The sequence below is a fragment of the Streptomyces sp. NPDC032940 genome (assembly GCF_040636935.1).
Classification (GTDB): Bacteria; Actinomycetota; Actinomycetes; order Streptomycetales; family Streptomycetaceae; genus Streptomyces.
The window spans coordinates 1-56,274 of record NZ_JBEZVJ010000032.1 but is presented as its reverse complement, the minus strand read 5'-3'; the positions used below and the strand labels follow the sequence as shown (position 1 = coordinate 56,274).

Below are 56,274 nucleotides of genomic sequence, written 5' to 3'. Positions count from 1 at the left end.
GTCCGCCCAGGCCCGCCAGCCAGCCCCACACGAGCCGCAGACGCCCCAGGCGTGCGCCCCTGGCGACGGGGAGACCTCGTCCCTTGGCGGCCTCCTCGTGGGTGACGATGTGGACGTCCAGGTCGGGGCCGGACTCGCGGGCCACCGTGGCGCCGACGCCGGGCCCGAAGACGTACTGCCAGGCCTTGCGGCGCGAGGAGCCGAGGACGATCTGGGTGGCGTTGACACCGCGCGCGAAGTCCAGCAGGGCGGCCGGTATGTCGTCGCCGAGCACATGGTGGAAGGTGCCGCCGAGATCCTCGACCAGGGTGCGCTGCACGGCCAGTTCCTTCGGGGAGGCCGAGGTCAGCCCGTCGCTGCGGGCTATGTAGGCGGCGAGCACCTCGCCGCCTGCGCCCTTCTCCGCGAGCCGCGCGGCCCGCCGGATCAGCGTCCGGCCCTCGGGGCCGCCGGTCAGGCCGACCACGATGCGCTCGCGCGAGCCCCAGATCTTCGACACCCGGTGCTCGCTGCGGTACTTCTGGAGGTACTCGTCGGCCCGGTCGGCCACCCACAGCAGCGCGAGTTCGCGCAGGGCGGTGAGGTTGCCGGGGCGGAAGTAGTTGGACAGGGCCGCGTCGACCTTGTCCGGCTGGTAGATGTTGCCGTGCGCCATGCGCCGGCGCAGCGCCTGCGGCGACATGTCGACCAGTTCGATCTGGTCCGCACGGCGCACCACCTCGTCCGGCACGGTCTCCTGCTGCCGTACTCCGGTGATCGACTCGACGACGTCGCCGAGCGACTCCAGGTGCTGGATGTTGACGGTGGAGATCACGTCGATCCCGGCGGCCAGCAGTTCCTCGACGTCCTGCCAGCGCTTGGCGTTGCGCGTGCCGGGGACGTTGGTGTGGGCGAGCTCGTCCACCAGCGCCACCCTGGGGGCGCGGGCGAGGACGGCATCGAGGTCCAGCTCCGTGAAGTGCGCGCCGCGGTGCTCCAGCCGCCGGCGCGGCACCTGCTCCAGCCCGTGCAGCAGCACCTCGGTGCGCGCCCGTCCGTGGTGCTCCACGAAGGCCACCACGCAGTCGGTGCCCCGTTCGACGCGCCGGTGGGCCTCGGAGAGCATCGCGTACGTCTTGCCGACGCCCGGCGCCGCGCCGAGGTAGATCCGAAGCTTGCCGCGTCCCATGGCCTCATTGTCTTCCGGTCGCCGCTGCCCTGCGCAGCGTCGACCTTACGGCCAACGACTGGGACATATCGGGTCGGAAGCGGGGCGCCGGTCGTCCTTGACGCAACTCTGACGCCGGCGGCGTCACTGCTCGACGATCTCCCCGTCCCGCAGCTCCAGCACCCGGTCGGCGAGGTCGAGCAGCGTGGCGTCGTGCGTGGCGACCAGCGCCGTGACCTGCTCACTGTGGACGACCGCCCGCAGCAGTTCCATCACGGCGTGGCCGGTCTCGGCGTCCAGCTGGCCGGTGGGCTCGTCGGCGATCAGCAGCGCGGGGCTGTTGGCGAGGGCGCGGGCGATGGCGACCCGCTGCTGCTGGCCGCCGGACATCTCGCCGGGCCGCTGGGCGGCGTGGTCGGCGAGGCCGACCAGGGAGAGCAGCAGCTCGACGCGCTCCTCGCGTTCGCGCGAGGCGGCCCGGCGCAGCCGCATCGGCACGCCCACGTTCTCCGCGGCGGTGAGGATCGGGATCAGTCCGAAGGACTGGAAGACGAAGCCGACCCGGTCCCGGCGGAGCGCCAGCAGCCCGTCCTCGTCCAGCTCCGCGAGATCGCGGCCGTCGACCGCGACACGTCCGGCGTCCGGGGTGTCGAGGCCGCCGACGATGTTGAGCAGGGTGGTCTTGCCGGAGCCGGACCGCCCCTTGAGGGCGACCAGCTCGCCGCGCGGCACCTCGAAGGAGACACCGCGCAGGGCGTGGACGGCGGCGGTGCCGTGGCCGTACGACTTGTGCACGTCCTCGACGCGCACCATGGTCTCCGTCACCACTTGCGGCATGGCGTCCGCCCTCCCCCGTGTCCCCGCGTTCCCGGGTGTTCCGTGTCCCCCGCGACCGGGCGTCAGTATCGCCGTCCGACGCCCGGTCGATCAACGGTCAGGCGGGATTGTCCCCGTGGGTGAGGGTCTCCCAGGCGACGAAGAGGTTGTTGGTGCCGGAGGGGCGGGTGCGTTCGGTCAGGGCCTGGGTGTTGGTCATGGCGTGGCCGAGCCGGTTGTGCAGGGCGTTGTAGCCGACCTCGGTGACCGGGCCGAGCCCGAGGTGCAGGGAGCCCTTGCAGAGCCAGCTCGGGACGGCCGCACCCTGCTCGTACGTCGCCTGGAAGCCGAGGGCGTGCCGCAGCCGTTCGCCGACGTCGGTGCCGTACAGGTCCTGGCCCTGGATGCGGCTGGTCTCGGCGATGTGCGAGATGGAGGAGATGCCGTAGCCGGTGTGGGTGAGGTCGCGGCAGGTCTCCTGGGTGAGTCCGGTGACGAAGGTGGACTGCCCCTGCCAGTACGTGACGATCTCGTCCCGGGTGTCGAGGTTCTGGCCCGGCACGGTCTTCGGCAGGGCCCCGTCGGACTCCAGGTAGACATAGGCGGCGGTGCGGGTGCGGAACTTCGCCATGGCCTTGTCGTAGGAGGCGCGGTCCTCCAGGAAGACCGAGATGCCGACGGCGGCCTCCATCATCGTCAGCTCCCAGTTCCCGTTGGAGTGGGAGCCGTTGATGATCTCGGGCAGGTAGACGTCGCGCAGCATGGCGGCGAAGCGGCCGGAGCCGGACCAGCCCCCGCCGTAGGTGTGCTTGACGATCTCTGCGGCCTTGGCCCAGGAGGAGCCGGCCCAGCCGGTCTGCAGGGGCGCGTTGCTGTTGGTGTGGTCGCGGATCACGGCGGACCAGGCGTCCATCAGCTCGATGGACTTCTTCGCGTGCCGCTCGTCGCGGGTGATGTACCAGGCGAGGGCCTGGGTGTAGGCGGCGATGGCGTCCTCGCGCTCGTCGGTGCAGCCGAGGTTCGGGTTGGAGTAGGAGCCGCACTCGACGACCGCGCGGGGCTTGGGGGTGCGGTTCAGGTCGGCGTACTTGCTCGCCGCCATCCGGTCGAAGGCGGTCTTCCAGGGCTGGGCGCCCGCCTCGACCTTGGCGCGGACGAAGTCGAGCTGGCCCCGGGAGACGGTGACCCCTGGGTGGACGAAGGTGGCGGGGGCGGCGGCGGGGGCCTCGGGAGCGGCCGGGGCTCCGGGGGCGGCTTCGGCGTGCTGCGCGGCCGGCTGCGCGAGGACACCGGCCGCGACGAGGACGGCGGTGGCGGTCGCGAGGAGGGGGGTGCGACGACGCATGACGACTCCGTTCATATGAGTGAACGACGTGCGTTGACATGAACATTGACCGGTGCATGACCGTAGGTCCGGACCAATGCGCCGTCAAGGGGCCGCGCGCCACGGGATCGGGCGAGGCGCATGCAGAGGTCGGGGACGGGCGCAGGCGACGGTCGAGCACGCGCACACGAAGAGGGGCCGCATCCCGGGTGGGATGCGGCCCCTCGAAACGCTGCGGCGGCCGTGCCTAGCGGACCTCGGTGATCTCCGGGCCGCGCTGGAGCTGGCCCATGCCGCCGGAGAAGCGGGAGCCCTCCTCCTGCTGGACGCCCTCGGGGACCATCTGCGCGTCGTTCGGCAGCTTGAGGACGATCGGGTCGCGGGGAGCCATCGGACCGTCGCCGCGGACCACGACCGTGTCCCGGAAGATCTGCTCGAGCAGACCGGCGGCCTGCGGCTGCACAGCGCCCTGGCCGGAGATCACTCCGCGCAGGAACCAGCGGGGGCCGTCCACACCGACGAACCGCACGACCTGGAAGCCGCCCGTGCCGTCCGGCAGCTGCACCGGCACCTGGGCCCGCAGCTCCCAGCCCAGCGGACCCTCGACCTCGTCGACGATGCCACCCTGCTGGGTGATGCCGGAGCCGATCTCCTCGCGCACCTCGCCCCAGATGCCCTCGCGCTTGGGCGCGGCGAAGCCCTGGAGCTGGATGGCGCTGTCGCGCAGCACGACCGTCGCGGCGACGATCGCGTCACCCGCGACCTCCACACGCAGTTCCATGCCGTCCACGCCGGGTACGAACAGACCGCCCAGGTCCACGCGGCCCTCGCCCGGGTCGCTCACCTCGCTGCTGTCCCAGGGCCCGTCGGGCCGCGGTTCGGGCTCGAGCCGCACGCGCTCGCGCTCTTCTTCCGCCTCGGTGCCGACGCTGTCGACGACCTGCTCGGCCTCGCCGGCCGCGCCCTCGGCGGCATCCCTCTTCTTGCGACGTCCGAACACGTCACTGTCCTTCCCGGTCGGATACGACCGAAGCGTATCGATTCCCACCCGTCGGGCCGCCCTCGGCGACCTGACCGCTTGTGCCGCTTGCCCGGTCCGTGCCGGCGTGACCGCCGGTGGACCCGAAGCCCCCTTCGGCCCGCGCCGAGCCGGGAAGCTCCGCGACCGGACGGAAGCGGACCCTCTCGACCTGCTGGACGACCAGTTGGGCGATCCGGTCGAAGCGCTCGAACCGCACACTCTCGCGCGGGTCGAGATTCACCACGATCACCTTGATCTCCCCACGGTACCCGGCATCAATCGTCCCCGGGGCATTCACGAGGGCGACACCGAAGCGGGCCGCCAGGCCCGAACGCGGGTGCACGAAGGCCGCGTACCCCTCGGGGAGCGCCACAGACACGCCCGTGGGCAGAACGGCCCGTTCACCGGGTGCCAGTTCGCAGTCCACGGTGGTGCGCAGATCGGCTCCCGCGTCGCCGGGCTGCGCGTACGCCGGGACGGGCACGTCCGGGTCGACGAGCCGGATGAGGACGTCCAGGGGCTCGCGGCTCACGGGTTAACCTCGAAGGCACGGGCCCGGCGGAGCTGGTCCGGGTCGTCCATGGCGGCGCGGATCTCCTGCTCGCGGCCGTGGTCGACGAAGTGGTCGACCTTGACCTCGATGAACACCGCGTCGGCACGGACGGCGACGGGGCCGTCGGGGCCGCCGATCCGGCCGGTGGCGGTGGAGTAGATCTTCCGCCCGGCCACCGCGGTCACCTCGGCCTCCAGGTACAGCGTGGTGTCCACGGGAACGGGCCGCAGGAAGTCGGTCTCCAGCCGGCCGGTCACCGCGATGGTCCGCAGCAGCCAGTTCAGCGAGCCGAGCGCCTCGTCCAGGGCGGTGGCGAGTACGCCGCCGTGCGCCAGGCCGGGGGCGCCCTGGTGGGCGGGCTGCACGGTGAACTCGGCGGTGATCGCCACGCCTTCGCCGGCCCGCGCCTGGAGGTGCAGTCCGTGGGGCTGGTCGCCGCCACAGCCGAAGCACTGGCCGTAGTGGGAGCCGAGCAGCTCACCGGGGGCGGGCGCGTCGGGGTGCCGTACGGGTGTCACGGCGTCGGCGGGGGGCTGAAGAGCCGGGGAAGTACCACTCACAGGCGCAGACCTTACCCGCGCGTCGGCCGATCACCGATACCGTGCCAAGCTTGCTTCATGCAGCTCTCCGCCACGTCGTACGAAGAACGCCTCACCGCGCCCCGCTCCTGGTGGCTGATCTCCTTCCTGGTGGGCCTCTCGTTCGCCCTGATCCTGCTGCCCTTCGGCACGCTGCCGATGTTGGGCGGTCTGGCGGGCGGCACGGCCGCGGCGGCGGTCGTGGCGAGTTCGTACGGCGCGGTCCGCATCCGGATCGTGGGCGACTCGCTGATCGCGGGCGAGGCGAAGGTGCCGCTGTCGGCCCTGGGCGAGGCGGAGGTCCTCGATGCGGAGGAGGCCCGCGCCTGGCGCACCCACAAGGCCGACACCCGCGCCTTCCTGCTGCTGCGCGCCTACATCCCGACGGCCGTGCGCGTGCTGGTCACGGACCCGGAGGACCCGACGCCGTACCTGTACCTGTCGACCCGCGAGCCGGAGCAGCTGGTCGAGACGCTGCGGGCGGCCAAGGCCGCGGCGTAGCGCACGCGGTGTCGGCGCCGGTCTCCGTGGAGGAGGCCGGTGTCCGCCGTGCCGGGCCGGCGCCCGTGTCCTTGCCTGTACGGGGTCAGTGGCGGTCTCTGCGGGGCCGCCGGTCGAGCTCACCGAAGCCGCCCAGATCGAGGGCGTCCTCGGGGCTCTCCAGAGCGGGAAGCTCCTCCAGGGCGTCCCACGGCACCTGTCTCTTGCGCAGGTCCGCACGGACGCGGTCGGCCAGCTTCCGGGTGTCGCGCCGGTTCATCACGGCGCCCACGGCCGCGCCCACCATGAACGGCATCAGGTTGGGCAGGTCGCGCACCAGGCGCTTCATGATCTGCTGGCGCAGCTGGCGCTTCATGGGGCTGTTCACCGCCGTGCCGAAGGTGGCCGGCTTGGTCATCTCGACGCCGCGCTCGCTCGACCAGGAGTTCAGATACGCGGTGCTGCGCTGCGTCAGGGTGCCGGAGGGGCGGACGCCGTAGACCTCGTGGAGTTCGGCGATCAGCTTCAGCTCGATCGCGGCCACGCCGGTGATCTCGGCGGCCAGTTCGGTGGGCATCGCGGGCGGTACGGGGAGCATCGCCGCCGCGCCGACTCCGGCGCCGACGGTCGCGGTGCCCCGGGTGGCGCCGATCACGAGCCGGTCGGCGAGCTCCTCGGGTCCGAGCCCCGGGAACTGCCTGCGCAGCGTCCGGAGGTCCCGTACGGGGACGCGCGGGGCCAGGTCGATGACCCGGTCCGCGAGGTGCGCCAAGGCTGCCCTGGCGCGGTCACCGCCCTTGCGGACGCCCTGCCCCGCCCGGTCCCGGAACGCCGCTGCCCGGCGCCGGGCAGCGGGTGCCGGTGTCCGGACGGTCGCCGGGAGGTCACCCCGGTCGTTCCCCGGTTCGAGCGAGGCCGTCCCCGTATCGGTCGGGCCCCGCTCGTCGTCACGCGCGCGGTGCGGGCCGTCGGACGGCCCTTGGTCCGCTCCTCGCCCGGAGAAGCGGCGCTTCCAGGGAGGGGTCGAGCCGGTCACGGCCGACCCCGCCTCAGTCGCAGTCGCGGCAGATCGGCTGGCCGTTCTTCTCCCGGGCCAGCTGGCTGCGGTGGTGCACCAGGAAGCAGCTCATGCAGGTGAACTCGTCCTGCTGCTTCGGCAGCACACGGACGGCCAGTTCCTCGTTGGACAGGTCGGCTCCGGGAAGCTCGAGGCCCTCTGCGGCTTCGAACTCGTCGACGTCGACGGCCGAGGCGGACTTGTCGTTCCGCCGGGCCTTCAGCTCTTCAAGGCTGTCCGAGTCGACGTCGTCGTCGGTCTTGCGTGGAGTGTCGTAATCGGTTGCCATGGTCGCTCTCCCCCTCTGGGTGTCTGCGGGTGTCTCCAGCGCACGTAACGCGTGAGAGGCCGGACTTGTGCCCGACCCGAGGCGGAGATTTTGCCTCACATCAAGGTCTGTTACTCAATCGACACCCAACCGGACTCCTCATGAGTGATCGGCTTGGATGGCGATGGGGACCGTACACGGTCCGAATGCCGCACTACAAAGGCGCCCCACCGTGTACTTCCCGTGATCAGGACCCCTGAAAACCAGGATTTTCCCGGCTTTCCGACAGGGTGCATGATCACGGAGAGTGGAGGGCGGGAATGCCGTCGCTGTGATCGATCACACACGCGAAACCCTGGACGATGACCTGGAAATTCCGCTCAAAGCGAACATCCCCGGGTACCGGCGGGATGTCGGGGGTCATGATCTCAGATCGGAAGCGTGACACGCATCACGAGCCCTCCGCCCTCACGCGGCTGCGCGTAGATGTGCCCGCCGTGCGCCCGGGCCACCGACCGCACGATGGACAGGCCGAGGCCGACCCCCTTGTCGCTGCCCGTGCGCTCCGTGCGCAGCCGCCGGAACGGCTCGAAGAGGTTGTCGATCTCGTACGCCGGCACGACAGGCCCCGTGTTGGTGACCACCAGGACCGCCTGGCCGTTCTCCACGGCCGTGGTGACCTCCACCCAGCCCTGTTCGGCCACGTTGTAGCGCACGGCGTTCTGCACCAGGTTCAGGGCGATGCGCTCCAGCAGCACGCCGTTGCCCTGGACCACCGCGGGCTCGCGTTCACCGGTGATCCGTACGCCCTTGGTCTCCGCCTCGGCGTTCACCTGGTCGATGGCCTGCCCGGCGACCTCGGCGAGGTCCACGGGCTTGCGCTCGACGATCTGGTTGTCGCTGCGGGCGAGCAGCAGCAGTCCCTCGACGAGCTGCTCGCTGCGCTCGTTGGTGGCCAGCAGCGTCTTGCCGAGCTGCTGGAGCTCCACCGGCGCGTTCGGATCGGACAGGTGCACTTCCAGCAGGGTGCGGTTGATCGCGAGCGGGGTGCGCAGCTCGTGCGAGGCGTTGCCGACGAAGCGCTGCTGGGCCGTGAAGGCCCGCTGGAGCCGCTCCAGCATGTCGTCGAAGGTGTCCGCCAGCTCCTTGAGCTCGTCGTCCGGGCCGTCCAGCTCGATGCGCCGGGACAGGTCGGAACCGGCCACGGCGCGCGCGGTGCGGGTGATCCGGCCCAGCGGCGACAGGACGCGCCCGGCCATGGCGTAGCCGAAGGCGAAGGCGATCACGGCGAGGCCGAGCAGGGCCAGCAGGGAGCGGCTGAGCAGGTTGTCCAGGGCGACCCGGCGCTGGTGGTCGATGCACTCGCTGATCGCCGCGTTGAACGTGGAGAGCGAGAGGTTGTTCGCGTTGTTGACGACCGGGCACTTGTCGCTGGAGACCTTGATGTCGGTGCCGCCGACGATCTTGAAGAGCGGTTCGTTGCCCGTGTTCAGCGCCTGTGCCGCCAGCAGGTAGATGATCGACAGCAGCAGGATGCCGGCGATCAGGAACATGCCTCCGTAGAGCAGCGTGAGCCTTATCCGGATGGTGGGGCGCAGCCACGGAAGAGGGGTCGCCGGGCGGGGGTCCCAGGTGGGCTTCGGAGGCGCCCCGGGGGGCGCGGGTGTCGTCGCCACGGTCGATCAGATCCGGTATCCGGAGCCGGGCACGGTGACGATGACGGGCGGCTCGCCGAGCTTGCGGCGCAGGGTCATCACCGTCACGCGCACGACGTTCGTGAACGGGTCGGTGTTCTCGTCCCAGGCCTTCTCCAGCAGCTGCTCCGCGGAGACGACCGCGCCCTCGCTGCGCATGAGCACCTCGAGCACGGCGAACTCCTTGGGGGCGAGCTGGACCTCCTTGCCGTCGCGGAAGACCTCGCGGCGGTTGGGGTCGAGCTTGATCCCGGCGCGCTCCAGAACGGGCGGCAGCGGCACGCTGGTGCGCCGGCCCAGCGCGCGTACGCGGGCGATGAGCTCGCTGAAGGCGAAGGGCTTGGGCAGATAGTCGTCGGCGCCGATCTCCAGGCCCTCGACCCGGTCGCTGACGTCGCCGGAGGCCGTGAGCATGAGCACGCGCGTGGGCATGCCCAGCTCGACGATCTTGCGGCAGACGTCGTCGCCGTGCACGAGGGGGAGGTCGCGGTCGAGGACGACCACGTCGTAGTCGTTGACGCCGATGCGCTCCAGGGCGGCCGCACCGTCGTACACGACGTCGACGGCCATGGCCTCCCGGCGCAGTCCGGTGGCCACCGCATCGGCGAGCAGCTGCTCGTCCTCGACGACGAGTACGCGCACGTCGCTTGTCCTTCCTGTGTCCACCCGCGCGGCGTCGCTCGGACGCACGCGGGCAGGGGGTCTCGTGGGTGTGTTGGCCTCCATCCTGCCCTTTTCGGTCATAAGTCGGCGGTAAGGCAGGTGAGGACCGGTGAGGGTCGCCCGTCGAGGGCCGGCCGGGCGCGGGCGGCCTCGCGGCCGGGCGCCGCGGGATGCCGGCCGGGCGAGGCGGTCCGGCGGGCGGCCGAGCGGTCCGGTGGACGGCCGGCTGTGGTGAAGGACGGGCGGCCGGAGAACGCGCGCCGGAGCGGGAATGGGGGATTTTCTCGTGCGGTTGAGGTTTCCGCGGGAGGGAGCCGGGGGAGGACGGCTTTACACCCCGCGATCACGCTCTGCCTGTACCGCACGCCACGCGGTGCGACGCGGTCCGCTTCCGCAGAGCGGGCGTGGGTGTCCGGCACCGTCGCCGCCCAGCAGGGCAGCGCTGGGCACTCCACCGGAGACGTGATCGCCCCTTCCGAACCGGCACACCCCCGTGCCACCGACCCACGACCCAGGACGAGGGGGCGCAGCATGGACGCTTTCACCGCAGGACTTCTGCAGCGCATACAGACGACCGAGTCCGACCTGTCCCGGGCCCGCGACGAGGGCGACGAGTTCCTCGTCGAGGTCGAGCTGGGTGAGCTCGACGATCTGCGCCGCCTCGCCGCCGAGCACGGTGTGGAGGTCAAAGCGACCGGCATCTGATCGGCTCGTGAAAGCGAAGGGGCCCCGGCGGGATCCAGCGCCGGGGCCCCTTCGCGTCGGGCTGTCGGAAGGCGTCGCGGGACGACGCCCCGGTCACGCGCCGAAGTCCACCAGGAGCCGCTGGAGGGGCTGGAAGACGTCGGGGGTGGCGGCGATCGTCAGATCGCGTGACGGGCGCTCCCCGGGGCGTCCGCCGGTCACGGCGCCCGCCTCCCGGGCGATCAGGTCGCCCGCCGCGAGGTCCCAGGGGTGCAGACCCCGTTCGTAGTAGCCGTCGAGGCGGCCCGCGGCCACGTCGCACAGGTCGATCGCGGCCGAACCGCCGCGCCGGATGTCCCGCACGAGCGGGATCAGGCGCCGCGCGATCTCGGCCTGCTCGGCGCGGACCTCGGCGACGTAGTTGAAGCCGGTGGAGACCAGCGCCTGGTCCAGCGGGGCCGCGGCCCGGCAGGCGAGCCGCCGTTCACCGCCCCAGGCTCCCGTGGCCCAGGCGCCGCCTCCCCGCACCGCCCAGTACGTCTCGCCCCGCATCGGGGCCACGACGACCCCGGCCACCCGCTCGCCGTCCTGTTCGGCGGCGATGGAGACCGCCCAGGTGGGCAGGCCGTACAGGTAGTTGACCGTGCCGTCGAGCGGGTCGATCACCCAGCGGACGCCGCTGGTGCCCTCGACGGCGGCGCCCTCCTCGCCGAGGAAGCCGTCGTCGGGCCTACGGTCGGCGATCAGGCCGGTGATCAGCTTCTCGGCGGCGATGTCCATCTCGGTCACGACGTCGATCGGGCTCGACTTGGTGGCCGCCACCCCGAGGTCGGCCGGGCGGCCGTCGCGCAGCAGTTCGCCCGCCCGGTGAGCGGCCTCCTGGGCGGTCTTCAGCAGCTCCGTGTGAAGGGGGTCGGTCGTCACGTCGGTCACGGGGCTCCTCAGGCGTAGGGGCTGTCTGCGCCCGCGGCGGCGGGCCGGGGGGCGCGGGCGGGGCAGCAGCCGGCCGGGCACAGGTTGTGGCTCGCGCCGAGCGCGCCCAGGGCACACGGCGCGGCCTCCTGGCCGCGCTCGACGGCCGCCCGCTCCAGGACGAGGTCGCGGACCGCGGCGGCGAAGCGCGGGTCGGCGCCGACGGTGGCCGAACGGCGCACCGGCAGCCCCAGCTCGGCGGCCTTGGCCGTGGCCTCCGTGTCGAGGTCGTAGAGGACCTCCATGTGGTCGGAGACGAAGCCGATGGGGGCCATCACCACGGCGGGGGCGCCGGCCGCGTGGCGCTCCTCCAGGTGGTCGCAGATGTCGGGCTCCAGCCACGGGATGTGGGGGGCGCCGGAGCGCGACTGGTACACGAGCTGCCAGGGGTGGTCGACGCCGGTGCGCTCGCGGACCGCGTCGGCGATCAGCCGTGCCACGTCCAGGTGCTGGCGGACGTAGGCACCGCCGTCGCCGTGCTCCTCGACGGGGCCGGAGGTGTCGGCCGCGGCGGTGGGGATCGAGTGGGTCGAGAAGGCGATGTGGGCGCCGTCCCGGACCTCCTCGGGGAGGTCGGCGAGGGACCGGACGACACCGTCGACCATGGGCTCGACGAAACCCGGGTGGTTGAAGTAGTGCCGCAGCTTGTCGATCTTCGGCAGCTCCAGGCCTTCCGCCTCCAGGGCTGCTAGCGCGTCCGCGAGGTTCTCGCGGTACTGGCGGCAGCCTGAGTAGGAGGCGTAGGCGCTGGTGGCGAGGACGAGGATGCGGCGGCGGCCGTCGCGGACCATGTCGCGCAGGGTGTCCGTCAGGTACGGCGCCCAGTTGCGGTTGCCCCAGTAGACCGGCAGGTCCAGGCCGTGCTCGGCGAAGTCCTTGCGGAGCGTGTCCAGCAGGGCGCGGTTCTGGTCGTTGATGGGGCTGACCCCGCCGAAGAGGAAGTAGTGCTGTCCGACTTCCTTGAGGCGTTCCTTGGGGATGCCGCGCCCTCGTGTCACGTTCTCCAGGAACGGGACCACGTCGTCCGGGCCCTCCGGGCCGCCGAACGAGAGCAGGAGCAGGGCGTCGTAGGGGCTGGCATCGAGCACGTCAGGCATGTGTCGATCCTGCCACCCGGCACTGACACAGGGCATCGGCGGGTGGTCGCGGTGTGTCCGCGGGGGTGCTTTCGGGGGACCCCGGCACGTAAGCTGTATCGACTGCGATCGCACCTTACTGAGCCCTTACCGGAGACCTCGTTGCCCAGCCCTTACCGCGCCCTGTTCGCCGCCCCCGGCAGCAAGGGCTTCTCCTTCGCGGGCTTCCTCGGCCGGATGCCGCTGTCGATGATGGGCATCGGCGTGGTGACGATGATCTCGCAGCTCACCGGCCGCTACGGCCTGGCCGGGGCGCTGTCGGCCACCATCGCGCTCGCCGCCGCGGTCGCCGGACCGCAGGTCTCGCGGCTGGTGGACCGGTACGGCCAGCGGCGCGTGCTGCGTCCGGCCACGCTGTTCTCGCTCGGCGCGGCGGCGGTGCTGCTGCCGGCCGCGCACTACGGCTGGCCCGACTGGGTGCTGTTCGCGTCCTGCGTGGGCATCGGCTGCGTGCCGAGCCTCGGTGCGATGGTCCGCGCGCGCTGGGCGGCCATCTACCGGGGCACCCCGCAACTGCACACCGCGTACTCCTTCGAGTCCGTGGTGGACGAGGTCTGCTTCATCTTCGGGCCGATCATCTCCATCGGTCTGTCCACGGCGTGGTTCCCGGAGGCCGGTCCGCTGCTGGCCGCGTGCTTCCTGGCGGCCGGCGTCTTCTGGCTGACCGCCCAGCGCGCCACCGAGCCCGTCCCGCATCCGCGCGAGGACAAGGGCCGCGGCGGCACCGCGCTCAGCTCCCGGGGGCTCCAGGTCCTGGTCGCCACGTTCGTCGCGACGGGCACGATCTTCGGGGCCGTCGACGTGGTCACCGTGGCCTTCGCGGAGGAGGAGGGGCACAAGGCGGCCGCCTCCCTGGTGCTCGCCCTGTACGCCGCGGGCTCCTGCACGGCGGCCATGGTCTTCGGTCTGCTGCGCTTCGCCGGACCGCCCGAGCGCCGCTGGCTGCTGGGCGTGTGTGCGATGGCCGTGAGTATGATCCCCCTCCTACTGGTCGGAAACCTGCCGTTTCTGGCCGCGGCGCTGTTCGTTGCGGGTCTGTCCATCGCTCCCACGATGATCACGACCATGTCCCTCATCGAAGAGCACGTACCACGCGCGCAGCTCACCGAGGGCATGACCTGGGTGAGCACCGGGCTCGCGGTCGGGGTCGCGCTCGGTTCGTCCGCGGGCGGCTGGGTGATCGACGCGGCCGGGGCGCGCGCGGGGTACTGGGTTCCGGCGGTGGCCGGGGCCGTCGCGGTCGCGGTCGGTTTCCTCGGGTACTGCCGGCTCAAGCGGCCGGCTCCGCGTCGGGGAGGGACCGTTGAGCAGCACACGCACGGCGAGCGGGAAGACGAGCGCGAAGAACCGCACATGGCGTAACTGGGGCGGCAACGTCAGCGCGCGTCCCGCGCGGGAGGTCGCTCCCGCGTCCGTCGACGAACTGGCGGACGCCGTGCGCCGGGCCGCCGAGGACGGGCTGCGGGTCAAGGCCGTCGGCACCGGGCACTCCTTCACGTCCATAGCGGCGACGGACGGCGTGTTGATCCGCCCTCATCTGTTGACCGGCATCCGTCGCATCGACCGCGACGCCATGACGGTGACGGTGGAGGCCGGCACCCCGCTCAAGAGGCTCAACGTGGCCCTCGCGCGCGAAGGGCTGTCGCTCACCAACATGGGCGACATCATGGAGCAGACGGTCTCCGGGGCCACCAGCACCGGCACCCACGGCACGGGCCGCGACTCGGCCTCGATCGCCGCCCAGATCAAGGCCCTGGAACTGGTCACGGCCGACGGCTCGGTGCTCCAGTGCTCGGAGTCGGAGAACCCCGAGGTCTTCGCCGCCGCCCGGATCGGTCTCGGCGCCCTCGGCGTCGTCACCGCGATCACCTTCGCCGTGGAGCCGGTCTTCCTGCTGACGGCCCGCGAGGAACCGATGCCGTTCGAGCGGGTCCTGGCCGACTTCGACGAACTGTGGGCCGAGAACGAGCACTTCGAGTTCTACTGGTTCCCGCACACCGGCAGCACCAACACCAAGCGCAACAACCGCAGCGCGGGCCCGGCCCGGCCGGTGGGCCGGCTGCAGGGCTGGTTCGACGACGAGTTCCTCTCCAACGGCGTCTTCCAGGCGGCCAACTGGGTCGGCCGAGCGGTGCCGGCCACCATCCCGGCGATCGCCCGGATCTCCAGCAAGGCGCTGTCCGCGCGGACGTACACCGACATTCCCTACGAGGTCTTCACCTCCCCGCGCCGGGTGCGGTTCGTGGAGATGGAGTACGCCGTTCCGCGCGAGGCCGTCGTCGAGACGCTGCGCGAGCTGAAGGCGATGGTCGACCGGTCGGGGCTGAGGATCAGTTTTCCGGTCGAGGTGCGGACGGCGCCGGCCGACGACATCACGCTGTCCACCGCCTCGGGCCGCGACAGCGCGTACATCGCCGTCCACATGTTCCGGGGCACGCCCTACCGGGCGTACTTCACCGCCGCCGAGCGCATCTTCACCGCGCACGAGGGGCGCCCGCACTGGGGCAAGGTGCACACGCGGGACGCCGAGTACTTCGCCGGGGTGTACCCGCGCTTCGGCGAGTTCACGGCGCTGCGGGACCGTCTTGACCCTGATCGCCGGTTCCAGAACGACTACTTGCGCCGGGTTCTGGGGCGGTAGCCGAGGCGTCGGGGGCCGGGCTCGTGCCGTCGCCGGACCCGTCGCCGCCGGTCGCGCTCGGCGTCGGGGCGGGGGCGGATCCGCCGCCGTCCTCCGTGGCGCCGCCGTCGGACGACGTGCCGCCCGGGGTCGGGGACCCGGTCTGCGCCGGGGTGTCGTCGCCGGACCCGGAATCGCCGGGGGCCTGCGAGTCCGCCGGGCCCGACGGGGCCGGGGAGTTTCCGGAGCCGCCGGAACCGCCCGGCCTGCCCGAGCCCGAACCGGACGTGCCGTGACCGGAGAAGGCGCTGCCGACGGTCGTCCGCTGATCACCGCTCAGGCTGTGACCGGAGACGACCTCGTAGACGGTGATGCCGCCCATGGTGACGCCGAAGACGAGGGCCGCCGCGAGCAGGGGCCGCTTCCAGCTTCTGCCCCGCGCGCGATAGACGGTGCCCTCGGTGAACTCGCCGGGCGCGGGCGCCGTTCGTCCACCGGGGTGTCCGGCGGCCGCCGCGACGCCGGCCTCGGCGGCGCGCCTGGTCCGCAGCTGCTCCGCGGTGCGCTTGAAGAAGTGCTGGAACACCGAACCGCCACAGGTGGCGACGACGCTGATCAGGCCGGCGCCGAGAATCGTGCCGTAGACGCCGAAGGAGGAGGCGAGTTTGGCCGCGACGACCGCCGCGAGGGCGCTGCCCGCGACCTGGGGCACGCTCAAGTCGATCCGCCTGGATTCCACCTCCGTACGCATGTCCGCTTCAGCGACGACTTCGGGCCTTTCACGCATTCCCAGACCTTGCCTGTCTTTCCCGTACGCGATCGATCAACTGCACGAGAAGGTGACGTACGGTCGAAACCATTAGTTCCGTTTCTGGTGATTCCGTGAAGTACGCCACGTGCGCGATCACGAAATCGCGCCAGGGGTGGCCAACTGGCCGCTCTTGCCGGAAGTCGCGCGGCGTGCCAATCCACGCAGGTGGCCCGAATGGAGTACTGTGGCGAGCCCTGGGTCCGGTCTCCCGACAGGGGGTTCAGGACCTCGAAGGACCGCCGGGAGGGGGCTAGTTGCACAGGGTGACGGAGTCGGTCACTTAGCGTGGCGAACAGGTAACCGTGCCATAACGGCGATCCAGGGCCCGCGCCCGACACGCCGGGCAACTCGGCAAGGTTGTGGCAGGCTGCACCCGGGCAGGCCACACTCGACAGAGCGGAAGCAGCGACGCACGTGACGTCGGCAGGCACCACCCGGGAGGTCCCCATGCCCGAACTGCGTGTCGTGGCCGTCTCGAATGACGGCACACGGCTGGTGCTGAAGGCTGCGGACAGCACGGAGTACACGCTTCCGATCGACGAGCGGCTCCGGGCCGCCGTGCGCGGCGACCGTCCCCGCCTCGGCCAGATCGAGATCGAGGTGGAGAGCCATCTCCGCCCCCGCGACATCCAGGCGCGTATACGAGCCGGTGCGACCGCGGAAGAGGTCGCCCAGATGGCCGGCATTCCCGTCGATCGCGTACGCCGGTTCGAGGGCCCCGTCCTCGCCGAGCGCGCCTTCATGGCGGAGCGGGCCCGCAAGACCCCCGTCCGCCGCCCCGGCGAGAACTCCGGGCCGCCCCTCGGCGAGGCCGTGCAGGAACGGCTGCTGCTGCGCGGCGCCGAGCGCGACAGCGTGCAGTGGGACTCGTGGCGCCGCGACGACGGCACCTGGGAGGTCCTGCTGGTCTACCTGGTCGCGGGCGAACCGCACTCGGCGAGCTGGACCTACGACCCGCCCCGGCGGCTCGTCCAGGCCGTCGACGACGAGGCGCGCGCGCTGATCGGCGAGACCGACGACCTCGCGGCGAACGAGCCGAGCTTCCCGTTCGTCCCGCGCATCGCACGGCTGCCGCGCGACCGGCCGCTGGACCGTACGCTCGACCGGGAGCACCGGGAGAGGCCGAGCCTGCCCGCGCAGCCGTCCGAGCCGGCCGAGGAGACCACGGCCACCGCGTCCGGCGAACGCGAGCGGGACTCGCTGACCAGTCTGCTGGAGGCGGTGCCGAGCTTCCGGGGCGATCTGGTGGTCCCCGAGCGGCCGCAGGAGCCGGCGGAGGAACCCGCCGAGGAGCCCGAGGTGGAGGAGCCCCCCGCCCCGGCGGCGTCGGCCGGTTCCGCCTACGCGGACGTGCTCATGCCGCGCTCCGTGGGCAGCCACCGGGACCGCCTCACCGGCTCCACCGACCGCCAGGCCGAGGCCGACGGCGTCCGTCCGGGGCGCCGCGCGGCGGTGCCGAGCTGGGACGAGATCGTGTTCGGGACACGGCGCAAGAAGCAGGAGTAGGCGGGCTGTCGTCTGCACGGGTCCGGGCCGCGCCCCACGACGGGGTGCGGCCCGGACCCGTGCGGGCGGACTACTGGGGGTCCGGCCCGACCGCCACCGGACGCTCGGGGTCCGACGACCACTCCGACCACGACCCCACGTACAGCGCGGCCGGGATGCCGGCCACCGCCAGCGCCAGCACCTCGTGGGCGCCGGAGACACCCGAGCCGCAGTACACGCCGACCTCGGTGCCGTCCGTCGCGCCCAGGGTCTCGAAGCGGGCGCGGAGTTCCTCGGCCGGCCGGAACCGGCCGTCCCGCGCCACGTTGTCCGTCGTCGGCGCCGACACCGCGCCCGGGATGTGCCCGCCGACCGGGTCGATCGGCTCGACCTCGCCCCGGTACCGCTCCCCCGCCCTGGCGTCGAACAGCACTCCGGACCGGGCCAGCGCGGCGGCCCCGTCCGCGTCCAGCAGCCCCGCCGCGCCCGGCGCCGGGACGAAGTCGCCCTCGTCGGGCACCGGGACGTCCGTGGACAGCGGCCCCTGCCAGGCGGGCAGTCCGCCGTCGAGGACCCGCACGTCCGGGTGGCCCGTCCAGCGCAGCAGCCACCAGGCGCGGGCGGCCGCCCAGCCCTGCCCGCCGTCGTAGACGACGACCGGCCGGGCCGACGACACGCCCGCGCGGCGCATCGCCGTCCCGAACTCCCCCACGTCCGGCAGCGGATGACGGCCACGGGCGCCCGGCGCGGAGGCGAGCTCCCGGTCCAGGTCGACGAAGACCGCGCCGGGGATGTGCCCGGCCGCGTACTCGGCCCGGCCGTCGAAGGGCGGCGCACCGGCCGCCTTCGCCGTGCTCAGCTGCCAGCGGACGTCGAGCAGCACGGGCGGGTTGGCACCCGCGAGCCCGCCCGCGAGTTCGGTTGCGGAGATGATGGCGTTCATGGCCCCATCCTGGCGTACCGAGTGGCCGCCGCGTCGATGTCCGGCTACTCTGCCCGCCGGACAGTACCGATCACGGGGCGTACGGATCCGGGCACATGCTGTACTGCCCGAGCCGCGGGCCGGTCTCCGGGGCACGCGGCACCGGGCCCGGGCGGCATCGGCACGAGGGGCCGACGGAGCGCAAGGCGGACGCACGGCCCGCACAGGGCCGAGAAGAGAGTGACCATGACCGATGCACGGGGCCCGGCCGGCCGCGGCGGCGAGACGCACGTCCGGCGCGCACCCGGCACGCCCTGCTGGGTGAGCCTGATGGTGCACGGGCCGGACGCGACCCAGGGGTTCTACGGAGCGCTGTTCGGCTGGGAGTTCCGGCCCGGACCGCAGCAGCTCGGCCCCTACGCGCGGGCGCTGCTCGACGGGCGCGAGGTGGCGGGCATCGGCCGGCTGCCCCCGGACCGCCACCTGCCCATCGCCTGGACCCCGTACCTCGCCTCCGACGACGTGAACCGCACGGCCGAAGCGGTGCGCGCGTGCGGCGGTACGGTGGGCGTGGGTCCGCTGGACGCGGCCGAGGCCGGGCGCCTGGCCATCGGCTCGGACCCGTCGGGCGCCGTCTTCGGCGTCTGGCAGGCCGCCGCCCACCTCGGCACCGCCGTCACCGGTGAGCCGGGAACGCCCGCGTGGAACGAGCTCACGACCTTCGAGGCGGCGAGCGTCGCCAAGTTCTACGAGACGGTGTTCGGCTTCGAACTGGAACCGGCGGCCGGTGACGGCGTCGACCGCGTCACCCTCCGCCTGGACGGCCTTCCCGTCGCCGGCATCCACGGCATCGGCGACGCCCTGCCCCGCGAACGGGGGCCGCACTGGACGACGTACTTCCAGGTGGCCGACATCGGGGAGTCCCTCGAGCTGCTGACCGCGCTGGGCGGGCACGTCCTGGAGCCGGCCCGGGACACCTCCCGCGGCCGGGTGGCGTCGGTGGCGGATCCGGAGGGGGCGCGGTTCGCGCTGCTGCAGAGCCCCGGATGACGGGCCCGGGCACCCGCGTCAGACGGTGACCCGGACCGTCTCCACCCAGGCCGGGGGCCGGGGCGCGCCGTCGCCGATCAGGGCCGCGACCAGACGGCAGGACGGGGTCTCGGCGGGCCAGGGCGTGTGGCCGTCGGTGAGGACGACGACGATGGACGGGCGGTCCCGGGCCGCGAGCGCGGCGTCGATGCCGACGCACATGTCGGTGCCGCCACCGCCGCCGAGGACGACCTGTTCGGCGGAGGTCACCCGGGACACGGCGTGCACGTCGGCGTCGCAGGCGAGGACGGTGACGCGGTTGCCGCGCACGCCGACCTCGCGCAGCACTCCCGTGATCTCCCCGAGGGCGGCGGCGAGTTCGGCGTCGCCCATCGAGCCCGAGGTGTCGACGACGACGGCCACCCGGGGCAGGGGGCGGCGCAGGCTGGGCAGGACGACGCCGCGCAGTGCCGGGGTGCGGCGCGACGGGCGGCGGTAGGTGTAGTCGACGGCGCCGCCGGCCCACGCCGCGGCCTCCCGGACGGCGCCGGAGAGGGCCTGCCGCCAGTCCACCCTGGGTTCCAGGACCTCCTCGGCCCAGCGCTGCCAGCCCGCGGGGAGGGAGCCCCGGGCGCGCTGGTGGGCGCGCATCGCCTCGGCGGTGTGCCGGCGCAGCGCCCGGGCCTCGGCCTCCCCGAGCGGGACGGGGCCTCCGGACGCCGGGAGTTCCCAGGGTGCCGGGCGGCCGTGGGCGCCCGAGCCGCAGTCGTGGACCCGTACCTCCGGGGGCAGTCGGTCCAGGTACGTCTCGAACAGCTGCCCGTCGGGCAGGCCGAAGAGACGGGGCTCGACGCGTCCGGCGGGCAGGCGCAGGCCGTCGGCGAGGAGGTCGTCGTTGATCTCGCAGTCCTGGGCGACGTTGACGCGGTACCCGTCGCGCTGTGCGGCGGCGGTGAGCCGGCCGGCGCGGCCGTGGTGGTCGCGCAGCAGGTGCGCCGCCTCGTGGATCCAGACGCCGGCGAGTTCCTCGACGGGCGTGGCGGCCACGAAGGCGGGCGACACGTAGCAGCGCCAGTGCCGGTCCACGCCCATCGTCTCCACCTCGGCACTGGGCACGATGGTCAGGGCGTACAGGGCCGACGCCAGGTAGGGCCGGTCGTGCGCCGCGCGGTAGCGGGCGGCGAGCAGCTTCGTCCGGTCCAGCTCCGCGCGGGAGGCCGCCATGTCCGCGGGCCTCACCGGCTGCCGGGCAGTGCCCCGGACATCTGGAGGAGGTCCAGGAACCCGTCGATGCCGGGCGGCACGGGCCAGTCCAGCCGGCGCATCGCCGCCAGATCGGCGGCGGCCCGGGCGGCCACGTCCGGTACGCCGGCGTCCACGGCCTTGGCGAGGACCGTCCAGCCGGCCTCCCAGCGGGGCCGGGTGGGCTCGCTCTGGATGGCGGCGACCACCGCGATGAGGAAGGCCAGTTGCCGGTCGCCGCGCTCGGGCAGGGCGAAGGCGTCGGGGTCGGCGAGGACCCGCTCGGGGTCCGGCAGATCCAGGTGCTCCAGGTACGACAGCAGCTCGATGCCCGCGCCGTCCCCGACGGCACCGGTGAGCGCGGCTGCCACCGCCTCGCGGCCGGCGCCGGTCGCGTAGCCCGTCGCGAGCAGCCGCAGCGCCATCTCCCAGGTCCGCGGGGACGGCCAGGACCGGCCCCGGCTCTCGGCGTCCTCGGGGATGTGGTGGACCAGGCCCGGGCGGGCGGTGAGGAAACCGGAGACGGCGCCGCGGGCCCGTGCGACGGCGCCGGGCACCTTCGCCGGATCGACCTGCGGGACGGCCGCCTCCGGCCAGGTGCCGGCCATGCCGCGGGCGACCGTGGCGGCGTCGTGGGTCCAGTGGAGGTGGACGAAGCGGTTGGCGAGGGGCGGGCTGAGGTGCCAGCCGTCGGCGGCGCTGGAGGGCGGGTTGGCGGCGGCGACGATGCGTACCGCGTCGGGCAGGACGAGGCTGCCGACCCGGCGTTCGAGGACGACCCGCAGCAGCGCGGCCTGCACGGCCGGGGGCGCGGAGGACAGCTCGTCGAAGAAGAGCAGGCCCTGGCCGGTGCGCTCGAGCCGGACCGCCCAGTCGGGCGGGGCCATCGGCACTCCGGTCCTCGCCGGGTCGTCCCCGACGATCGGCAGCCCGGCGAAGTCCGAGGGCTCGTGCACGCTGGCGATGACCGTCTCCAGCCGCAGGCCCAGTCCGGCGGCGAGCTGCTCCAGGGCGGCCGACTTGCCGATGCCCGGCTCGCCCCAGAGCAGGACGGGCTGGTTCGCCGTCACCGCGAGGGCCAGCGCCTCCAGTTGGTGATTGGCGGCGGGTTCGGTGCGCCGGGTGCGCAGCCGAGCTGCGAGGTCGTCCGCGGCGGCCAGCGGGGCCGGAGCCGTGCGGGAAGCCGGGGCGGTGTGGGCGGCGGGCGCGGTGCTCAACGGTCCTCGTCCTCGTACTCGTCGTTGTCGTCCATCATCTCGTCCCACCAGCGGGCGCCGAGGCCCGGATGCTCCTTCCGCACCCGTTGCCGCAGGAAGGCCAGGTCGGAACGCTTGTACCGGCGGATGATCTGGGCCAGCGAGTACTCGGAGTCGTCGACCACGTCGATGCGCGCGCCGGCCGCGAGGAACGCCTCGACCAGGGCCCGGGAACCCCCGTCGTTGACCGCCGTGAACAGCGGTGTGCGGTCCCGGCTGTCGCGGGCCTCGAGGTCGAGCCCCTCCTCGAGCAGCCGGGGCAGCAGCACCTCGTGGTCGACCAGGTGGAGGACGTGCAGCAGGGACCGCTGGGAGGCGTCGCGCACCCGGGGGTCCACGCCCGCGTCGAGGAGTTCGAGCACACCGTGGGTGTCGCCGTGCTGGGCGCGCAGGAACAGGTCGCGCAGCTGGGCGCGGAGGGCCCGCGGGAGCCGGCCGGTGCCCGACGCCCACGTCTGCTGGACGGCGAAGCACCCGGCGACGGCGCCGCCGAACGCGCGCAGGGCCCGCTCGCGCTGCTGCTCCTCGTCGCTGTGCGGCATGCGGAGCAGCCCGTCGCCGTGGCGGAAGCCCACCTCGTGCCACTCGCCGCGGCAGCGGACCCGGACGGGCGCCGGCGCGTCGGGACCCGGCGGGCCGACGGTCCCTCCGGAGACCGTCAGGGCGGGGAACAGCGACTCGCGGACCAGCGGGTGCAGGTGTGCGGGCTCGACTCCGCCCATGCGCAGCAGGTCGAGGTCGGGGAGCCTGCGCCAGAGCTCCTCGGTGAGGAGAGGGACACCCTCGGTGTCCTTCCGGTCGACGGCGCTGAGCCGGAGCCCGGCGCCGGAGCCGACCGGCTCCAGCAGGAAGTTCGTCCGCCAGCGGCCGTCGATGAGGAAGGCGCCGCCGACGCCCGCATCCGCGAGTCGGCGGACCTCCGGCTCCAGGCGGGTGCAGGCGACCGCGAGCCGGCGCAGGAAGCCTTCCGGGTTGCCCTGGCGCTGTGCGCGTTCGCTCGGCGGGACGAGGTCGGCCTCGACGCCGGCTGCCGCGAGGGCCTCGAGGACCGCACCGCGTTGATGCAGCAGGGTGGTCCATTCGGCGCGAGCCGCCGGGTCGGCGGGGCCGGGGTCCGCCGTGGGCAGTTCCTCCGCCGTGCGCGGCCTGCCGTCGGGGTGGAAGAACGGCGGCCGCTCGCCGCCGCCGCATCGTTCGAGCAGTTCCCCGCTGTGGCGCGCGTCCCAGAGGTGGCGGGCGTGACGCCAGTCCCTGATGCCCCATCCGAAGACGCCGGCGGCGGTCTCCCCGGCGACCGTCTCGAAGCGCAGGGTGACACGCTGCGGGCCCTGGAGCATCGGGGGCGTGGTGACGTGGAGATACGGCGTGGTCAGGGGGCGTTCGGCGGCGCCCACCGGCCGGTAACGGGCGAGGACCACGGTCCGGTCGGTGAGGAGGGTGGTCCATCCGCCCAGGACGCGGGGCAGGTGCCAGCGCAGCAGGTCCGGGACCAGGTGGCGCAGGTCGTCCTCCAGGGCCTCGGCCATCTCCTCGCCGCAGTGCCCGGCGACCTCCGTGAGGTCGAAGGCGACGTCCACACCGGCCGCCGCACAGGCGCCTCGCCAGTCACCGGCCGCACGGCGTTCCGCCGCGTGCTCGATCATCCTCCGGGGCACCGCGTAACGGCGGATCCTCCGCCAGGTCGCCGCCTCCGTCCGTGACAGACACGGCACTCCGAAGTGCGGGCTCACCGGTAGACACTTCCTATCGCGCCGAGGTCGGGATGGGCACCGGCGGCGGGCCGCAGGCGCCTGGTCAGGGACCGCTTCACCTTGCGGGGCAGGCCGGGGCCCAGACCGACGTACTCCAGGGGTGAGCCGTCCGGCACGGCTGCCAGCAGGGACTTCGCGCCCCGCCCGGTGAGTCCGGTGTGGCGCAGTTCGAGGCGGCGCAGCGGGCTGCCGCGCAGGGCGGCCGCCAGGGCTCGGGCGCCTTCGTCGCCGGTGGCGTTGGCGGGGGCGCCGAGGCTCCGCTCCGAGGGCGGCCGGCCCAGGTCGAGCGTCTCGATGCCGTCCAGGGCAGCGGCGAGGGCGCGCGCTCCGGCGGGGCCGATCCCGTTGCCGCCCAGCCCGAGCCGCACGGGGCGTCCGGGGTCCGCCGCGGCGGCGAGGACGGCGGCGCCCTCGTCGCCGAGGTGGTTGGCGGGCAGGTACAGCTCGCGCACGCCGGCGTCACGGATCAGCGCGGCCAGCAGCTCGGCGGCGTCGGCGGTCAGGCCGTTCCCGCCGAGGAAGAGGCGTTCCACCGGAAGCGGGCGGCCGGTGAGGGCGTCGAGCAGGGCGCGCAGCCCCGTCGTGGTGAGGCCGGTGTTGACCAGGTCGAGGGTGCGCACCGTGGTGTTGCGGCGGAGCATCGCGGCGAGGGCGCGGGTACCGTCGTCGCCCACCGGGTTGCGCTTGAGCCACAGGGCGCGCACGGTCGCGTCCGCCGACAGCGCGTCGGCGAGCGCGGCGGCGCCGTCCGGGCCGATGCGGTTGCAGCCGAGGTAGAGCGTGTGCAGGCCGTGGCCGTCGCCGAGGGCCCGGGCGACCGTCGACGCGCCTTCGTCGCCGATGGCGTTGGTGCCGAGCAGGACGTGCCGGGCATGCGGTGATGCGGCGGCGTCGGGCATCAGTCGGGCGGCGCCGGCCGCTCCGAGGCCCTGCTTGCAGAGGTCGACGCGGCCGTCCGCGCGCAGGGTGCCGACCGGGAAGGTCTCGTCGGACTCCGGCGCCCGCTCCGACCTCAGCCGGGCCAGCAGCGGGTCCAGGCCGGCGGGGTCGCCGATCGGGATGTCCGGGTGCTCGATCGCCGGGCAGCGCACGGGTGTCGGCTGCGTCATCACCACTCCACCGGTCCGTCGCCGGTGCCCGGCGTGCCGAGGACGGCAGCGCCCTCCGCCCGCCCGGGACGGACCGACGCCAATCAACTCTCTGCAATGACAAGGGTGGCAAGGCCGGTCGGATTCGAACCGACGTCCTCCAGCTTGGTGCGTGGGCGCGACGACCTCTGCGCTACGGCCTTGCCGGGGTGATCATATCCTCGCCCGTCCTCCATGTGATCACTTGTTCGACCACGGATTGCTCAGTGGCCGCGCCGGTGCAGCCTCAGGTCCGTGACGACGGGGCGGTGGTCCGACGCCTCGGTCGCCACCTCGTGGGCGCCGGCCACGGTGACGTCCGGCGAGACGGTGACCAGGTCGATGCGCTTGACCGGGTCGGTAGCGGGGTACGTCGCTCCCCCGTCGGGGGCGGCGTCGCGCAGGCTGTCCCACAGCGGGGCCAGTTCGGGGGCCGAGGGCTCGGCGTTGAAGTCGCCGACGAGGACCTTCGGTCCGCGGTCGGCGGCCAGCACCTCGAGCATGTCGTCCACCTGGGCCGCCCGGATCGAGGGGTCGGCGCGGTAGTCGAGGTGCGTGACGTAGACGTGCGGGTGCGCGCCCCGCACGTCGAGCGTCACCTCGGCGAAGCCGGGCGCCGGGGCGGGCAGCGGATCGGAGGTCTGGGTGGAGAGGCGGGTGATCTCGTGGTTCTCCGCCTTCAGCACCGGATAGCGGCTCAGCACGGCGACGCCGTAGCGGCGGCGCTCCGCGCCCGGGGTGGCCGGGTCCAGGTCGTAGATCGGCGCGAAGTACGCCCGCATGCCCAGCTTCTCGGCCAGTGCCCGGGCCTCGTCGGCGAAGTCGCTGCGCGTACCCCAGTGCACGTCGACCTCCTGGAGGCCGATGACGTCGGCCCGCAGACCGCGTACGGCGGCGGCGGTGCGGTCGAGGTCGAAGACCTGGTCGGCGCCGGCTCCGGCGTGGATGTTGTAGGTGGCCACCCGCAGGGGCACCTCCGGGGCTCTGGACCCGGGGGTGTCCCCGGAGAGGGCGGATGCCGGCGCCGCGGCGCCGAGCAGGGCGGCGGCGAGGACGGCGGCGAAGGTGCTGCGGGCGCGGAGGGGACGTCGGGAGCGGGGCTGCATGCCTTCTCCGATCACGTGGAAGCGGGACGGGAACAGTGACGCGCACCTCCTGACGGCACGTCAACCCCGCCCCGCGGGCAGCCCTCCCGTCAGACCGGGGTGACGGGCAGCACGTCCGGCGACAACGGTGCCGCATGGGCCGTCGCCGCCGTCATCCGGCGCCGGTGGTGGCGTCGGCACAGCACCTCGTACCCGACCTCGTCGGGGGACTGCGCGACGTCACCGACCACCACCTGGGCGCCCTCGACGACCATGACGCCGCCGACGGTGCGGGCGTTGTGCGTGGCGCGGGCGCCGCACCAGCACAGGGCCTCCACCTGGAGCACCTCGACGCGGTCGGCGAGTTCGACCAGCCGCTGGGAACCGGGGAACAGCTTGGAGCGGAAGTCGGTCGTGATGCCGAAGGCGTACACGTCGAGTTCGAGGTCGTCGACGACGCGCGCGAGCTGGTCGATCTGGTCCGGCGCGAGGAACTGCGCCTCGTCCGCGATCACGTAGTCCACGCGGCCGCCCTGGGAGAGGTGGTCGACGACGTGGGCGTACAGGTCGTGCCCGTCCTCGACCTCCACCGCGTCGGTGACGAGACCGAGCCGGGAGGAGAGCTTGCCCTCGCCGGCGCGGTCGTCGCGCGTGAAGATGATGCCCGCGAGACCCCGCGCCGAGCGGTTGTGCTCGATCTGGAGAGCCAGTGTCGACTTCCCGCAGTCCATCGTTCCGGAGAAGAACACCAGCTCGGGCATGAGGGGTTGAGCACCTTTCGGCAGGGAGGTCGGATGGGGAGCGGGGCGTCAGGAACGGACTTCGAGCAGGGGGACGAGCTGCTCGGCGGGGGTCATCGAACCGTGGTTGCCGACCATCGCCGACTCCCTCGGCTCCCGCTCGGAGGCGATGAGCAGGACGTCGTCGCGCGCGGCGGCCACCACGTCGCCGATGCGGCCGTACACCCGGTCGTCGATGCGGGGGCCGAACCAGCCGGCCTCGATCGCCTCGTCGCGGGACGCCACCCAGAACTGTTCGCCGAGCACCTCGCGCCAGCAGGTCAGCACGTCGGCGTGGGCGCCGGGGACGGCGTACACGTGCCGGGCGCGGCCCTCGCCGCCGAGGAGGGCGACGCCCGCCTTCAGCTCCCAGTCCTCGTCGAAGTCGATGCGGTGGTCCTCGTCGAAGGGCACGTCGATCATGCCGTGGTCGGCGGTGACGTAGAGGGCGCTGCGCGGCGGCAGCTGCTCGGCGAGGCGCTGGGCCAGCCGGTCGACGTGCATCAGCTGGCCGCGCCAGGTGTCGGAGTCCAGGCCGTAGCGGTGGCCGGCGCCGTCGACCTCGGCGTAGTACGTGTAGACGAGGGCGCGGTCGGCGGCGGCCAGCTGCTCGGCCGCGAGGTCCATGCGCTCCTCGCCGGAGAGCCGGCCGTGGAAGCTGCCCCCGCTGAGGGCGACCTTCGTCAGCGGGGTGTTCGCGAAGGTCGGCGAGGAGACCTGGGCGGCGTGCACACCGGCCTGCTGGGCGAGGCCGAAGACGGTGGGATACGGCTGCCAGGCGGCCGGCGGGGTCCAGGGCTGCCAGCGCAGCTGGTTCATCAGCGCGCCGGTGTCCGGATTGCGCACGGTGTAGCCGGGCAGCCCGTGGGCGCCGGGGGGCAGGCCGGTGCCGACGGAGGCGAGGGAGGTGGCGGTGGTCGCCGGGTAGCCGGCGGTGATCGGGCGTCCCGTGCCACCGCGTGAGCTGCCGAGCAGGGAGTTCAGGAACGGAGCCTCGTCGGGGTGGGCCCGCAGCTGCTCCCAGCCGAGGCCGTCGATCAGGAAGACGCAGTTCCGGTCGGCGGGGGTCAGCTCCGTGATCGCCGCGGTCATGCCGGGGACGCCGAGGCCGGCCGCCAGTGTGGGCAGCAGGTCGGCGAGGGAGCCGGTGCCGTACTCGGGCACGGGGGCGGAGTCGACGGGGAGCGGTTCCGGGTAGGTGTCCCAGGTGGCGTGCTGCGCCATCAGCGGGGGGAGTCCGCGGTCGCCTCGGAGAGGGCCTGGGCGAAGGCGAGCGCCTGGCGCACCGTCTCGGGGCCGTCCCCGGCCTCGCTGACGCGCAGGCTCAGGTCGTCGGCGGTCGAGCCGCCGGTGTAGCCGTGGTCGGCCTCGCAGTTCGGGTCGCCGCAGGCGGCGGGCTCCAGGTCGAGGCGGGAGACGGCGCCCCAGCCGATGGTCAGCACGATCTCGCGGGGCAGGGTGCCGGGCTTGTACTGCTCGGGGTTGGCGACCACGCGGCTGACGACGATGGACGAGATCCGGCCGAGCTTGACGGACTCCGTGGACGTCGTGGCGTAGGGCGTCGGGGAGGTGTCGTCGGCGGCCTGCTCGTCGGTGTGGCTGACGATGAAGCGGTTGCCGGTGAGCACCAGCACGGTCACGTGCCGGCGCACCTCGTTCTGGTCGAAGGTGGTCTCCTGGTGGACCAGGTACGACCGGATGGGCTCGCCGCCCACGGCGGTCTCCACCGCCTCGGCCACGAGGGCCGGGTAGTAGCCGCTGCGCTCGATCGCCGCTCGCAGCCCCTGGGTCGTCGTACTGGTCTTGGCCATGACGTCCATCCTACGGGGGCCCGCTGACTGCGCGGGACGCCCGTGCGGTCAGCCGTGCGACAGCCGCGCGCTTCGCGCGAGCGGTTCCCGTGCGGTTCGTCCGTGCGGCTGCGCGCGTGGTCGTCGTGCCGTTCGCCCGTGCCGCTCCGCGGACGTCCGTCGTGCGGCTCCGCGCGCGTCAGTACGCCGGCAGCGTCCGGGGGCCGAGATCGTCCCGGGCGGGAGGGAACGCGAGGCGGACGGAGGCGCCGAGGACGCTCAGTCCGTGCGGGGCGACGACGACCGGTTCCAGAGTGACCGCGACGACCTCCGGGTGGTCGTCCACCAGCCGGGAGACCCGCAGCAGCAGCTCCTCCAGGGCGGCGGCGTCGACCGGGGCCGAGCCGCGCCAGCCGAAGAGGAGGGGCGCGGTGCGGATCGAGCGGATCAGTGAGGTGGCCTCGCGGTCGGTGACCGGGATCAGCCGGTGCGCCATGTCCCCCAGGAGCTGGGTGGCCGCCCCGGCGAGCCCGAAGGAGAGCACCGCGCCGGCCGCCGGGTCGATGACCGCCCGGACGACCGTGTCGACGCCGCGCGGTGCCATGCCCTGCACCACCGGCCGCAGCTCCTCGGGCCTGCCGAAGAGCTCGGTCAACTCGGCGTACGCCCGGCGCAGTTGCTCCTCGTCCGCGAGGTCCAGGCGTACGCCGCCCAGGTCTGCGCGGTGACGCAGGTGCGGGGCGGTGGCCTTGAGGGCGACGGGGTAGCCGAGGGTGCCGGCGGCGGCCACGGCGTCGTCGGGGGTGGGCGCGGGCAGGGCGCGGTGCACGCGGATGCCGTACCTGGCGAGCAGCTCGCAGGTGTCGTCGGCGCCGAGCGCGAGTCCCTGCGCGCGCGTGAGGTGGCCGGCGATCAGCTCGGCGGCGCCCTTCTCGTCGATGTCGTCGTACTCCGGGACCCGGCCGGGGTCGGCGGCGTCGCGGCGCCACTGGGCGTAGGCGACGGCCTCGCCGAGGGCGCGGACGGCGCGCTCGGCGGCGGGGTAGGCGGGGATGAGGCGGGCCCCCTCGGGAGCCTCGACGGCCTCCGCGGGCGCTGTGGTCCCGGTGGTCTCGGCGTGCGGCTGCGCACTGGAAGCACCGTCCGGCGTGTTCGGGAGCGGCGTGCCCGAGACCGCCTGCGGTGCGGTGCTCGCCGCGGCGGACAGGGCCTGGGCGAGGCCGCCCAGCTCCACGTGCACGACGAGGACGGGCTTGTCGGGCACCGCGGCCGCCGCCGAGCGCAGCGCCTCGGCCAGCGCCGCGTCCCCGGCCGCGCCCTCGCCCACCGTCGGGATGGCGGTCACCACCACCGCGTCGTTGGTGTCGTCGGCCAGGGCGCGGGACAGGGCCGCGTGGAAGTCCTGCGCGGAGGCCGCCGTCGTCAGGTCGAGCGGCGGGTGCGGACGCAGCCCTTCCGACAGGCACGCGTCGTAGGTGAGCAGGCCCAGCGACTCCGAGTTCCCGAGGATCGCCACGCGTGGCCCCGCGGGCAGCGGCTGGCGGGCGAGCAGCAGGCCCGCGTCGACCAGGTCGGTGATCGTGTCGACGCGGATCACCCCGGCCTGCCGCAGCAGCGCGGAGACCGTCGCGTGGGGCAGCCGCGTCGCCCGTACGGCGTGGCCCTGCGGCGCGACGCCGCCGTGCCGGGCGCCCTGCACCACGACCAGCGGCTTGACGGCCGCCGTGCGCCGGGCGAGGCGGGTGAACTTGCGGGGGTTGCCGATGGACTCCAGGTACATCAGCGCGACGTCGGTCTCCGGGTCGTCGTACCAGTACTGGAGGACGTCGTTGCCCGAGACGTCGGCCCGGTTGCCGGAGGAGACGAAGGTGGACACGCCGGTGACGCCGGTGACCCCGCCGCCGCGCCGGTGCAGCCGGGAGAGCAGGGCGATGCCGATGGCGCCGGACTGGGCGAACAGGCCGATCCGGCCCGGGCGGGGCATCTCCGGGGCGAGGGAGGCGTTGAGCCGCACCTCGGGAGAGGTGTTGATGATCCCGAAGGCGTTCGGGCCGATGATCCGCATCCCGTACGTGCGCGCCTGGCGCACGAGGGCGCGCTGGCGCTCCCGCCCCTCGGGGCCGCTGTCCGCGTACCCGGCGGTGATCACCACGAGGCCCTGCACGCCGTGCTCGCCGCACTCGGTGACGACCTCGGGCACGTGCTCGGCGGGCACGGTGACGACGGCGAGGTCGACGGGGCCGTCGACCTCGCGCACCGAGCGGTGGGCCGGCACCCCGTCGAGCTCCTTCAGGTCCTCGGGGAAGGCCTTGTTCACGGCGTGGAGCCGGCCGGTGTAGCCGGCGTCCCGGAGGTTGCCGAGGACGCTGCGGCCGACGCCGCCGGGGGCGCGGCCGGTACCGACGACGGCGACGGAGCCGGGCTGCAGCAGACGCTGCACCGAGCGGGCCTCCGCGCGCTGCTCCCGCGCGTACTGCACGGCGAGCGAGCGGTCGGTGGGCTCGAGGTCGAACTCCAGGCGGACCACGCCGTCCTCGAAGCTGCGCTTCTGGGTGTACCCGGCATCCATGAACACCTTGATCATTTTGGTGTTCGCGGGCAGCACCTCGGCGGCGAAGCGCCGGATGCCGCGCTCCCGGGCGACGGCCGCGATGTGCTCCAGGAGCGCGGAGGCGACGCCCCGGCCCTGGTGGGCGTCCTGGACGAGGAAGGCGACCTCGGCCTCGTCGGCCGGGGACGACGCGGGCGCTCCCCCGGCGCCGATCCGGTCGTAGCGTACGGTGGCGATGAACTCGCCGCCGATCGTGGCCGCGAGTCCCACCCGGTCCACAAAGTCGTGGTGCGTGAAGCGGTGGACGTCCTTGGCGGACAGGCGAGGGTACGGCGCGAAGAAGCGGTAGTACTTCGACTCGTCGGAGACCTGCTCGTAGAAGCTGACCAGGCGCTCGGCGTCATCAACGGTGATGGGGCGGACGCGCGCGGTGCCGCCGTCGCGCAGCACCACGTCGGCCTCCCAGTGGGCGGGGTACTCGTGCCGGTCCGACGAGGTCTGCATGGGCCCCAGAGTACGGCTCGCGTACGACAACGGCGCGGGGCAGTCTGTGGAGGACGGAAGGTCGGGCCGAGGCCGCGGTCCGACGACCGCCCCGGGCGGCGCACAGCCGTCCGGCCATGCTTCACGATGTGGGAAACTGGTCTAGACAACCTGCACACCTGAAGGGCAGCAACACATGGCTGAGCGCCGCGTCAACGTCGGCTGGGCCGAGGGTCTCCACGCCCGCCCCGCCTCCATCTTCGTCCGAGCCGCCACGGCCACAGGCGTCCCGGTGACGATCGCCAAGGCCGACGGCAACCCCGTCAACGCGGCCTCCATGCTGGCCGTCCTGGGCCTGGGCGCCCAGGGCGGCGAGGAGATCGTCCTCGCCTCCGACGCCGAGGGCGCGGACGCCGCCCTGGACCGGCTGGCGAAGCTGGTCTCCGAGGGTCTCGAGGAGCTCCCCGAGACCGTCTGATGTGACGGCACACGGAAAAGGCCCGCCGGGAAAACCGGGCGGGCCTTTTCCTTTTCCCTTTTCGGGCAGCGAAGAACAGCCCCTGCATTGCCCTTCTTTTGTATACGGCACCCGTGTTAATTCCGCAGGGTCGAAATGTTTACGGGACGTTGCGCGTTCCTCACACCGTCCGGGCTGTCGCCCGGGACGAAGCGCAGCCGGTGCGCCGCCGCCGACCGTTCGACGTGCAGCGCCATGAGCGCCCGCGCGCGGTCTCCGTCGCCGCGTGCCACGGCGTCGACGACCGCGCCGTGCTCCGCCCAGTGCTCCGCCGCGCCGTGCGGCGTCTCCACGAGGTACATCCAGTCGATCTTGCGGCGCAGCTGGGTCAGCATCGCCGTGAGCGAGGGGCTGCCGGCCGCCCGTGCGAGGGTCTCGTGGAACCAGCCGCCCAGCGCGCGCAGGTCCTCGCCGTGACCCTGCCGCGAACGCTCCTGACCCAGCCTGACCAGGCCGCGCAGCACCTTGAGATGGGCCTCGGTGCGGCGCCGGGCCGCGCGGGATGCGCCGAGGGGCTCCAGCAGCGTGCGGGTCTCGAGCAGGTCGGCGGCCTCCTGCTCGGTCGGTTCCGCGACGCACGCGCCCGCGTGCCGCCGGGTCACCACGAAGCCCTCGGCCTCCAGGGTGCGCAGCGCCTCGCGGACGGGGACGCGGGAGACGCCGTAGCGGCGGGCGAGCAGTTCCTCGGTGAGCCGGCTGCCGCGGCCGTGGACACCGGCGACGATGTCGTCCCTGATCGCCGTGCACACCGAGTGTGCCGGAATACGCATGTCCGACCTCCGCCTTGATCCCCGTGAAACGTCGACGATGGACGCGTGTTTTCGTGACTCTAGGCCAATGAGCCGCGCTTTCGGACGGCGGGCGGGAATTCAGGGATATTTTTTGGGCATTCACGTTTCGGAAACGGGCGGGAAACGGTGACGGCGGGACCGGAAGGCCCGAAGGCCCCGGCTCGGGGAGCCGGGGCCTTCGGGATGCCGTGCGGAACGTACCGTCCGTCGTCAGAGGTCCACGCCGTGGGAGCGGAGGTAGGCGACGGGATCCATGTCCGAGCCGTACTCCGGGCTCGTGCGGGCCTCGAAGTGCAGGTGGGGGCCGGTGACGTTCCCGGTGGCGCCCGAGAGGCCGATCTGCTGGCCGGGCTCGACCGACTGGCCGACCGAGACGCCGACGGACGACAGGTGGCCGTACTGGGTGTACGTGCCGTCGTGCATCCGGATCACGACCTGGTTGCCGTACGCCCCGCCCCAGCCGGCCTCGACGACGGTGCCGACGCCGACCGCGTGCACCGTGGTGCCGGTCGAGGCGTGGAAGTCGATGCCGGTGTGGCTGCCGGAGGACCACAGGGAGCTGCCGGCCTGGTACGCGGTGGACACGTAGGAGGCGGTGATCGGCGCGACGAAGGTGTTCAGGCGCTGGCGCTCGGCCTCGCGCGCTGCCCGTTCCTTGGCCTCGCGGGCCTCCTTGGCCGCTTCGGCGGCCCGCTCGCGCGCCGCCTCCATCGCCGCCTCGCGGGCGGCGGCGTCCAGGGCGGCCTGCTCCTGCGCGGTGGCCTGGGCGTCGATCTCCTCGGCCAGGGAGTCGCCGATGCTGACGACCGGGGTGAGTCCGGTCTGCTCGGCCTCGGGCTCGGCGGCGAGGGCCGGGGCCGCGAGGGTGCCGACGACGCCGGTGGTGGCGAGGGCCGCGACGCCCGCCGCGCGGGCGGTGGTGCGGTGCATGCGGCTGGGGCGGCGGTGCTTACCGGTGGCGCGCGTGAACGCCATGTAGAGGCTGGTCCTTTCCTTCCCTCTCGCCTACCGGGTTAGCTGACGGGTTCGGAGGTGGAAGGTCTCCTACGGACCCCCTCGCTGACGCGCGGGCGTCCGATTCACCCCAGGGACTGCGATGGGTCCCCGGCTCCCCTGGCTCGCGCCGTACGGGGACTCGGCGATGACTGTCCGGTGCCGCGGGTGCGGCGCACTGCCTGACGAACAGCCCGGACGACGCTAAACGCGGCTGTCTTCAATCCTCAAACGCAACAGGGTTTTTGTAGCGCACGCCACAGGGCAGACGGGCAGCCTCTCCCCCAATTCGGACATGACACGGCCCTGGTGACGTTCCGGTCACCAGGGCCGTGCGCGCGCGTGCCACTACTCGGCGGCCACGACGGTGACTTCGCCGATGCCGAGGGCTTCGACGGGCTCCTTGATCTGCGCCGCGTCACCGACGAGGACCGTCACCAGACGGTCCGCCGGGAAGGCGCTGACGACGGCCGCGGTCGCCTCCACGGTGCCGGTGGCGGCGAGTTGGCGGTACAGCGTGGCCTGGTAGTCGTCGGGCAGGTGCTGCTCGACCTGGTCGGCCAGCGTGGCGGCGACGGCCGCCGCCGTCTCGTACTTCAGCGGCGCCACGCCCACCAGGTTCTGCACGGCGACATCGCGCTCGGCGTCGGTGAGCCCGCCCTCGGCGAGCGTGCGCAGCACCGTCCACAGGTCCTGCAGCGCCGGGCCGGTGTTGGGCGTGTCGACCGAGCCGCTGATGGCCAGCAGCGAGGCGCCCGTACCGTCGGGCGCGGACCGCATCACCTGACCGAACGACCGGACACCGTAGGTGTATCCCTTCTCCTCGCGCAGGACGCGGTCCAGGCGCGAGGTGAGGGTGCCGCCGAGGCAGTACGTGCCGAGCACCTGCGCGGGCCAGACGCGGTCGTGCCGGTCGGGTCCGGTGCGGCCGATCAGCAGCTGCGTCTGGACGGCGCCGGGACGGTCCACGATGACGACCCGTCCGGTGTCGTCGGCGGTCACCGGCGGCACGGGGCGCGGCTCGGCGGCGGAGCCGGTCCACGCGCCGAGGGTCTCGCCGAGCAGCGCGTCGAGGTCGACGCCGGTGAGGTCGCCGACGACCACGGCGGTGGCCGTGGCGGGGCGGACGTGCTTCTCGTAGAAGGCGCGGACGGCCGCCGCGTCGATGGCCGCTACCGTCTCCTCGGTGCCCTGGCGCGGACGGGACATCCGCGAGTCGGCCGGGAACAGCTCCTTGGAGAGCTCCTTGGCGGCGCGGCGCGAGGGGTTGGCCAGCTCGTGCGGGATCTCGTCGAGCCGGTTGCGCACCAGCCGCTCGACCTCGCTGTCCGCGAACGCGGGCGCCCGGAGCGCGTCGGCGACCAGACCGAGGGCCTTGGCCAGGCGCGAGACGGGCACCTCCAGGCTGAGCCGGACACCGGGGTGGTCCGCGTGCGCGTCGAGGGTGGCGCCGCAGCGCTCCAGCTCGGCGGCGAACTCCTCCGCGGAGTGCTTGTCGGTGCCCTCGGAGAACGCGCGCGCCATGATGGTGGCCACGCCGTCCAGACCGGCGGGCTCGGCTTCCAGCGGGGCGTTCAGCGACACCTCGACGGCGACGACCTGCTGGCCCGGGCGGTGGCAGCGCAGCACGGTGAGGCCGTTGTCGAGGCTGCCCCGCTCGGGGGCCGGGAACGCCCACGGCTTGGGCTCGCCGGCCTGCGGCCGGGGGTGGAATTCCATGGTGGCGAGCTCGGTCACTTGGCCGCCTCCTCGTTCTCGTCGGTGGAGCCGGCGTCGGTCACCGAGACGGTGACGGTGGTCGTGTCGGAGTCGGCGTCGTCGGCCGGGGCGGTGGGCTCGTAGACGAGGACCGCGCGGTTGTCGGGGCGCAGGCGGGCCTTGGCGACCTCCTGGACCTCCTCGGCCGTCACCTCGAGCACCCGCTGCACGGCGGTGAGGGCGAGCTGCGGGTCGCCGAACAGGACGGCGTACCGGCACAGTTCGTCGGCGCGGCCGGCGACCGTGCCGAGCCGGTCCAGCCACTCGCGCTCCAACTGGGCCTGGGCGCGCTCCATCTCCTCGGCCGTGGGGCCCTCCTCGGCGAACCGGGCGAGCTCCTCGTCGATGGCGGACTCGATGACGGGCACCTCGACGTCACCGGAGGTCTTCACGTCCAGCCAGCCCAGGGAGGGCGCCCCGGCCAGCCGCAGGACGCCGAAGCTTGCGGCCACGGCCGTGCGGTCGCGCCGTACGAGCCGGTTGTACAGGCGGGACGACTCGCCGCCGCCCAGGACGGTGAGGGCCAGGTCGGCCGCGTCGCACGCGCGCGTGCCGTCCTCCGGAAGGCGGTAGGCCGCCATCAGGGCGCGGGCCGGGACCTCCTCCTCGACGACCTCGCGCAGCTCCTCGCCCATGACGTCGGGCAGCGAACCGTCCCGCGGGGGCTGCTTGCCGTCGTGCGAGGGGATGGAGCCGAAGTACTTCTCGATCCAGGCGAGCGTCTGCTCGGGGTCGATGTCGCCGACGACGGACAGCACCGCGTTGTTCGGCGCGTAGTAGGTGCGGAAGAACGCGCGCGCGTCCTCCAGCGTCGCCGCGTCCAGGTCCGCCATCGAGCCGATCGGCGTGTGGTGGTAGGGGTGGCCCTCCGGGTACGCGAGGGCGGTGAGCCTCTCGAAGGCGGTGCCGTAGGGCACGTTGTCGTAGCGCTGGCGGCGCTCGTTCTTGACGACGTCCCGCTGGTTCTCCATGGACTCGTCGTCGAGGGCGGTGAGCAGGGAGCCCATGCGGTCGGCCTCCAGCCAGAGGGCGAGCTCCAGCTGGTGGGCGGGCATCGTCTCGAAGTAGTTGGTGCGCTCGAAGCTGGTGGTGCCGTTGAGCGAGCCGCCGGCTCCCTGCACCAGCTCGAAGTGCCCGTTGCCCTTGACCTGGGCGGAGCCCTGGAACATCAGGTGCTCGAAAAGGTGAGCCAGGCCGGTACGCCCCTTGACTTCGTGGCGCGAGCCGACGTCGTACCAGAGGCACACCGCCGCGACCGGGGTCAGGTGGTCCTCGGAGAGCACCACGCGCAGGCCGTTGGCCAGGCGGTGCTCGGTCGCTGTCAGGCCGCCGGAGCCTGCCTGGGCTGTGGCCGTGTGACCCATGGGCATGTACGTCCCTTCGCTCGCAGAATTTCGGTGGAGCCGTCGGCGGAACTGCGGAATTCCGCCGGTCCTGCCACTGTATGCAAGCGTGCGGGCCACCGGTGGAGTTCCCGGGCCGCGTACGCCGAGAGCGAGAACGGTTCGGCGGGCCGCCGGGGACGAGGCCGCGGAGCGAGGGCGTACCCTGCGGGCAGCGCCGGGCCGGGCAGCCCGTGACGGGTCCTGGTCGGTCGCTGTCAGTGCCGCGGTCCACAATGGACCGCGTCAGATCACCGTTCACGCTTCAGCAAGGAGCCGGCAGCGATGGCCCGCCGTAGTACGAAGACCCCGCCGCCCGACGACTCGTACGAGGAGAAGATCCTCGACATCGACGTCGTCGACGAGATGCAGGGCTCCTTCCTCGAGTACGCGTACTCGGTCATCTACTCCCGTGCGCTCCCGGACGCCCGCGACGGCCTCAAGCCGGTGCACCGCCGCATCGTGTACCAGATGAGCGAGATGGGCCTGCGGCCCGAGCGCGGCTATGTGAAGTGCGCCCGTGTCGTCGGCGAGGTCATGGGCAAGCTGCACCCGCACGGCGACGCGTCGATCTACGACGCGCTGGTGCGCATGGCGCAGCCCTTCTCCATGCGCGTGCCGCTGGTCGACGGCCACGGCAACTTCGGCTCGCTGGGCAACGACGACCCGCCGGCCGCCATGCGGTACACCGAGTGCCGGATGGCCGAGGCAGCCGGTCTGATGACGGAGTCCATCGACGAGGACACCGTCGACTTCGGCCCCAACTACGACGGCCAGGAGCAGGAGCCGGTGGCCCTGCCCGCCGCCTTCCCGAACCTGCTGGTCAACGGCGCCTCCGGCATCGCGGTCGGCATGGCCACGAACATGCCGCCGCACAACCTGCGCGAGGTCATCGCGGCCGCCCGGCATCTGATCCGGTATCCGAACGCCGACCTCGAAGCCCTGATGAAGCACGTGCCGGGCCCCGACCTGCCCACCGGCGGCCGGATCGTCGGCCTCTCCGGCATCCGGGACGCGTACGAGACGGGCCGCGGCACGTTCAAGATCCGCGCGACGGTGTCCGTGGAGACCGTGACGGCCCGCCGCAAGGGCCTGGTCGTCACCGAGCTGCCCTTCGCGGTCGGCCCCGAGAAGGTGATCGCGAAGATCAAGGACCTGGTCGGCTCCAAGAAGCTCCAGGGCATCGCGGACGTCAAGGACCTCACCGACCGCGAGCACGGACTGCGCCTGGTCATCGAGATCAAGAACGGCTTCGTGCCGGAGGCGGTGCTGGAGCAGCTCTACAAGCTGACGCCGATGGAGGAGTCCTTCGGCATCAACAACGTCGCCCTGGTCGACGGCCAGCCCCTCACGCTCGGGCTCAAGGAGCTGCTGGAGGTCTACCTCGACCACCGGTTCAACGTGGTGCGGCGCCGCAGCGAGTTCCGCCGCGGCAAGCGGCGCGACCGGCTCCACCTGGTCGAGGGCCTGCTCACCGCCCTGGTCGACATCGACGAGGTCATCCGCCTCATCCGCTCCAGCGAGAACTCTGCGCAGGCCAAGCAGCGCCTGATCGACCGATTCTCGCTGAGCGACGTCCAGACCCAGTACATCCTGGACACGCCGCTGCGTCGGCTGACCAAGTACGACCGCATCGAGCTCGAGGCGGAGAAGGACCGGCTGAACGCGGAGATCGAGGAGCTGACCCGGATCCTCGAGTCGGATGCGGAGCTGCGCAAGCTGGTCTCGGGCGAACTGGCGGCGGTGGCCAAGAAGTTCGGCACCGACCGGCGTACGCTCCTGCTGGAGTCGGCCGGCACCCCGGTGGCCGCCGTGTCGCTCCAGGTGGCGGACGACCCGTGCCGGGTGCTGCTGTCCTCGACGGGCCTGCTGGCCCGCACGGCGGACGACGAGCCGCTCGTCACGGAGGCCGGTGCCAAGCGCGTCAAGCACGACCTGATCGTGTCGGCGGTGCCCGCCACGGCCCGCGGCGAGATCGGCGTGGTGACCTCCGGCGGGCGGCTGCTGCGGGTGAACGTGGTCGACCTCCCCCAGCTCCCGGACCCGCTGCCGACGCCGAACCTGTCGGGCGGCGCGCCCCTCGCCGAGTTCGTGTCCCTGGAGGACGACGAGACGGTCGTCTGCCTGACCACGCTGGACGAGTCCTCGCCGGGCCTGGCGCTCGGCACCCTGCAGGGCGTCGTCAAGCGTGTGGTGCCCGACTACCCGTCCAACAAGGACGAGTTGGAGGTCATCACACTGAAGGACGGCGACCGGATCGTCGGCGCGGCCGAGCTGCGCACCGGCGAGGAGGACCTGGTCTTCATCACGGACGACGCACAGCTGCTGCGCTACCAGGCCTCGCAGGTCCGTCCCCAGGGCCGGCCGGCGGGCGGTGTGGCGGGCATCAAGCTCGCCGAGGGCGCGAAGGTCATCTCGTTCACGGCGGTGGACCCGGCGGCGGACGCGGTCGTCTTCACGGTCGCGGGGTCGCGGGGCACGCTGGACGACTCCGTCCAGACCACGGCCAAGCTGACCCCCTTCGACCAGTATCCGCGCAAGGGCCGGGCCACGGGTGGCGTGCGCTGCCAGCGGTTCCTGAAGGGCGAGGACTGTCTGGCCCTGGCCTGGGCGGGCCCGACCCCGGCGCGTGCCTCGCAGAAGAACGGCACACCGGCCCAGCTTCCGGAGATCGACCCGCGCCGCGACGGCTCGGGCGTGTCGTTGCCGAAGACGGTGGCGGTGGTGGCGGGCCCCGCCTAGGAGGTGAGCGGCGGCTCCTCGCCGCCCGGCTCCGCCGGGTCGCCGTCCTCCGGGGTGCCGTCCTCCGGGTCCGGTACGTAGCGCAGGACGCCCCACATGCCGTGTTCGTCGGCGTGGGGGGCGTCGCTGCGGCACGCGTCGAGTTCCCTGCCGAGCGCGGAGGCATCGATGCCGGCGCCGATCAGGACGAGCTGGGTGAGGCGCGGGCCGGCGGACGCCCAGGGCTGCGGGTAGAAACGCAGGAAGCGTCCGACGGCGTGGACGGCGTACCGGTTGCGCCTGTCGTGCGGCCCGAAGTCCACGTAGCCCTTGATCCGGTACAGCCCCTCGGGCCTGCTGTCCAGGAACCGCATCAGCCGGCGCGGGTCGAGGGGCACGTCGGAGACGAAGGACACGCTGTCGTAGGCGGTGTGCAGATGGCCGGGATCGGCGTCGCCCGGGCCGTGGTCGTGCAGGTCGTCGAAGGACAGCTGCCCGATGCGCTCCTCGCTGGGCCGGCAGTCGAAGAGGAACTCGGGGTCGATGCGCCCGTGGGCCGCGGGGAGCACGGCCGCGCCGTCGACGAGGGAACGGACGAGGGCGAGGACGCGTTCGGCGTCCGGCGCCCGGTCGGTCTTGTTGACCACGACGAGGTCGGCCAGCGCCAGGTGGCGGTCGATCTCGGGGTGCTTCGCGCGCGTGGCGTCGAACTCGGCCGCGTCGACGACCTCGACGAGGCCGCCGTACACGATCTCCCGCTGTTCGCTGGCGAGCAGCATGCGCACCAGTTCCTGCGGCTCGGCGAGGCCGCTGGCCTCGATCACGATGACGTCGATGCCGGCGTCGGGCCGGGCCAGCCGCTCCAGGTATCCGTCGAGTTCACCGGCGTCGACGGCACAGCACAGACAGCCGTTGCCGAGCGAGACGGTGGAGTCGCCGAGGGCGCCGGCCACGGCCATGGCGTCGATCTCGATGGAGCCGAAGTCGTTGACGAGGGCTCCGATGCGACTGCCTCCGCTGCGGTGCAGGAGGTGGTTGAGCAGGGTGGTCTTTCCGGAGCCGAGGAATCCGGCGAGTACGACGACCGGGATCTGCCGGGAAGTCGGGCGCTGCCCCACCACACGTCCTCTCTCTCACACCTGGGCGTACACCGGCCCGCGGCAGGAGTGCCCGCGGAACGGAACTGCCTGTTCAGGATACGAGCAGGTGAGGTAGGTCCGGAGTGAACGATTGTTAGCACCCCGTGCGGGGCAGACGTTGGACATGGCGCCGGACTGTGCGACCCTCGCCCGTCTCCGCGCGCCTCCTCTCCGCCTCCCCGCCGATCAGAGCCGCTCGGCACCCTGGAGGCGGCAAGCGCTGCTCATCGCTCGCCGGTCCCCGTCAGCCCACCCGCACGCGACGACCGGTGGGCGGTCGCCTGATTCGGGGGTTGACATGACCACACAGAAGAAGGTCAGGGGGAGGTTCGGCTCCGCGGCAGCGAGCATGCTGCTCGTCACGGCAGGGACGGCGCTGGCGCGCCTGTACGCCCGGCAACTGGAACTGAGGGAGCGGTCGATCCGGCGCCAGTCGCTGGCCCATCAGCAGCGTATCCACTGGGAGTTGCTGGTCAGGGCGATCGACGACCCCTCACTGGCCGAGGTCATCGACACCTACGACGAGAACATCCCGGCGGCGAGGCGACGCCAGTTCTTCTACGCCAACGCCTGGTACGTGAATCTCTTCCACCTCTACCGCGCAGGACTGATCGACCAGGAGGAGTTCTACAAGCACGCGCGAGAGATCTTCCAGAACCCCCTGATGCGGGAGTACTGGGACGCCTCGCAGCGGCAGCGCGCCACGCTGAAGCAGTCGTCCGACGAAGCGCGGCTCGGGCGGTTGGTCGACGACCTGATCCACGACCTCGAGGATGCCGACACCGACGAGTGGTGGGTGGTGGGGCATCCGCCGGGGAGTGAGTGAGCGACGGGCCGCCCCTCGCGGGTGAGTCAGCGAATTTTCGGCTTTCCGGTCACCCACGTCCTCACCGACACCACTAATGTGCGGTCACCCAGAGCGCTGGCGTCAGCGCCCTGCTGACGGCCCACCCTCGTGCCGGGCGGGCCCAGGTGACTGGAGGTTGTCACATGACCCTGCAAGCGATCGTGTTCCTCGCCGTGGCCGCGACCGCCGGCTGGCTGGTGTACCGACGCGAAGGGATAGGCATGGGCATGACGGTCGGCGTCGCCGTCCTGGGTGCGCTGTGCCTGCTGTCCGGGATCGACCCGGCTCCGTCGGCGGACGCCCCGCCCACCACCCCGCAGCAGACCACGACCCAGCCGTCCGCACCGTCTTCCGGGGCCTGAGCGCCCACCATTCGGAGGCCGACACGAGCAAGTCCCGAGGAGAAGAACACACGGCACTCGTTGAACGCCAGTAACGTGCTGCCCGCCCCTGTACCCCCTCATCTGTAAGGACCGGTACCCCTTGAAAATCGTGCGCCGCATCGGTGTACCTCCCAGTGCGCGCGGCAGTGCCTCAGGCGCCAACTGCCCCGACGTGTTCGAGTTGAGCGACGGCAACTTCGCCGTCATCGGAACCGAGGCCACCGAGGCGCTGGAGCGGGAGCTGCCCGCCGACGCCGCTCGCGCCGACTACGAACGCATCGTCGTCGTCAGCCGGGAAACGCTGATCCGCGCCAAGGCGGACATCCCCGACGCCTGACGTCGTGGCCCACGTCTCCCCGGGCAGCGCGGCACCCCCGTCCTCGCTCGTCGCTCCCCGACCTGGCCCGGCGCCGGAACGGCACCAGGCCCTCACGTCTCTCAGGCCACCGCGGGCACCCCGACCGGTGCCTGCGGGCCCACGTACCGGGCCGCCGGACGGATGATCTTCGAGTCCCCGGCCTGTTCCAGGATGTTCGCGCTCCAGCCCACGACCCGGGCCGCCGCGAACGTCGGCGTGAACATCTCGCGCGGCAGACCGCACAGCTCCATGACCACGCCCGCGTAGAACTCGACGTTCGTGTGCAGTTCCCGCCCGGGCTTCAGCTCCGCGAGGATCGCCTCCACCTGGCGCTCCACCTCGACCGCGAACTCCACGCGGGGGCCGCCGAATTCCTGCGCCACCTCCCGGAGCAGCCGGGAGCGGGGGTCCTCCGTGCGGTAGACCGCGTGTCCGAAGCCCATGATGCGCTCGCCGGCGAGCACCCGTTCACGGATCCAGGGGTCGATGCGGTCGGGCGTGCCGATCGCGTCCAGGGTGTCCAGCGCCCGGCTCGGCGCCCCGCCGTGCAGCGGCCCGGACAGCGCCGCCACCGCTCCGGCGAGGCAGGCCGCCACGTCCGCGCCCGTCGAGGCGATGACCCGTGCGGTGAACGTTGACGCGTTGAAGCCGTGGTCAATGGTGGAGATGAGGTACTGCTCGACCGCCCGCGTGCTCCGCTCGTCCGGCTCCGTGCCGGTCAGCATGTACAGGTAGTTCGCCGCGTAGGGCAGGTCCTCGCGCGGCTCCACCGGTTCGAGTCCCCGCCCGAGACGGTGCAGCGCGGTGAGGAGCGTCGGTACGGCCGCGGCGGCCACGAGGGTGTCCTGGCGGCGCCTGCCCGCGTCCAGGTCGTACACCGGCCGGAATCCCTCGGCCGCGCCCAACAGGGACAGCGCCGTGCGCATCCCGGCCAGCGGGCCGGAGCGTCCGCCGGCCGCCGCGACGGCGGGCAGCACGGCCCTCACCTCGTCGGGCAGCCGCCGCAGCGCCGTTGTCTCCGCGGCGAAGGCGGCACCGCGCCGCGCGTCCGGCAGTTCGCCGTCGACCAGGAGGTGCCAGACGTCCTCGAAGGTACGCGTCCGCGCCAGTTCGACGGCCGAGTACTGCCGGTAGTGGTAGAAGCCCTCGAGCCCTCTGACGTCACCGACCTCGGTGTCGGTGACCACGACTCCCGCGAGTCCCCGCGGCACGTTGACAGACATGTTCTCCTCCTTCAAGTCAATACAACTGTCTATAGTTGACTATCCGTCTGTCAACGTTGATTGAATCAATGTTCTGCAGGAACCGGACCAGAGGATCGATACGGTGACCCCCATGCGCGATCAAGAACCCGGCCGGCCCGCCGCCACCGAGCAGCGCCTGACCACCCGGGAGGCCGCCGAGCTGCTGGGCGTGAAGCCCGAGACGGTGTACGCGTACGTCAGCCGCGGCCTGCTCAGCAGCCGCCGCTCACCCGGCGGCCGGGGCAGCACCTTCGACGTCCAGGAGGTGCGGGCCCTCGCCCGCCGCAGCCGGCGCGACAGCGGTTCCGCCGCCGGTGCCGGTACCCCCGCCCAGGCCTCCGGTCAGGAACTGACCGTCCGCACCCGGATCACACTCATCGAGCAGGACCGGTACTACTACCGGGGCGTCGACGCGGTGGAGCTCGCCTCGCGCCACAGCTACGAGGAGGTCGCCGAGTGGCTGTGGACCGGGCGGCTGCGCCCCGGCGTCTCCTTCACCGCGCCCGAGGAATCGGTGGCGGTCGCCCGTCGGGCCGTCGACGCCCTGCCCGAGCACGCCGGCCCCGCCGACCGGCTGCGCGTCGCGGCCATCGCCGCCGCCGCCGCGGACCCGCTGCGCTTCGACCTGTCCGAGGACGCCGTGCTGGGCACCGCCCGCGTCCTCATCCCCACGCTGGTCGCCGCCCTGCCGCCCGTGCTGGGCGAACGCGCCGACCGGGGCCCGCTCGCCCACCGGCTGTGGACCCGGCTGAGCGGGCGTCCGGCCGACGAGGCGTCGCTGCACGTCCTCGACACCGCGCTCTCCCTGCTCGTCGACCACGACCTCGCCGCCTCCACGCTCGCCGTGCGGATCGCCGCGTCGGCCCGGGCGCACGCTTACGCGGCCGTGTCCGCCGGGCTCGGCGTGATCGAGGGCCCGTTGCACGGCGCGGCCGGCGGCCTCGCCCACCGGATGCTGCTGGAGGTGCTCGACCAGGGCAGCGCGGCACCGGTGATCGCCGAGGAACTGCGGGCCGGCCGCCGGATTCCGGGCCTCGGCCACCGGCTCTACCCCGGCGAGGACCCACGCGCGCGTGCGCTGTTCACGCTTCTGGAGGACGTTCCCGGGGCCGCGCCCGCCCTCGCCGCGGCCCGCGACGTGGTGGCCACCACCGCCCGCCACACCCCCCTGCACGCCAACGTCGACCTGGCCCTCGCCGTGTTCACCGCCGCGTCCGGCATGCCCGCCACCGCCAGCGAGACCGTCTTCGCGGTGGCCCGCACGGCGGGCTGGATCGCACACGCTCTGGAGGAGTACGGGGAACGCCCGCTGCGCATGCGGCCCAGCGGTCTGTACTCGGGTCCGAGGCCGCCGCAGCCCCTGCCGGAGTAGCCCGCGAGCGGGGCTGGAAGTCACCGCGGCCCAACTCAGGTTAGGCTCACCTCTGTGAGTACGTGCTCAACCGTCTCCCGGGGCCTCGACGAGCCCGTTTCCGGGACAGCACCGGTCGCGAGGACCTGGCTGCTGCTCGAGCAGCCCGGCCCCTGGGGTGCGAAGGCGCTGACGTCGAGCCACCTGGACCCCGCGCTGGGCCGCGCCCTGGAGGCGGCCGTGAAGGGGACCGGCGTGCGCATCGCGCTCATCCGCCGTCCCGGACGTCACGCGGACCGCCACACCTCCGCGGACCGCCGTGTGTACGCAGCTCACACCACGCCGGGCAACGCGTGGGTGCAGGGCACCGTTCTCACGGACCCCCGCCGGCTGCTCGACCTCGACTTCGCCGCGCTCGGCAGGGGCGACCGCGGCTCCTTCGACACGACGCTCGCGGGCCGCCCCCACACCGGCGATCCGCTCGTCCTCGTCTGCACCAACGGCAAGCGCGACCGCTGCTGCGCCCTCCTGGGCCGTCCGCTGGCCGCCGAGCTCGCCGCCTCCGGCTTCGAGGGCGTCTGGGAGGTCACCCACCTCGGCGGGCACCGCTTCTCGCCGACGATGCTCGTCCTGCCCCACGGATACGCGTACGGCAGGGTCCGGGCCGACGACGTCCGGGACATCCTGCACGGCGTCCGGGACGGCCGGATCGTGGTGGACAACTGCCGCGGGAACTCCGCGTGGGACCGGCCCGGCCAGGCGGCCGAACTGGCCCTGCGCTCGGCGCTGGGCGAGCACGCCGCACAGGTGCTCACCGTCGTGCGCACCGACGGCCGCGCCCCGCAGTGGGAGGTGACCGTCGCCCACGCCGACGGGCGGCACTGGCGGGTCACCGTCGCCCAGGGCGCGTCCCTGCCGGCCCGCCCGGAGAGCTGCGGGGCCTCGGTGCTGGGCTCGCCCGCCCGGATGGAGGTCACGGCGGTCCGTGAACTGACGGTGACGGCGCTGGCGAGCTGAGGCGGATCCCGGGATCGGTGACGGCGGGCTGAGGCGGGGCCCGGAGCCCCGGACCACCAGGTCGTGCGCCCGCGCGCGTGGGGAACCTCGCGAGGCCCCCTGCACGAGATCCGCACCACACCCCGCCACGGCACGCCGCGGCCCCCACGTACCGTCATGGGTATGAGCTCCACTCCCCCCGCTCGCCGCCTGCGCCTCGGTCTGCCGCGGCGGATGTTCTCCCAGGTGCTGCTGATGCAGCTGGCGATCGCCGCGGGAGTCGCCGTGCTCGCGACCGGGCTCTTCCTGGCACCGCTCGGTGACCAGCTGGACGACCAGGCGATGCGCCGGGCCCTCGCCATCGCGCAGACCACCGCGCAGCAGCCGCAGATCGTGCGGGACCTGCGCGGCACCCCGCCGACCGCGGGCGGCCCCGTGCAGCGGGAGACGGAGCGGATCCGCGAGGCGACCAAGGCGGAGTACGTCGTCGTGATGGACCGGCAGGGAGTGCGCTGGTCGCACACCGACCCGACGCGGATCGGCTCGGTCGTCTCCACCGACCCCGGCCAGGCCCTGGCCGGGCGTGAGGTCATGGAGATCGACGACGGCACCCTGGGCCGTTCGGCACGCGGCAAGGTCCCCCTGCGCGACAGCGACGGCGACATCGTCGGGGCGGTCTCGGTCGGCATCGCGTACGACAGCGTCCGGGCCCGGCTGATCCACGCCATCCCCGGGCTGCTCGCCTACGCAGGGGGCGCCCTGGCCGTCGGCGCGCTGGCGGCCTGGCTCATCGCGCGCCGGGTCCAGCGGCAGACGCGTGACCTGGCCTTCTCGGACATCGCGGGGCTGCTCGCGGAGCGCGAGGCCATGCTGCACGGCATCCGGGAGGGCGTCGTCGCCCTGGACCGCGGCGGCCGGGTCCGGCTCCTGAACGACGAGGCGCAGCGCCTGCTGGGCATCGGGCCGGAGGCCGTCGGCCGCTCCCCCGACGAGGCACTCGGCGCGGGCCGCACCGCCGACGTCCTGGCCGGACGGGTGACCGGCACCGACCTGCTGACCGTGCGCGGCCAGCGGGTCCTGGTCGCCAACCGGATGCCCACCGGCGACGGCGGCGCCGTCGCCACCCTGCGCGACCGCACCGAGCTGGAGCAGCTCGGCCGGGAGCTGGACTCGACGCGCGGTCTGATCGACGCCCTGCGCGCACAGGACCACGAGCACGCCAACCGCATGCACACGCTGCTGGGGCTGCTCGAACTGGAGATGTACGACGACGCCGTGGAGTTCGTCGGCGAGGTGGTCGGCGACCACCGGGCCACCGCGGAGCAGATCACCGAACGCATCCAGGACCCGCTGCTCGCCGCCCTGCTGGTCGGCAAGGCGACCGTCGCGGCCGAGCGTCAGGTCGCCCTGTGGGTGTCGGACCGGACCCGGCTGCCGGACCGCCTGGTCGACCCGAGGGGGCTCGTCACGGTCGTCGGCAACCTGGTCGACAACGCGCTGGACGCCGTGGCGGGCACACGGCACGCACGCGTGGAGGTCGAGTTGCGCGCGGAGGGCCGTGCGGTGACGCTCACGGTGCGCGACACGGGGCCGGGGGTGCCCCCGGAACACCGGGACCTGGTGTTCACGGAGGGCTGGTCCACCAAGGAACCGCCCGCGCATCGCCGGCGCGGCATCGGGCTCTCGCTGGTGCGCCGGCTCGCGGAGCGGCAGGGGGGCGGTGCCACCGTCCGCGCGGCGCACGGCGGAGGCGCGGAGTTCGTCGTCGTCCTGCCCGAGGCCCTGACCGGGGCGGAACCGGAGCCCGCTCTCACCGGACCCGTGAACGCCGCCCCCGTGAACACCGTCGCCGAGGAGGAGTCCCGATGATCGAGGTCCTGGTCGTGGACGACGACACGCGGGTCGCGCAGGTCAACGCCGCCTACGTCGAGAAGGTGCCCGGCTTCCATGTGGCCGGCGAGGCGCACAGCGCGGCCGAGGCGCTGCACCGGGTGGAGACCCTGCCCCGCCTGGACCTGATCCTGCTGGACCACTACCTGCCCGACCGGACCGGCCTGGAGGTCGTCCAGGAGATGCGGCGACGCGGTCACCAGACCGACGTGATCATGGTGACGGCGGCGCGGGACGTGTCGACCGTCCAGGCGGCGATGCGCCAGGGCGCACTGCAGTACCTCGTCAAGCCCTTCGCCTTCGCGGGCCTGCGCGCCAAGCTGGCGGCCTACGCCGAACTGCGCCGCACCCTCGACGGCGGAGGCGAGGCCGAGCAGGCGGAGGTGGACCGCATCTTCGGCGCCCTGTCGGCACCGTCGGAGCCGGGGCTGCCCAAGGGGCACTCCCCCACCACGGCCGAGCTGGTGCGCCAGTGCCTGGTCAACGCCGACGGGCCGCTGTCCGCCCAGGAGATCGCCGACCGGACGGGCGTGAGCCGCCAGACCGCCCAGCGCTATCTGAAGCTACTGGAACGCACGGGACGGGCCCGGCTGACCCTCAAGTACGGCGACGCGGGCCGCCCGGAACACCGCTACGAGTGGGCCACGCGCGCCTGAGCCGCCCGGCCCGTCTGCGCTGTGGCCCACTTCCCCGATCGGCGGCCTTCCCCAGACCGGCCGCCTTGCGCCTACACGGCCCCGGCCCCCGTCAGCGACCGCACCTCCGTCTCGGCGTGCCTGGCCTCGTCGGGGATCTCCGTCGAGGTGACCGTGCCGAGCCAGCCCGCGAGGAAGCCCAGCGGGACCGAGACGAGGCCGGGGTTCTGCAGCGGGAAGTACTGGAAGTCGGCGCCCGGGAACAGCGACTGCGGGCTGCCCGACACCACCGGCGACAGCAGCACCAGCGCCACGGCCGGGACCAGGCCGCCGTAGACCGCCCACACGGCGCCGCGGGTGGTGAAGCGGCGCCAGAACAGTGCGTAGAGCAGCACCGGCAGGTTGGCGGACGCGGCGACGGCGAAGGCGAGCCCCACGAGGAAGGCGACGTTGAGGTCGCGGGCGAGCAGGCCGAGCGCGATCGCGACGGCACCGATACCGACGGCGGCGATTCGTGCCACGGTGACCTCGCTGCGCGGCTCGGTGCCACGCCGCCGCAGGGACGCGTACAGATCGTGCGCCACGGAGGCCGAGGAGGCGAGGGTGATTCCGGCGACCACCGCGAGGATGGTGGCGAAGGCGACGGCCGCCACGACCGCGAACAGGACCGTGCCCCCGGTGGAGTCCGCGCCGCCGCCGAGGTCGAGCGCCAGCAGCGGCACCGCGGTGTTGCCCGCCGCGTTCGACGCCCGTACCGCGTCCGGCCCGACGACGGCGGCGGCACCGAAGCCGAGCACGATCGTCATCAGGTAGAAGCCGCCGATGAGGCCGATCGACCAGACCACCGACCGCCGCGCCGCGCGGGCGGTGGGCACCGTGTAGAAGCGGGACAGGATGTGCGGCAGCCCGGCCGTGCCCAGGACCAGGGCGAGTCCGAGGCTGATGAAGTCGAGCCGGGAGGTCCAGTCCCCGCCGTACGCCAGTCCCGGGGCCAGGAACGCCTCGCCGTGACCGCTGCGTCCGGCCGCCGTGCGCAGCAGCCGGTCGATGTCGCCGTGGAAGCGCACCAGGACGAGCGCGGTCAGCGCCACGGTGCCGCCGAGCAGCAGGACCGCCTTGACGATCTGGATCCAGGTGGTGGCCCGCATCCCGCCCAGCGACACATAGATCACCATCAGTGCGCCGACGCCGATGACTGTCCAGGTCCGCGCCGCGTCGCCGGTGCCCCCGAGCAGCAGCGCGACCAGGCTGCCCGCGCCCACCATCTGCGCCACCAGGTACAGCACGGACACGGTGACCGAGGAGGTACCCGCCGCGATGCGCACCGGCCGCTCCCTCATGCGCGCGGCCACGACGTCCGCCAGCGTGAACCTGCCGCAGTTGCGGACGAGTTCGGCGACCAGGAACAGCACGACGAGCCAGGCGACCAGGAAGCCCACCGAGTACAGCATGCCGTCGTAGCCGTACAGCGCGATGAGGCCGGAGATGCCCAGGAACGACGCGGCCGACATGTAGTCGCCCGCGATGGCAAAACCGTTCTCCATCGGGGAGAACAGACGACCCCCCGCGTAGAACTCCTCCGCCGATCCGTGCCGGTGACGGCTCACCCATGTCGTGATCCCCAAGGTGACCGCGACGAAGGTGCTGAACAGCAACAGGGCCAGTGTCTGGTGGTCCCCCGTCATCAGGCGCCGCCCCGGATGCCACGGGTCAGTTCCTGGGTGTCCCAGCGCAGTTCGAGTGCGGCGCGGTCCCTGCGCAGTCGAGCATGCCGGGCGTAGGCCCAGGTGAGCAGGAAGGTGGTGAGGAACTGTCCGAGTCCCGCCAGCATCGCCACGTTCACCGCCCCTGCCACCGGACGGGCCATCAGCCCGGGCGCCGCCGTGGCGGTCACCACGTAGGCGACGTACCAGACGAAGAAGGCGGCGGCCCCGGGCACCACGAACCTCCGGTACCGGCTGCGGACCTCCTGGAATGCCGCGCTGCGCTGCACCTCCAGGTACACCTCGGCCGCGTCGCGAGGAGCCTGCCCCGCCGCTTCCGAACGCATCGGGGGCACCGCCGCCACGGGAGCCGCCCCGCCCGCCGACTCGCCCCAACCGGAGGCGAGGGCGTCGTACCAGGGGTCGTCGTACCTCGGGCTCGCGGACGCCTCGGCACAGGCCTGGTCCCGGCCCTCGCGGTGGTCGACCGCGACGTCGGGGCCGTCCCCTCCGTCGCGGGGGCGATCGTTGCTTGACTGCATGCCCAAGGATGGACAGAACGGGAAGATCCCTGACTCTTCTTCCCCACCCATTTCACCCCATCAGGTGACTCATCCCGCTGGTGGCCGCACGATCCCCTTGCCGTACGCGTAACGCACCGCCTGGGCGCGGTCCTTGATGCCCGTCTTGGCGAACAGGTTGTTGATGTGGGTCTTCACCGTCGCCGTGGAGACATGCAGTCTCCGTGCGATCTCCTGGTTGCTGAACCCCTCGGCGATGAGGACCAGAACCTCGGTCTCCCGGGCGGTCAGCCCGTCCGGCGCCTGCGCCGCGGGAGCCTGCCGGGGTTCCGCCTCCGACAGGCGCTCCAGCAGGCGTCGTTGAACGGCCGGCGAGAGACCCGCGTCCCCGGACAGCACGCTGTGCACCGCCCGGACGATCTCGTCCCCGCCCGCGTCCTTGGTGAGGTATCCGCGCGCTCCCGCCTTCAGAGCGGGGAAGAGCGACTCGTCGTCCGCGAAGGTGGTGAGGACGACGACCTGGGTACCGGGGTGTTCGGCCCGGATCCTCCGGGTCGCCTCGACTCCGTCGCAGCGGGGCATCCGCAGGTCCATCAGCACCACGTCCGGTGCGAGTTCGGCGACCAGCCGCACCGCCTCCTCGCCGTCCCCCGCGGCACCGACGACCTCGACGCCGGGCAGCAGCCCGAGGAGCATGACGATGCCCTCCCGCACGACCGTCTGGTCGTCCACGACCACCACCCGCGCCGACGGGTCCCGTGCCTCCTCCGTCATACGGGCACCTTCAACGTCACCACGAACCCCTCCTCGCCCGGGCCTGCCCGCAGCGAGCCGCCCAGCAACTCGGCACGCTCCCGCATGCCCAGAAGACCGTACCCACCTCCGGCGCCGGTCGGTTCGCCCGGCGCGCCTCCCGAGTCCCGGACGTCCAGCGTCACTTCACGGGCGCTGTATTCCAGCCGCACCCGGACCGTGGCCCCGGGAGCGTGCTTCCGGGCGTTGGTCAGGGCCTCCTGGGCGACCCTGCGCACCGCTTGCGACGCCTCGGCCGGCAGCGGTCTGCGCTCACCTGTGACGGTGACCTCGGCGCCGTCCGCCGTGCTGACGAGCTGGGCAAGGAAGTCCTCCAGCGGGGTCAGGTCCCCGCGCAGGGCGGACAGCGCCTGCCGGGTCTCCGCGAGTCCGTCGCGGGCCATTCCCCGTGCTGCCACCACTCGTTCGAGGATCTCCTCCCGGTCCGCGCCTCGTTCGATCAGCAGTCGGGCCGCCTCCAGGTGGACCAGCTGCGCCGAGAGGCTGTGCGCCAGCACGTCGTGGATCTCCCGCGCGATACGGGCCCGTTCGGCGAGGGCCGCCGACTCCGCCTCGGCCGCCCGTGCCGCCCGCTCCTGCGCGAGCAGCCGCTGCGCGTTCCCCCGTGCCTCCGCGTCCAGCCTCAGCACGTATCCGGCGAGCGCCAGTCCGGCCATCGTGGCCGCTGTGGACAGCCACTCGTCGTCGTTGAAGGCGGCATAGGAGGCCAGGGCGACCGTGGTCGCGGGGAGAGCCGCCGCGAGAGGCAGCCGTTCCAGCGCGGAGACGGCGCAGCCGCACCAGATGACGAGGGCGGGGATCCGCAGATCGGCGGCCTGGGAGACGGCCGCCACGCCCAGCATCGCCGTCACGAGCGCCAGGGACGGCCACAGCCGGTGCTCGAGGGTGGTCCGACCGAAGGCCCAGGCCGCGCAGACGGTCACCAGCGCTCCGGCCACCGCCGCTACCGCTCCCCACCCCCGCACCGGGCTGCGCGTGAACGTGCCCCACAGCAGCATGCCGAACACCAGCAGGCGGACGGCCCAGGTCAGCAGGCGTCTGCGACCGGAGATCCCGGCGCGCCCGAGTGCCTCCTTGGAGGGCCACCGGGTCCAGACGTCCTCCGTCACGCGGGCTCCTTCCGGGCGAGGCGGGGCACGAGGTCTCCGTACGTGGCGCCGGCCACCGCCTTCGAACCCGATGTCCGGGTGCGCCAGGCGAGGGTCCCGGAGCGGGCGAGGAGTGTCGCCGCGAGGGCCAGGAGCACGGCGGAGGTGTCCTGACGCACCCCCAGGGCCGCGGCGGCCGCGAAGAGGGCCGCACGCAGCGCGATGCCGGCGGTCCACACGGCGATGCTCGCCCGGCTGCCTCTGCTCCACACGGCACCGTCCGCCGACACCCATATGCGGGTGGCCCACGCCCATCCGACTCCGGTGCCCACACCGATCAGCAGCTCCGCGGCGAGCAGCAGCACCGACACCAGAGGGTGGTGGGTGTCGGTCAGGCCCGGCTCCCGCAGGGCGATGACACCCAGGACCGCGGGCGCGAGCCACCAACGCCTGTCCGTGTCGATGCGGTGCGCGCGGAACTGGCGGGCGACGACCAGTCCGGCCACAGCCACGATCGTGAGCGCGTCGAGGAGCCCGGACATCACAGCCTCCCTGAACGGAAGAAGGTCGGTGCCGGCGGCGGACACCGCCGACGCCTTCGACGCTACGCACACCACGAGGTCAGAGGATCGGCGCCCGGGTGGATCATGGGTGGAGCCTCGACGGGCAGGGGACTCCACCCACGGGTGGAGAGTCTCGTGGACAGCCCCGCCGGGGACCCTGCCGGGAGCCCCCTGCGACGGCACCCGTGACGACGCCCCGCCCACCGAACAGCCCGCAGCCCGGCCCGGGCCCCGTCCGGTGAACCAGGAGACGGGGCCCGGGCCGGGCCGGGAATCACGGCTAGGCGTCGATGCGCGACCGGTCCAGCGTCGCCGCCGAGTTGGAGATGAACTCCTTGCGGGGAGCGACGTCGTTGCCCATCAGCAGGTCGAAGACCTGCTCCGCGGATTCCAGATCGGTGAGGTTGATCCGGCGCAGCGTACGGCGGCGCGGGTCCATGGTGGTCTCGGCCAGCTGGTCTGCGTCCATCTCGCCGAGGCCCTTGTACCGCTGGATGGAGTCCTTGTACCGGATGCCCTTGGTCTGGAACTCCATGAGCTTGTCGCGCAGCTCGCGGTCCGAGTACGTGTAGACGTACTTGTCCTGGCCCTTCTTCGGCTGCGTGAGCTCGATCCGGTGCAGCGGCGGCACCGCGGCGAAGACCCGGCCGGCCTCGACCATGGGCCGCATGTAGCGGTGGAACAGAGTCAGGAGCAGCGTCCGGATGTGGGAGCCGTCCACATCGGCGTCGGTCATCATGATGATCTTGCCGTAACGGGCCGTGTCGATGTCGAAGGTACGGCCCGACCCGGCTCCTATGACCTGGATGATCGCGCCGCACTCGGCATTCTTCAGCATGTCCGTCACGGACGACTTCTGGACGTTGAGGATCTTGCCGCGGATCGGCAGCAGGGCCTGGAACTCGGAGTTCCGGGCGAGCTTGGCCGTGCCCAGCGCGGAGTCGCCCTCGACGATGAACAGCTCGCTGCGGTCGACGTCGTCGCTGCGGCAGTCGGCGAGCTTCGCGGGCAGCGAGGAGGACTCCAGGGCCGTCTTGCGGCGCTGGGCGTCCTTGTGCTGGCGGGCGGCGATGCGGGTACGGGCCGCGGCGACGGCCTTCTCCATGACCACACGGGCCTGCTGGGCGGCGTCACGCTTGGTCGAGGTCAGGAACGCCTTGAGTTCCTTGCTGATCACGTTGTTCACGATGCGCCGGGCCGCCGAGGTGCCGAGGACCTCCTTGGTCTGCCCCTCGAACTGGGGCTCGGCGAGACGGACCGTGACGACGGCCGTGAGGCCCTCCAGGGCGTCGTCCTTGACGATGTCGTCCTCGGCCACACGCAGCAGCTTCTTCGCCCGCAGCGCCTCGTTCATCGTCTTGGCGACCGCCTGCTCGAAGCCGGCGACGTGGGTGCCGCCCTTGGGCGTGGCGATGATGTTGACGAACGACTTCACCGTGGTGTCGTATCCGGTGCCCCACCGCATGGCGACGTCGACGCCGAGTTCGCGGGTGACCTCGGTGGGCGTCATCTGCCCGTACTCGTCGAGGACCGGGACGGTCTCCTTGAAGCTGCCCTGCCCGCTGAAGCGGAGGACGTCGCAGACGGGCCGGTCGCTGGCCAGGAACTCGCAGAACTCGCTGATGCCGCCGTCGAAGCGGAAGGACTCCTCGCCCTTGCTGCCGCCGTCGCCGAGCCCGAACTCGTCCCGGACGACGATGGTCAGTCCGGGCACCAGGAACGCGGTCTGGCGGGCACGCTGGTGCAGCGTCTCCAGGGAGAGCTTGGCGTCCTTCAGGAAGATCTGCCGGTCGGCCCAGTACCGCACGCGCGTACCGGTGCGGTTCTTGGGGATCTTCTTGGCCTTGCGCAGTCCGCTCCCGGCCTCGAACTTGGCGTCGGGACCTGCGCCCGCGAACGCGCCCGGGACTCCGCGCCGGAAGCTGATGGCGTGGGTGTTCCCGCCGCGGTCCACCTCGATGTCGAGTCGGGCGGACAGGGCGTTGACCACGGACGCGCCGACGCCGTGCAGACCGCCCGAGGCGGCGTACGAGCCGCCGCCGAACTTGCCGCCGGCGTGCAGCTTGGTCATGACGACCTCGACGCCGGACAGGCCGGTCTTGGGCTCGACGTCGACCGGGATGCCCCGGCCGTTGTCCCGGACCTCCACCGACGCGTCGTCGTGGAGGATCACCTCGATGTGGTCGCAGTAACCCCCGAGGGCCTCGTCGACGGAGTTGTCGATGATCTCCCAGAGGCAGTGCATCAGGCCACGGCTGTCGGTCGATCCGATGTACATGCCCGGACGCTTGCGCACTGCCTCGAGCCCCTCGAGGACGAGCAGGTGCCGCGCGGTGTAGTTGGACCCGTCCCGGTCTGCTCCTGCCAGCAGCGCAGTGGACGGCACGGACGTCTCGGCGGTCACGCGGTTCGCTCCTCGCTGAATTTCAGATGGGGCCCCGCTGGGTAAGGGCGCGGCTCGGTTCACCGGTCAGAGGGTACAGAGGCCTGGTAGAGCCGGTGTAACGCCACCCTCGCGGAAATCTCAGCCTAGTCCACAGTCGTATACTTGTTCGATCCCTCGATGGAGTGAAGTACACATCACGTTCCCTTCGAGGCATGAACCATTTAGGCTCCGGGCACGTCCTCATGAACAAACCGGCAACCCAGCCGGCGGGACCGAGGACCGATCCACCGACCGACTGCGCGAACCCGTACGACACAGAGACACGCAATACGGCACATTCGCCGCCAACCGGCAACAGCCGGCCACTCGGAAGAAATTTTTTCGAGGAAAAGCCACGAGCGGGAACGTTTTGGGGCTGGTTGGATGTTGACCCTGGTACGACAGCTCGTCGAGCTAGAGAAGAGGCGACGTGACTACTGTTCTGACTTCCGCGAGCCCGCTGACGGCCGCTGATCGCTGCGACCGCTGCGGCGCCCAGGCATACCTGCGCGTCGTCCTGCTGAGCGGCGGAGAACTGCTCTTCTGCGCCCACCACGGTCGCAAGTTCGAGCCGGAACTCAAGAAGATCGCCGCTGAGATACAGGACGAGACGGAGCGGCTGACGGCCGTTCCCGCGTCTTCCCCCGAGGAAGACCGCTGACGCTGCGCGCCCGACGACGAGCGAACCGGCGCATCGAGCGGTCCGGCGCCGACGCGGTGATCGCCCAGGGCGTCGAGGCCGGCGGACACCAGGGCACCCACCCGGACTGCTACACGCAGGCGAAGAATTACTACGCGTCCATGGTGACGTTCACCCACTACGGGGAAAAGG

General features: G+C 72.8%; 51 protein-coding genes, 2 pseudogenes and 1 riboswitch (1 of these 54 only partly in view). Of the genes and pseudogenes, 17 read left to right on the top strand and 36 right to left on the bottom strand.

Translation table 11 applies throughout. From position 1 onward, the window contains the following. The 6 genes from AB0E77_RS29145 to AB0E77_RS29120 all read right to left on the bottom strand — a co-directional run. Nucleotides 1–1,168, bottom strand: the beginning of a protein-coding gene (locus AB0E77_RS29145) for a sensor histidine kinase KdpD (protein ID WP_361576299.1). It extends 1,376 nt beyond the left edge of the window; 1,168 of the gene's 2,544 nt are visible here — the first part of the coding sequence; it begins with the start codon at nt 1,166–1,168; its stop codon lies beyond the left edge, outside the window. 123 nt (nt 1,169–1,291) lie between these two features. Next, nucleotides 1,292–1,984, bottom strand: coding sequence for an ABC transporter ATP-binding protein (locus tag AB0E77_RS29140; protein ID WP_361576296.1), 693 nt, complete (start codon nt 1,982–1,984; stop codon nt 1,292–1,294). Nucleotides 1,985–2,081: 97 nt separating this feature from the next. Then, nucleotides 2,082–3,308 carry an alginate lyase family protein gene (locus AB0E77_RS29135; protein WP_361576293.1) on the bottom strand — a complete coding sequence of 409 codons (1,227 nt, stop codon included), beginning with the start codon at nt 3,306–3,308 and terminating at the stop codon, nt 2,082–2,084. Nucleotides 3,309–3,534: 226 nt separating this feature from the next. After that, nucleotides 3,535–4,287 (bottom strand): DUF3710 domain-containing protein, encoded by a 753-nt coding sequence (locus AB0E77_RS29130; protein ID WP_361576290.1) that lies wholly within the window; start codon nt 4,285–4,287, stop codon nt 3,535–3,537. 1 nt (nt 4,288) lies between these two features. Next, entirely contained in the window at nt 4,289–4,840 is a 552-nt protein-coding gene (gene dut, locus AB0E77_RS29125; RefSeq protein WP_361576287.1) for a dUTP diphosphatase, read from the bottom strand. Continuing rightward, nucleotides 4,837–5,421: a PaaI family thioesterase gene (locus AB0E77_RS29120; RefSeq protein ID WP_361576284.1), complete on the bottom strand. Its 585-nt coding sequence runs from the start codon at nt 5,419–5,421 to the stop codon at nt 4,837–4,839. The genes dut and AB0E77_RS29120 overlap by 4 nt, the downstream gene beginning before the upstream one ends. A 57-nt stretch (nt 5,422–5,478) precedes the next feature. On the opposite strand from AB0E77_RS29120, the gene AB0E77_RS29115 reads away from it, so the two are divergent. Next, nucleotides 5,479–5,940 (top strand): DUF3093 domain-containing protein, encoded by a 462-nt coding sequence (locus tag AB0E77_RS29115; RefSeq protein ID WP_361576281.1) that lies wholly within the window; start codon nt 5,479–5,481, stop codon nt 5,938–5,940. 85 nt (nt 5,941–6,025) lie between these two features. On the opposite strand, the gene AB0E77_RS29110 is transcribed toward AB0E77_RS29115, so the two are convergent. The 4 genes from AB0E77_RS29110 to AB0E77_RS29095 all read right to left on the bottom strand — a co-directional run bounded on the left by AB0E77_RS29110 (nt 6,026) and on the right by AB0E77_RS29095 (nt 9,580). Further along, the gene (locus AB0E77_RS29110; protein WP_361576278.1) at nt 6,026–6,955 is read right to left on the bottom strand and encodes a hypothetical protein; all 930 of its coding nucleotides are present in this window, start codon (nt 6,953–6,955) and stop codon (nt 6,026–6,028) included. Between the two features lie 13 nt (nt 6,956–6,968). Further along, nucleotides 6,969–7,265 (bottom strand): DUF4193 domain-containing protein, encoded by a 297-nt coding sequence (locus AB0E77_RS29105; RefSeq protein WP_003993510.1) that lies wholly within the window; start codon nt 7,263–7,265, stop codon nt 6,969–6,971. Nucleotides 7,266–7,672: 407 nt separating this feature from the next. Then, on the bottom strand, nt 7,673–8,920 hold the full coding sequence (locus AB0E77_RS29100) for a HAMP domain-containing sensor histidine kinase (protein ID WP_361576275.1): 1,248 nt from the start codon (nt 8,918–8,920) through the stop codon (nt 7,673–7,675). A gap of 6 nt (nt 8,921–8,926) precedes the next feature. Next, nucleotides 8,927–9,580, bottom strand: a complete 654-nt coding sequence (locus AB0E77_RS29095) for a response regulator transcription factor (protein WP_003993508.1) — start codon at nt 9,578–9,580, stop codon at nt 8,927–8,929. Between the two features lie 552 nt (nt 9,581–10,132). Between AB0E77_RS29095 and AB0E77_RS29090 the strand changes: the two genes are divergently transcribed. After that, entirely contained in the window at nt 10,133–10,306 is a 174-nt protein-coding gene (locus tag AB0E77_RS29090; protein WP_361576272.1) for a hypothetical protein, read from the top strand. Nucleotides 10,307–10,399: 93 nt separating this feature from the next. Here AB0E77_RS29090 and AB0E77_RS29085 read toward each other — a convergent pair whose 3' ends face one another. Together AB0E77_RS29085 and AB0E77_RS29080 are read right to left on the bottom strand one after the other, a co-directional pair. Beyond that, entirely contained in the window at nt 10,400–11,218 is an 819-nt protein-coding gene (locus AB0E77_RS29085) for an inositol monophosphatase family protein (RefSeq protein ID WP_361576269.1), read from the bottom strand. Between the two features lie 8 nt (nt 11,219–11,226). Next, a complete protein-coding gene (locus AB0E77_RS29080; protein WP_361576266.1) occupies nt 11,227–12,354 on the bottom strand; it encodes a ferrochelatase in 1,128 nt (375 codons plus the stop codon). A gap of 141 nt (nt 12,355–12,495) precedes the next feature. On the opposite strand from AB0E77_RS29080, the gene AB0E77_RS29075 reads away from it, so the two are divergent. Together AB0E77_RS29075 and AB0E77_RS29070 are read left to right on the top strand one after the other, a co-directional pair. Next, nucleotides 12,496–13,755, top strand: a complete 1,260-nt coding sequence (locus tag AB0E77_RS29075) for an MFS transporter (protein WP_361576263.1) — start codon at nt 12,496–12,498, stop codon at nt 13,753–13,755. Further along, the gene (locus AB0E77_RS29070; protein WP_361576260.1) at nt 13,697–15,034 is read left to right on the top strand and encodes a D-arabinono-1,4-lactone oxidase; all 1,338 of its coding nucleotides are present in this window, start codon (nt 13,697–13,699) and stop codon (nt 15,032–15,034) included. The genes AB0E77_RS29075 and AB0E77_RS29070 overlap by 59 nt, the downstream gene beginning before the upstream one ends. On the opposite strand, the gene AB0E77_RS29065 is transcribed toward AB0E77_RS29070, so the two are convergent. Next, nucleotides 14,958–15,800 (bottom strand): hypothetical protein, encoded by an 843-nt coding sequence (locus AB0E77_RS29065; RefSeq protein ID WP_361576257.1) that lies wholly within the window; start codon nt 15,798–15,800, stop codon nt 14,958–14,960. The two genes, AB0E77_RS29070 and AB0E77_RS29065, sit on opposite strands and share 77 nt — an antisense overlap. 471 nt (nt 15,801–16,271) lie before the next feature. Between AB0E77_RS29065 and sepH the strand changes: the two genes are divergently transcribed. Further along, nucleotides 16,272–17,330, top strand: coding sequence for a septation protein SepH (sepH, locus tag AB0E77_RS29060; protein WP_361576254.1), 1,059 nt, complete (start codon nt 16,272–16,274; stop codon nt 17,328–17,330). 70 nt (nt 17,331–17,400) lie between these two features. Here the strand turns inward: sepH and AB0E77_RS29055 are convergent, their stop codons facing one another. Further along, nucleotides 17,401–18,252 carry a sulfurtransferase gene (locus AB0E77_RS29055; protein ID WP_361576251.1) on the bottom strand — a complete coding sequence of 284 codons (852 nt, stop codon included), beginning with the start codon at nt 18,250–18,252 and terminating at the stop codon, nt 17,401–17,403. Nucleotides 18,253–18,477: 225 nt separating this feature from the next. Here AB0E77_RS29055 and AB0E77_RS29050 point away from each other — a divergent pair, with 225 nt between their 5' ends. Continuing rightward, a complete protein-coding gene (locus AB0E77_RS29050) occupies nt 18,478–19,281 on the top strand; it encodes a VOC family protein (RefSeq protein WP_361576248.1) in 804 nt (267 codons plus the stop codon). An 18-nt stretch (nt 19,282–19,299) separates the two neighbouring features. Here the strand turns inward: AB0E77_RS29050 and AB0E77_RS29045 are convergent, their stop codons facing one another. From AB0E77_RS29045 to AB0E77_RS29000, 10 genes and pseudogenes are all read right to left on the bottom strand, one after another. Continuing rightward, the gene (locus AB0E77_RS29045) at nt 19,300–20,484 is read right to left on the bottom strand and encodes a VWA-like domain-containing protein (RefSeq protein WP_361576245.1); all 1,185 of its coding nucleotides are present in this window, start codon (nt 20,482–20,484) and stop codon (nt 19,300–19,302) included. 11 nt (nt 20,485–20,495) lie between these two features. Beyond that, nucleotides 20,496–21,719, bottom strand: coding sequence for a sigma 54-interacting transcriptional regulator (locus AB0E77_RS29040; protein ID WP_361576242.1), 1,224 nt, complete (start codon nt 21,717–21,719; stop codon nt 20,496–20,498). Further along, nucleotides 21,716–23,401, bottom strand: a complete 1,686-nt coding sequence (locus tag AB0E77_RS29035; protein ID WP_361576239.1) for an ankyrin repeat domain-containing protein — start codon at nt 23,399–23,401, stop codon at nt 21,716–21,718. Before AB0E77_RS29035 ends, AB0E77_RS29040 begins: the two co-directional genes overlap by 4 nt. Before the next feature lie 83 nt (nt 23,402–23,484). Beyond that, nucleotides 23,485–24,618 carry a gala protein gene (locus AB0E77_RS29030; protein WP_361576236.1) on the bottom strand — a complete coding sequence of 378 codons (1,134 nt, stop codon included), beginning with the start codon at nt 24,616–24,618 and terminating at the stop codon, nt 23,485–23,487. A 106-nt stretch (nt 24,619–24,724) separates the two neighbouring features. After that, nucleotides 24,725–24,800 (bottom strand): annotated as a pseudogene (locus tag AB0E77_RS29025). Nucleotides 24,801–24,860: 60 nt separating this feature from the next. Next, entirely contained in the window at nt 24,861–25,742 is an 882-nt protein-coding gene (locus tag AB0E77_RS29020; protein ID WP_361576233.1) for an endonuclease/exonuclease/phosphatase family protein, read from the bottom strand. A gap of 89 nt (nt 25,743–25,831) precedes the next feature. Further along, nucleotides 25,832–26,482, bottom strand: a complete 651-nt coding sequence (locus AB0E77_RS29015; RefSeq protein ID WP_361576230.1) for a thymidine kinase — start codon at nt 26,480–26,482, stop codon at nt 25,832–25,834. A gap of 48 nt (nt 26,483–26,530) precedes the next feature. Beyond that, the gene (locus AB0E77_RS29010; RefSeq protein ID WP_361576227.1) at nt 26,531–27,724 is read right to left on the bottom strand and encodes a nucleotide pyrophosphatase/phosphodiesterase family protein; all 1,194 of its coding nucleotides are present in this window, start codon (nt 27,722–27,724) and stop codon (nt 26,531–26,533) included. Further along, entirely contained in the window at nt 27,724–28,320 is a 597-nt protein-coding gene (locus AB0E77_RS29005) for a DUF5998 family protein (RefSeq protein WP_361576225.1), read from the bottom strand. The genes AB0E77_RS29010 and AB0E77_RS29005 overlap by 1 nt, the downstream gene beginning before the upstream one ends. Nucleotides 28,321–28,489: 169 nt before the next feature. Then, nucleotides 28,490–31,345 (bottom strand): GNAT family N-acetyltransferase, encoded by a 2,856-nt coding sequence (locus AB0E77_RS29000; protein WP_361576222.1) that lies wholly within the window; start codon nt 31,343–31,345, stop codon nt 28,490–28,492. 175 nt (nt 31,346–31,520) lie between these two features. Between AB0E77_RS29000 and AB0E77_RS28995 the strand changes: the two genes are divergently transcribed. After that, nucleotides 31,521–31,802 (top strand): HPr family phosphocarrier protein, encoded by a 282-nt coding sequence (locus AB0E77_RS28995; RefSeq protein ID WP_019755624.1) that lies wholly within the window; start codon nt 31,521–31,523, stop codon nt 31,800–31,802. Between the two features lie 116 nt (nt 31,803–31,918). On the opposite strand, the gene AB0E77_RS28990 is transcribed toward AB0E77_RS28995, so the two are convergent. The 4 genes from AB0E77_RS28990 to AB0E77_RS28975 all read right to left on the bottom strand — a co-directional run bounded on the left by AB0E77_RS28990 (nt 31,919) and on the right by AB0E77_RS28975 (nt 36,753). Further along, nucleotides 31,919–32,611 (bottom strand): GntR family transcriptional regulator, encoded by a 693-nt coding sequence (locus AB0E77_RS28990; RefSeq protein WP_361576219.1) that lies wholly within the window; start codon nt 32,609–32,611, stop codon nt 31,919–31,921. 231 nt (nt 32,612–32,842) lie between these two features. Next, on the bottom strand, nt 32,843–33,607 hold the full coding sequence (locus tag AB0E77_RS28985; protein WP_361576216.1) for a M23 family metallopeptidase: 765 nt from the start codon (nt 33,605–33,607) through the stop codon (nt 32,843–32,845). Nucleotides 33,608–33,619: 12 nt separating this feature from the next. After that, a riboswitch (cyclic di-AMP (ydaO/yuaA leader) is annotated at nt 33,620–33,783 on the bottom strand. Between the two features lie 190 nt (nt 33,784–33,973). Further along, on the bottom strand, nt 33,974–35,362 hold the full coding sequence (locus tag AB0E77_RS28980) for a pitrilysin family protein (protein WP_361576213.1): 1,389 nt from the start codon (nt 35,360–35,362) through the stop codon (nt 33,974–33,976). Continuing rightward, a complete protein-coding gene (locus AB0E77_RS28975; RefSeq protein ID WP_361576210.1) occupies nt 35,359–36,753 on the bottom strand; it encodes a pitrilysin family protein in 1,395 nt (464 codons plus the stop codon). Before AB0E77_RS28975 ends, AB0E77_RS28980 begins: the two co-directional genes overlap by 4 nt. Nucleotides 36,754–37,050: 297 nt before the next feature. Here AB0E77_RS28975 and AB0E77_RS28970 point away from each other — a divergent pair, with 297 nt between their 5' ends. Further along, nucleotides 37,051–39,507: a DNA topoisomerase IV subunit A gene (locus AB0E77_RS28970; protein WP_361576207.1), complete on the top strand. Its 2,457-nt coding sequence runs from the start codon at nt 37,051–37,053 to the stop codon at nt 39,505–39,507. On the opposite strand, the gene AB0E77_RS28965 is transcribed toward AB0E77_RS28970, so the two are convergent. Then, on the bottom strand, nt 39,504–40,604 hold the full coding sequence (locus tag AB0E77_RS28965) for a GTP-binding protein (protein ID WP_361576204.1): 1,101 nt from the start codon (nt 40,602–40,604) through the stop codon (nt 39,504–39,506). The two genes, AB0E77_RS28970 and AB0E77_RS28965, sit on opposite strands and share 4 nt — an antisense overlap. A 319-nt stretch (nt 40,605–40,923) precedes the next feature. On the opposite strand from AB0E77_RS28965, the gene AB0E77_RS28960 reads away from it, so the two are divergent. The 3 genes from AB0E77_RS28960 (at nt 40,924) to AB0E77_RS28950 (ending at nt 42,192) form a co-directional block, all read left to right on the top strand. Then, on the top strand, nt 40,924–41,451 hold the full coding sequence (locus AB0E77_RS28960) for a DUF6082 family protein (RefSeq protein WP_361576201.1): 528 nt from the start codon (nt 40,924–40,926) through the stop codon (nt 41,449–41,451). 164 nt (nt 41,452–41,615) lie between these two features. Further along, nucleotides 41,616–41,834: a hypothetical protein gene (locus AB0E77_RS28955; RefSeq protein ID WP_361576198.1), complete on the top strand. Its 219-nt coding sequence runs from the start codon at nt 41,616–41,618 to the stop codon at nt 41,832–41,834. Nucleotides 41,835–41,955: 121 nt separating this feature from the next. After that, a complete protein-coding gene (locus AB0E77_RS28950; RefSeq protein WP_029393384.1) occupies nt 41,956–42,192 on the top strand; it encodes a hypothetical protein in 237 nt (78 codons plus the stop codon). Between the two features lie 101 nt (nt 42,193–42,293). Here AB0E77_RS28950 and AB0E77_RS28945 read toward each other — a convergent pair whose 3' ends face one another. Further along, the gene (locus tag AB0E77_RS28945; protein WP_361576195.1) at nt 42,294–43,436 is read right to left on the bottom strand and encodes a citrate synthase/methylcitrate synthase; all 1,143 of its coding nucleotides are present in this window, start codon (nt 43,434–43,436) and stop codon (nt 42,294–42,296) included. Nucleotides 43,437–43,548: 112 nt separating this feature from the next. On the opposite strand from AB0E77_RS28945, the gene AB0E77_RS28940 reads away from it, so the two are divergent. The 4 genes from AB0E77_RS28940 (at nt 43,549) to AB0E77_RS28925 (ending at nt 48,350) form a co-directional block, all read left to right on the top strand. Beyond that, on the top strand, nt 43,549–44,829 hold the full coding sequence (locus AB0E77_RS28940) for a citrate synthase (RefSeq protein WP_361576192.1): 1,281 nt from the start codon (nt 43,549–43,551) through the stop codon (nt 44,827–44,829). A gap of 54 nt (nt 44,830–44,883) precedes the next feature. Beyond that, nucleotides 44,884–45,825, top strand: a complete 942-nt coding sequence (locus tag AB0E77_RS28935; RefSeq protein WP_361576189.1) for a sucrase ferredoxin — start codon at nt 44,884–44,886, stop codon at nt 45,823–45,825. 162 nt (nt 45,826–45,987) lie between these two features. Then, a complete protein-coding gene (locus AB0E77_RS28930; protein WP_361576186.1) occupies nt 45,988–47,673 on the top strand; it encodes a sensor histidine kinase in 1,686 nt (561 codons plus the stop codon). Continuing rightward, entirely contained in the window at nt 47,670–48,350 is a 681-nt protein-coding gene (locus AB0E77_RS28925; protein WP_361576183.1) for a response regulator, read from the top strand. Before AB0E77_RS28930 ends, AB0E77_RS28925 begins: the two co-directional genes overlap by 4 nt. Before the next feature lie 71 nt (nt 48,351–48,421). On the opposite strand, the gene AB0E77_RS28920 is transcribed toward AB0E77_RS28925, so the two are convergent. The 6 genes from AB0E77_RS28920 to AB0E77_RS28895 all read right to left on the bottom strand — a co-directional run bounded on the left by AB0E77_RS28920 (nt 48,422) and on the right by AB0E77_RS28895 (nt 55,421). Continuing rightward, nucleotides 48,422–50,014 (bottom strand): cation acetate symporter, encoded by a 1,593-nt coding sequence (locus AB0E77_RS28920; RefSeq protein ID WP_361576180.1) that lies wholly within the window; start codon nt 50,012–50,014, stop codon nt 48,422–48,424. Next, nucleotides 50,014–50,574 (bottom strand): DUF485 domain-containing protein, encoded by a 561-nt coding sequence (locus AB0E77_RS28915; RefSeq protein WP_361576177.1) that lies wholly within the window; start codon nt 50,572–50,574, stop codon nt 50,014–50,016. The genes AB0E77_RS28920 and AB0E77_RS28915 overlap by 1 nt, the downstream gene beginning before the upstream one ends. 69 nt (nt 50,575–50,643) lie before the next feature. Then, the gene (locus tag AB0E77_RS28910; RefSeq protein WP_361576174.1) at nt 50,644–51,327 is read right to left on the bottom strand and encodes a response regulator transcription factor; all 684 of its coding nucleotides are present in this window, start codon (nt 51,325–51,327) and stop codon (nt 50,644–50,646) included. Then, nucleotides 51,324–52,475, bottom strand: coding sequence for a histidine kinase (locus tag AB0E77_RS28905; RefSeq protein WP_361576171.1), 1,152 nt, complete (start codon nt 52,473–52,475; stop codon nt 51,324–51,326). The genes AB0E77_RS28910 and AB0E77_RS28905 overlap by 4 nt, the downstream gene beginning before the upstream one ends. Beyond that, complete coding sequence (locus tag AB0E77_RS28900; RefSeq protein ID WP_361576168.1) at nt 52,472–52,996, bottom strand: DUF1453 domain-containing protein; 525 nt, start codon at nt 52,994–52,996, stop codon at nt 52,472–52,474. Before AB0E77_RS28900 ends, AB0E77_RS28905 begins: the two co-directional genes overlap by 4 nt. Nucleotides 52,997–53,297: 301 nt before the next feature. Beyond that, the gene (locus AB0E77_RS28895) at nt 53,298–55,421 is read right to left on the bottom strand and encodes a DNA topoisomerase IV subunit B (RefSeq protein ID WP_361576165.1); all 2,124 of its coding nucleotides are present in this window, start codon (nt 55,419–55,421) and stop codon (nt 53,298–53,300) included. 451 nt (nt 55,422–55,872) lie between these two features. Here AB0E77_RS28895 and AB0E77_RS28890 point away from each other — a divergent pair, with 451 nt between their 5' ends. Both AB0E77_RS28890 and AB0E77_RS28885 read left to right on the top strand, forming a co-directional pair. Continuing rightward, a complete protein-coding gene (locus tag AB0E77_RS28890) occupies nt 55,873–56,103 on the top strand; it encodes a hypothetical protein (protein WP_161167239.1) in 231 nt (76 codons plus the stop codon). A 26-nt stretch (nt 56,104–56,129) separates the two neighbouring features. Further along, nucleotides 56,130–56,274: pseudogene (locus AB0E77_RS28885) on the top strand (nitronate monooxygenase); the annotation flags it as partial.

Coding starts and splice junctions, on each gene's coding strand:
- AB0E77_RS29010 (WP_361576227.1), bottom strand. CDS start 27,724: ATGGCGCAGCACGCCACCTGGGACACCTACCCGGAACCGCTCCCCGTC.
- AB0E77_RS29015 (WP_361576230.1), bottom strand. CDS start 26,482: ATGCCCGAGCTGGTGTTCTTCTCCGGAACGATGGACTGCGGGAAGTCG.
- AB0E77_RS28940 (WP_361576192.1), top strand. CDS start 43,549: ATGCGCGATCAAGAACCCGGCCGGCCCGCCGCCACCGAGCAGCGCCTG.
- sepH (WP_361576254.1), top strand. CDS start 16,272: ATGCCCGAACTGCGTGTCGTGGCCGTCTCGAATGACGGCACACGGCTG.
- AB0E77_RS28945 (WP_361576195.1), bottom strand. CDS start 43,436: ATGTCTGTCAACGTGCCGCGGGGACTCGCGGGAGTCGTGGTCACCGAC.
- AB0E77_RS29030 (WP_361576236.1), bottom strand. CDS start 24,618: ATGACGCAGCCGACACCCGTGCGCTGCCCGGCGATCGAGCACCCGGAC.
- AB0E77_RS29000 (WP_361576222.1), bottom strand. CDS start 31,345: ATGCAGACCTCGTCGGACCGGCACGAGTACCCCGCCCACTGGGAGGCC.
- AB0E77_RS28960 (WP_361576201.1), top strand. CDS start 40,924: ATGACCACACAGAAGAAGGTCAGGGGGAGGTTCGGCTCCGCGGCAGCG.
- AB0E77_RS29090 (WP_361576272.1), top strand. CDS start 10,133: ATGGACGCTTTCACCGCAGGACTTCTGCAGCGCATACAGACGACCGAG.
- AB0E77_RS28990 (WP_361576219.1), bottom strand. CDS start 32,611: ATGCGTATTCCGGCACACTCGGTGTGCACGGCGATCAGGGACGACATC.
- AB0E77_RS28975 (WP_361576210.1), bottom strand. CDS start 36,753: ATGCCCATGGGTCACACGGCCACAGCCCAGGCAGGCTCCGGCGGCCTG.
- AB0E77_RS29045 (WP_361576245.1), bottom strand. CDS start 20,484: ATGGCGGCCTCCCGCGCGGAGCTGGACCGGACGAAGCTGCTCGCCGCC.
- AB0E77_RS29020 (WP_361576233.1), bottom strand. CDS start 25,742: ATGCAGCCCCGCTCCCGACGTCCCCTCCGCGCCCGCAGCACCTTCGCC.
- AB0E77_RS28910 (WP_361576174.1), bottom strand. CDS start 51,327: ATGACGGAGGAGGCACGGGACCCGTCGGCGCGGGTGGTGGTCGTGGAC.
- AB0E77_RS29080 (WP_361576266.1), bottom strand. CDS start 12,354: ATGCCTGACGTGCTCGATGCCAGCCCCTACGACGCCCTGCTCCTGCTC.
- AB0E77_RS29050 (WP_361576248.1), top strand. CDS start 18,478: ATGACCGATGCACGGGGCCCGGCCGGCCGCGGCGGCGAGACGCACGTC.
- AB0E77_RS28915 (WP_361576177.1), bottom strand. CDS start 50,574: ATGCAGTCAAGCAACGATCGCCCCCGCGACGGAGGGGACGGCCCCGAC.
- AB0E77_RS29005 (WP_361576225.1), bottom strand. CDS start 28,320: ATGGACGTCATGGCCAAGACCAGTACGACGACCCAGGGGCTGCGAGCG.
- AB0E77_RS28920 (WP_361576180.1), bottom strand. CDS start 50,014: ATGACGGGGGACCACCAGACACTGGCCCTGTTGCTGTTCAGCACCTTC.
- AB0E77_RS28955 (WP_361576198.1), top strand. CDS start 41,616: ATGACCCTGCAAGCGATCGTGTTCCTCGCCGTGGCCGCGACCGCCGGC.
- AB0E77_RS28930 (WP_361576186.1), top strand. CDS start 45,988: ATGAGCTCCACTCCCCCCGCTCGCCGCCTGCGCCTCGGTCTGCCGCGG.
- AB0E77_RS29105 (WP_003993510.1), bottom strand. CDS start 7,265: ATGGCAACCGATTACGACACTCCACGCAAGACCGACGACGACGTCGAC.
- AB0E77_RS29140 (WP_361576296.1), bottom strand. CDS start 1,984: ATGCCGCAAGTGGTGACGGAGACCATGGTGCGCGTCGAGGACGTGCAC.
- AB0E77_RS29115 (WP_361576281.1), top strand. CDS start 5,479: ATGCAGCTCTCCGCCACGTCGTACGAAGAACGCCTCACCGCGCCCCGC.
- AB0E77_RS29035 (WP_361576239.1), bottom strand. CDS start 23,401: ATGATCGAGCACGCGGCGGAACGCCGTGCGGCCGGTGACTGGCGAGGC.
- AB0E77_RS28970 (WP_361576207.1), top strand. CDS start 37,051: ATGGCCCGCCGTAGTACGAAGACCCCGCCGCCCGACGACTCGTACGAG.
- AB0E77_RS28925 (WP_361576183.1), top strand. CDS start 47,670: ATGATCGAGGTCCTGGTCGTGGACGACGACACGCGGGTCGCGCAGGTC.
- AB0E77_RS28900 (WP_361576168.1), bottom strand. CDS start 52,996: ATGTCCGGGCTCCTCGACGCGCTCACGATCGTGGCTGTGGCCGGACTG.
- AB0E77_RS29065 (WP_361576257.1), bottom strand. CDS start 15,800: ATGCGTGAAAGGCCCGAAGTCGTCGCTGAAGCGGACATGCGTACGGAG.
- AB0E77_RS29055 (WP_361576251.1), bottom strand. CDS start 18,252: ATGAACGCCATCATCTCCGCAACCGAACTCGCGGGCGGGCTCGCGGGT.
- AB0E77_RS29135 (WP_361576293.1), bottom strand. CDS start 3,308: ATGCGTCGTCGCACCCCCCTCCTCGCGACCGCCACCGCCGTCCTCGTC.
- AB0E77_RS28985 (WP_361576216.1), bottom strand. CDS start 33,607: ATGGCGTTCACGCGCGCCACCGGTAAGCACCGCCGCCCCAGCCGCATG.
- AB0E77_RS28995 (WP_019755624.1), top strand. CDS start 31,521: ATGGCTGAGCGCCGCGTCAACGTCGGCTGGGCCGAGGGTCTCCACGCC.